This window comes from Massilia sp. TSP1-1-2 (assembly GCF_049896185.1).
Classification (GTDB): Bacteria; Pseudomonadota; Gammaproteobacteria; order Burkholderiales; family Burkholderiaceae_D; genus Telluria_A.
This window is the reverse complement of sequence record NZ_JAFCTU010000002.1, coordinates 56,639-112,312: the sequence shown is the minus strand read 5'-3', so window position 1 is coordinate 112,312 and position 55,674 is coordinate 56,639. Positions and strand designations below refer to the sequence as shown.

The following is a 55,674-nucleotide window of genomic DNA, read 5'->3' as shown; positions in this document are numbered from 1 at the left end:
GCACGCTGTTGTTCTTGAGCGTGAGGTGGATCGGCTGGTCTTCAGCGTGGTTGGTATTCGAGATGAATACCGACGATAAACGGTCGAAGGTCAGCTTGCCGTCCGGCTTGGGATAGGCGATCGGCGCGTAGTTGGCGGCCGGCTTCAGGCATTCATGGTCGCCGTAATTGCGGTGCAGCGTCCACGGCGCCTTGCCGCGCCAAATCAATTGGTCAACGGCCGTCATGATCGAACCGAGCACCAAGCCTTTGGACAGCCACGGCTTGACATTGCGCGCCACGTGCAGCTCTTCATGCAACCAGGATGCTTCAAACGCGGCCGGGAAGGCCGACAGTTCGTCGTGCTGGCGCTGTTCTTTCAGCGCGCCAAAGGCTGCTTGCGCGGCCAGCATGCCGGTCTTGATGGCCGCGTGGCTACCCTTGATGCGGCTCATGTTTAAAAAGCCCGCGTCGCAACCGATCAACGCGCCGCCGGGGAAGACCAGCTTGGGCAAGGCTTGCAGGCCGCCGGCCGTAATGGCGCGCGCGCCGTACGAAATGCGCTTGGCGCCTTCGAAGAAGGGGCGAATGGCCGGATGCGTCTTGTAACGCTGGAATTCTTCGTACGGAGACAGGTAAGGGTTTTCATACGAGAGTCCGATCACGTAGCCAACCACGACCTGGTTGTTTTCCAGGTGGTACAGGAACGAGCCGCCGTAGGTGTCGTGCTTGAGCGGCCAGCCGGTGGTGTGAATGACCAGGCCAGGCTTGTGCTTGGACGGGTCGATTTCCCACAGTTCCTTGATGCCGATGCTGTACGACTGCGGATCCTTGCCTTGGTTCAGGTCGTACTTGGCGATCAGTTGCTTGCCCAGGTGGCCGCGCGAGCCTTCTGCAAACAGCGTGTACTTGCCGTGCAATTCCATGCCGAGCTGGAAGGCGGCCGTCGGCACGCCGTGGCGGTCCACACCCATATTGCCGGTCGCTACACCCTTGACCGAGCCATTGTCGTTGTACAAAATTTCCGCGGCCGGAAAGCCCGGAAAGATTTCGACGCCCAACGCTTCGGCCTGCTGACCCAGCCAGCGCGTGACGTTGCCCAGCGAGACCACGTAGTTGCCGTGATTTTCAAAACACTTTGGCACGGCAAAACCCGGCGTCTGGTAAGCCTTGGTTTCGGTCAGGAACAAGATCCGGTCTTCCGTCACCGCAGTGTTCAAAGGCGCACCGAGCTCCTTCCAGTTGGGAATGAGTTCATTGAGCGCAATCGGGTCCATTACCGCGCCCGAAAGGATGTGGGCGCCGATTTCGCCGCCTTTTTCCAGCACGACGACCGATACTTCCTGGCCTTTTTCGGCAGCGAGCTGCTTTAAACGGATTGCTGCGGACAAGCCCGCCGGGCCCCCGCCGACGATGACGACGTCGTATTCCATCGCTTCGCGCGGGCCGTATTGTTCGAACATTGTTGTGGGCTCTGTCATGGTCTCATCATGGGAAGGAAAATTTAAGCACGAGTGTGCGGGAAATTAATGCAGATTGCAACTTTGGCGCCATTTTACGGCGATTATTAGACTGCGCCGTCTAATCGCGACAAAATGTGTAATGATTATGCCTTCGCCAGCACACCGTACAGGAGCCTAACGTGGGCATAGAAGTCAATTTCGAAGGAAAAATCGCGCTCATCACCGGCGCATCGAGTGGCCTGGGCGCCCGTTTCGCCAAGGCGCTTGCCGGCGCCGGCGCGCAAGTGGTGCTGGCCTCGCGCCGCGTCAACCACCTCAAGGAACTGCGCGCCGAGATCGAAGCCGAAGGCGGCGCCGCCCACGTGGTCTCGTTGGACGTCACCGACATGGCCAGCATTAAGTCGGCCATCGCGCATGCGGAAACCGAAGCTGGGCCGATCGACATCCTGGTCAATAATTCGGGCGTGTCGATGACGCAGCGGCTGGTTGACGTGTCCGAAGAAGACTACGCCTACGTGATGGACACCAACCTGCGCGGCGCCTTTTTTGTGGCCCAGCAAACGGCCAAGCGCATGATCGCGCGCGCCAAGGGCGACCCTAAAAAGCAGCATCGCATCATCAATATCGCGTCGGTGGCGGGATTGCGCGTGCTGCCGCAGATCGGCGTCTATTGCATGAGCAAGGCAGGCGTTGTGCACATGACCAAGGCGATGGCGGTGGAGTGGGGCAAGTACAACATCAACGTTAATGCCATTTGCCCGGGCTACATCTCGACGGAAATTAATGAAGATTATTTTGCCAGCGAGCAGGGCCAGAAACTGATCAACATGCTGCCGCGCAAGCGTCCAGGCAAACCGGAAGACCTCGACGGCTTGCTGCTGTTGCTGGCGGCCGAAGAAAGCCATTTCATCAACGGCGCCATCATCACCGCCGATGACGGGATGATGGCACAGTAATCGCGAGCATCGCTCCGTAATGCGGGTGCGCAGCGGCTAGCGGCTCACGCCCACCAGCTTGTGCACCAGCTCGGACGACGTCGCCGCGGAAAACTTGCGCATCAGTTTGGCACGGTGCATTTCCACCGTGCGCGGGCTGAGCGAAGTTTCACGCGCGATGATCTTGCTGGTTTTTCCCTCTACCAACAAGGCGGCGATTTCGCGCTCGCGCGGCGTCAGTTCAGCCGTCACCGGACGCTTTTCGCTGACATCTTCGAACGTCCACACCCCCGCGCCCAAGGGCTCGCTGGCGTTGATCGCGCGTCCGCTGACATGGCACCAGAACAGCTCGCCATTGGCGCGGCGCATGATGCGCTCGTCCGAATACACGCCCTTGGCGTTCATGACGGGAATGATGCGGTCGCCCGTGCGCTGGAATTCGTCGGCGGTGGGATACAGTACCTGGAACGACTTGCCGTCCAGTTCGCCATGGGCGTAGCCAAACATGGAACTGACGGCATTATTGCAATGGCGAATGACCCGGTTGATTGAAATGCACATGCCGACCGGTGCGTGCTGGAAAATCATTTCGAAGTCGATGGCGTGCTGTTCGTTCATGTGATCCAAGGTTGCGAGTATTTCTACGGTATTGTGCTTTTGGCCCGCGTATTTTATGCTGAGAATCTACTCAGAAGTACAGAACGAGCACCATGCTCATCAATAAAAGGGACGGGTATGAATAAAGTTTATCCAGACGCGGCATCGGCGCTGGCCGGCATCGTGAGCGATGGCCAGACCATCGCAGTGGGCGGTTTTGGCCTGTGCGGCATCCCGGAGGCATTGATTCTTGCCTTGCGCGATTCCGGCGTCAAGAACCTGACGGCAATCTCCAACAATGCCGGTGTGGACGACTTTGGCCTGGGCCAGTTGCTGACCACGCGCCAGATCAAGAAAATGATATCGTCGTATGTGGGCGAGAACAAGGAATTTGCCCGCCAGTATCTGGCAGGCGAACTGGAACTCGAATTCACGCCGCAAGGCACGCTGGCTGAAAAGCTGCGCGCGGGCGGCGCCGGCATTCCAGCCTTTTTCACCAAGACTGGCGTGGGCACCATCGTTGCCGACGGCAAGGAAGTGCGCGAGTTCGATGGCGAACAGTATGTGATGGAACGCAGCCTGGTGGCCGACGTGTCGCTCGTCAAGGCCTACATGGCCGACCGCGCGGGCAACCTGGTGTACCGTAAAACGGCGCGCAATTTCAATCCGAACGTCGCCATGGCCGGCAAGATTACCATCGTCGAAGTGGAAAAACTGGTCGAAGTGGGCGAGATCGATCCCGACCAGGTGCATACGCCAAGTATTTTCGTGCACCGTATCGTCGTCAATCCAACGCCGGAAAAGCGCATCGAACAGCGCACCGTGCGGCCCACTTAAGACTATTCGGAGAAGAACATGGCATGGACTCGTGATGAAATGGCCGCGCGCGCGGCAAAAGAGCTGCAGGATGGCTTTTATGTGAATCTGGGCATTGGTTTGCCGACGCTGGTGGCGAACTATGTGCCGCAAGATATGGAAGTATTCCTCCAATCGGAAAACGGCTTGCTGGGCATCGGCCCGTTTCCCACCGACGCAGAAGTCGATGCTGACCTGATCAACGCCGGCAAGCAGACCGTGACGGCGCTGCCGGGTGCGGCTTACTTCAGCTCGGCTGACTCGTTCGGCATGATCCGCGGCGGCAAGATCAACCTGGCCATTTTGGGCGCCATGCAAGTGTCGCAACAGGGCGACCTGGCGAACTGGATGATTCCGGGCAAAATGGTCAAGGGCATGGGCGGCGCGATGGACCTGGTGGCAGGCGTCAAGCGGGTGGTGGTGGTGATGGAACACGTGGCCACCGCCAAGGATGGCTCAACATCCTACAAGATCTTGCAAAAATGCGACTTGCCGCTGACCGGCGTGGGCGTGGTCGACCTGATCATCACCGACCTGGGCGTGATTGAAGTCACGCCCAACGGACTCAAGCTGGTGGAACTGGCGCCCGGTGTCGACAAGGCGCAGGTGGTTGAAGCAACCGGCGCTGAGCTGGATGTTTCGGCCGTCTAAGCGCGGCCCGGCGTAAAAAAAGGCATCCATGAGATGCCATTTTTTTGCGCTTACTTCAAGGTCCAGACATACTGGATTCTGACCCAGTCTTGCACGGCCTTGCCATTTTTCATTGCAGGGTGGAACTTGCACAGCTTGAGCGTGTCCACCGCAGCCGTGTCAAGCGCGCTGTAGCCACTCGACTTGTTCACTTTTGCGTCGAGCACCGCACCATCTTCGGCAATCAGGTAAGCTAAGTTCACTGTTCCTTCTTGCTTGGCCGCTATCGATTCTTTTGGATACTGCGGCTTTTCACAACTGCTAAAGATTGCCTGCCCAGGCTGGTTGCCGTCGCTTGTATTGTCGCCGGCCTGGACCGGGCTGGCAAAGGCCAGCGCCGCGACGGCGGCAACAGCCATGGATGATGTAATGATAGACATACGATTCGCCTCACTGGGTTATAGTTGTTTATGTTCGAGCAAGTAGAATATTCTGTCTAGATTGACTTGTCTACTTAATTATTCCAGCGTCCACACGTATTGCATCCGCATCGGCGCGGCGACCGCCGAGCCGTTTTGCCGGGCCGGCTGGAAGGTGCACAGTTTAATGGCGTTCAGCGCGGCTGCATCCATGCTTGCATAACCGCTGGAACGCACAACGGCCGAGTGCAGCACGCGCCCGCGCGGGTCGATCTCAAAGCCGAGCGTGCTTGTTCCCTCATGCGAGGCATCGATGTCGTGTTGAGGGTAGGACGGCTTGGTGCAGCTCTTGAAATCGACCACGGGTGCATGGCTGGTCAATGCGGCGCTCGCGATGCCGGTGCGCACTGCGGCGTGCACATACAGGCTGAAACAGGCGGCGGCCAGCCCCAGGACGGGAATGGCCGCTTTCCAGTTCAGCGCTTGCGCTTCGGGCCGCACCAGGGGCCGCACCAGGCGCCGCACACGGGCGAGCAGGTCGCCGCCATTGGCCGCGACGGCCAGGTGGTGCCGGGAAAACTGCATTTTTTCCAGTTCCGACAAGGCGCGCGCCAGTGTGCGAGGTTCGCCCGTGTAACACGCCGCAATATCGTCGGCGATCTGTTCGCGCTCGTCGCGCACGCGCCCTGAAATCCACCACACGGCAGGGTGATAAAAGAGCAGGATTTCCACCACGTTCTGGCCCAGGTTGACCAGGTAATCGAAACGTTTAACGTGCGCCATTTCATGGGCAAGCAGCGCTTCGAGCAATTCGTGCGGCATGCCCAGCACTAGCGACGCCGGCACCAGCACCAGCGGACGCAGCCAGCCGACGGTCAACGGGCTGGCCAGGTTGGCGACGACGCGCAGCCGTACCGCGCGCGTCACGCCGAACTGCAGCGCCAGGCGCGACACACTTGCCTGCAAGCGCGCATCGCTGACCTTCACGCGCGCCGAGCGGCCGATCCAGATAAGGCCAAGCGCCATGCGCAGCGCCAGCAGCACGGCGCAGGCCGCCCAGAAACCAACGATCCACAGCAAGTGTTGCTGCAGGAATGCAAGCAGGCCACCGGTGGCGCCCGCGCGCCCGATCAGGAAGGCGTCGGCCAGGCGCAATGGGGCGCCGGCCGCGCCGCCGTCATGCAGCCGCAGGGAAAGTTCAGCGGCAGGCCACAGCAAACAGGCCAGCATGCCAACCCAGGCAATGTTGTAGCGATACACGGGATCGGCCTTGCGCAGTACGCGCAGCGCCAGTGCGGTGGCTGCGGCGATCACGCAGCCTTGCCAGAGAAAGTGCAGCAGCGTCCAGCCAACGCTGTCGATCAGGGTGGCAACATTCATGCGCGGTCATCCTCCTTGAGCAAGCTTTCAATTTCTTCACGGTCTTTTTTGGAAATGCCGCTCTTGAGCGCGGCCATCACCAAGGCCTTGGCCGAACCGGAAAACGCTTTCTGGATCAAGTCTTTGAGCAAGTTGGTCTGCAGGCTGTCCTGCGCCTGCGCGGGCGCGTAGATGTGCGACCGTTCGCTTTCGTCGCGGATCAGCAAACCCTTGGTATGCATGATCTGCATCAGGCGCAGTACGGTGGCGTAAGTGACGTCCGGGCGCTGCATGAGGAGCGCCTGGTGCACTTGCTTGGCGGTCGCCGCGCCGAGCGGCCACAGCGTTTGCAGCAAATCGAGCTCGGCGGCGGTGGGCTTGGGTGGCGCGGGGGACTTGGGCATGGCGGCGGCGGGACGGAGTAACTGGTCGACTGAGGGTAGCGCAACTAGACCGTTTTGTCTATCGCCAAATTAACCGAAAAACAACAATAAAACTTGTCGGGTTTTACGATTGGCCCTAGCATAGACAATCTTGTCTACTAAAGGGTGCGCAAAGTGAATGTTCGTGATTTTCGGGTCGGGTGGCGCTTGCTGCTCCAGGAGCCGGCGTATTCGGGCGCGGCGATTGCCGGGCTGGCGGTCGGGTTTGCCGTCTGCATTTTGCTGTTGGGATTTGTACGGTATTGCTTCACCTATAACGCGCACCTGCAAGACAGCGAGCACATCTTCGTGGTCAAGGAACGGCGCAACATGCTGCCACGGCCTGAATGGCGCGTGCGCGGTCCGGCGGCGTTGCACGGCGTGGCGATGGCGAGCGGCCCCGGCGTGACGGCTACCGGCGCGCAGACGGTCGATGTGGGCGCGCGCTACGGCGCTGCGCTGAGCGCACTGGAGTTGCGCGTGGTGGACGCCAATTACCTGGCATTTTTTGGCAAGCAAGCCATTGCAGGGGACGCCGCAGCGGCGCTGGCGCGTCCCGACGCGTTGGTGCTCACCCGCAGCAAAGCGCAGCAACTGTTTGGCCGCGCCGACGCGCTCGGCATGGTATTGCATCTGAACGGCGCGCCGTTCGCCGTCAAGGCAATCCTGGAAGACGAGCCCGGCAACAGCACGGTCGGTTTTGACGCCCTGGTCGGGGTCGGCAAGCATGGCTGGGATGTGCCGCCCGGGCAGGGCGCGGTCGATCCGGCGTGGAGCGCGCTGCGGCAACTGTATATCAAGCTGCCTGCCGCGGCCGATCCGGCCGCGCTGCAGAACGTGTTGCAAGAGGCCGTTGCCAGGGAAGTGGACGCGCGCATGCCCGCAACGTGGCGCGAGCGCGCCGGTGGCGCCCGCTTGACGGACATTGCCGTCGCGCCTCTGAACGCATTGTATTTCGACGAAAGCTTGCTGCGCAGCCGCGCCGGCGCCCGGTTCGGCAATCGGCCGCTGGTGATCGCGCTGGGTGCCCTGGCCTTGCTGATCCTGCTGCTGGCGAGCACCAATTATGTGAACCTGGCCGCCGTGCGCACGGCGGCGCGCCAGCGTGAAATAGGCGTGCGCAAGGTGCTTGGCGCCGGGCCTGCGCGCCTGGCAAGCCAGTTCATTGCCGAGTCGCTACTGGTGTGCATGCTGGCCACGCTGGCAGGTCTGGTAGTGGCGTGGCTGGCCGCACCCCTGTTTGGCGAACTGGTCAACCGGCAAGTGGCGGGCATGCTCGATCTGCCCTTGTGCGCCGCCGCCCTGGCGCTGGGCGGGTTGACCGGGGTGCTGTCGGCGCTGTATCCGGCATGGATCGCGCTGCGCTTGCCCGTGGTGCTCATCTTGAATGAACGCAGCGGCGCCGAGTCGCCCGGGGCGTTGCGCCTGCGCCGCATCGTTACCGTGTTCCAGTGCGGCACGGCGATTTGCCTGATCGGCGTGACGCTGGCGGTGCAATGGCAAGCCGATTACGCCAGTCTGGCCGATCCGGGCTTTGACACGGCGCCCTTGGTGGTGCTGACCTTGCCGGGTGAACCGGATTCCACCGCCGCGCGCGCTTTCCAGACCGAACTTGTGCGCCTGCCGCAGGTCAGCGGCGTGGCGGCGATCTCGGAGGCGGTCGGACGCGACGGCAACAAGCTGATGCGCACGCTCACCCAGAACGGGGCCGCATTGACTATCGAAACCAAGCCGGTCAGTGCGAATTTTTTCCAGCTGCTCGGCGTGCACGCGGAAACGGGACGCCTCTTCGATGCCGCGCGGGACCTGCCGGGAAGCACCAATGTCATCTTGAACGCAGTGGGTGCGCGCTCGCTTGGTTTTGCCCAGCCGCAAGACGCCGTGGGGCGCCTCGTCAACAACACCAGCCTGGTGGTCGGCATTGCGCCCGACCTGCGCTACCGGACGCTGCGCGAAAAGCCGCAGCCGATGATGTATGTGATGGATGCGGTGCAGCCAGTCTTGCTGGTCAAGGCGACCGGCGACAGGGCGGCGGCGATGACGGCGCTGGCGCTGTTGTGGCAGCGGCACTTTCCTGATGCGCTATTCGAGGCGGTTGCGGCAAGCAGCGTATTTGCGGGCAATTACAGCGACGACCGCCGGCTGGGCAAGATATTGACGGCGGCCAGCGCGGTGGCCACCGTACTGGCCGGGTTCGGCATTTACGTGCTCTCCGCGTACAGCGTCAAGCGCCGCGCGCGCGAAATTGTACTGCGCAAGATTCATGGCGCCAAGCGCAGCGACATCGGCCGCCTGGTGGTGCGCGAATTCATTGGCCTGCTCGCCGTGGGCGCGCTGATCGGCATTCCGCTGGCCTTGCTTGCTATCGAACGCTACCTGTCCGCCTTTGTAGAACGCGCGCCGATGGGCGCATGGCCCGCATTTGTTGCGCTCGCCTGCGTGGCAATCGTTGCCGCCGCTGCCATCGCGCGCCACACGGTACGGGCCATGCGCATGTTGCCGGCCACGGCCTTGCGCACTTAAAAAAACTATTTACCTGACGGAGTCTCCATGAAGAAAATCTTGCTTGCCACCCTGTTTGCCTTGTTGCCCTTGACCAGCGGAGCGGTGGACCTGCCCGCGTATCCCTTCATCCATGTCAACGGCTATGGCGCAGCCGTCGTCATCCCCGATATTGGCACCGTCGAATTCGAGATTGCGGCGCAAGATGGCGATCCGGCCGTGGCCCTGGCAACGGTGCAGGCGCGCATCGATGACATCCGCGCAGTGATGCAGCAGCTTGGCGTGGCCGAGGCTGACCTGGAAATGCGTGATATTCGACGTGACATTCGGCGCGACATCCAAAAGACGGACCAGCCTGGTGCGCCCCTGTACGAGTTGCGCTGCAGCGTCAAGCTGACCGTACGCAATTTGTCGAACTGGAAAATGCTGGTGCAGCCCTTGCTGGACAAGCCCAATCTCGACGGCTTTATGACCGGATTTGACAGCTCGGAGCGCGAAAAGATCGAAATTGGCCTGATGGGCGACGCGATCAGGATGGCGCGCCGCAAGGCCGAGGGCGTGGCCGCCGGACTGGGCCGCAAACTCGGTGCCGTGAGCGCCGTGAGCACGGGCGAATTGAAGAACCTGACGCGGGCGATGAATTTGTCGCCCAGCGAATTTAACAATTACCGGGGCAATCAGGAACGGCGGGCGCCGGCCGACCGCGCCGAGCTGGTCACGGTGACGTCGCTCAAGCTGCAGCAGCCGGTCGACGTGATTTTCCGCATTCAATAATCCTTGCTGTCGACCTTCTCTAAAAAAACGGGCTGCACTTGTATGCAGCCCGCCTTGACGTGTCGATTGCAATGTTGCTTATGTTGCTTATGCTGCTTTGCGCTCAGGGAACAGTTCGCGGTCATCCTCGAGGTGGGTAGGATGCTTGAGCTGCTGTTGCAAGCGCTCGTGATCGAGCTCGTTTTCCCAATGCGACACCACGACGGTGGCCACGCCGTTGCCGATAAAGTTGGTCAGCGCCCGGCACTCGCTCATGAAGCGGTCGATGCCGAGAATGAGCGCCATGCCCGCCACCGGGACGGTTGGCACCACGGCCAGCGTGGCGGCCAGCGTGATGAAGCCGGCGCCGGTGATGCCCGAGGCGCCTTTTGACGTCAGCATGGCCACGCCCAGAATGGTCAGTTGCTGGCCCAGCGTGAGGTCCACATTGGTAGCCTGCGCCACGAACAATGCTGCCATCGTCATGTAGATATTGGTGCCGTCCAGGTTGAAGGAGTAGCCGGTAGGCACAACCAGGCCGACGACGGACTTCGAGCAGCCCAGCTTTTCAAGCTTGCGCATCAGCGCGGGCAGGGCGCTTTCCGACGAGCTGGTGCCCAGGACGATCAGCAATTCTTCCTTGATGTACGAAATGAACCGGAAGATGGAAAAACCCGTGAAGCGGGCGATCAAGCCGAGCACGATGAAGATGAACAGGGCGCACGTCAGGTAGAACGAACCCATCAAGCGTGCCAGCGGCACCAGCGAAGCGAGGCCGAATTTACCGATCGTAAAAGCCATGGCCCCAAACGCACCGACGGGCGCCGCTTTCATGATGATGCCGACCACGCCGAAAATGGCGTGCGAGACGTCGTCGATCAGCTTGGTAATTGGTTTGCCGCGCTCGCCGAGCATGGACAGCGCAAAGCCGAACAGGATCGCCACCAGCAGCACTTGCAAGATCTCGCCCTTGGCGAAGGCGTCGACGAAGGTGTTGGGAATGATGTTCATGACGAAGTCCGTCGTGGACTGTCCCTTGGCCTTGGCGGTGAACTCGGCGATCGACTTGGTGTCGAGCGTGGCGGGGTTGGCGTTAAAACCGTCACCCGGGCGGATGATATTGGCCACCATCAGGCCGATGGCCAGCGCGACCGTGGAGACAACCTCGAAATACAGCAAGGCCTTGCCGCCCACCCGGCCGATTTTTTTCATGTCCTGCATGCCGGCAATGCCGGCCACGACGGTACAGAAAATCACCGGCGCGATGATCATCTTGATCAGCTTGATGAAACCGTCGCCGAGCGGCTTCATGTCGACGCCCAGCTTGGGGTTGAGCACCCCGAGCAGGACGCCGCAAACAATGGCAAACAGCACCTGCACGTACAGGATTTTGTAAAAAGGTTTTTTCATGGCGGTGTCTCCGACCGGTTTGGGATGGCTGCATCATCAACCGGTTGGACACCTGAAGCTATTGTGGATATCCGCAGTTTTAAGCGGAACTTTCGATTTTATTATCGCACTGTTGTGCTGTCCTTGCGATAAATCAAGCCGCCCTTCATGACCATCCTGACATCGCGTAGCATCTTGATATCGCTACTGGGGTCGCCGCCAACGGCCACCATGTCGGCCAGCATGCCCGGCTTGAGCTGGCCCAGGTCGGCGCTCTTGCCGAGAATGGCTGCACTGACGACGGTGGCCGCGCGCAAGGCTTCGGCCGGCGGCATGCCAAGCCGCACCATGGCTTCGAGTTCCCGGTAGTTGGTGCCATGCGCGAACACGCCCACATCGCTGCCGTTGCCGATCACCACGCCAAGCCGGCGCGCCAGGCGAAAGGCGCGCTCGGCCTGCTGCATGGCGGGCGTCGGCGGGCCGCCGCGCACGTGCTTCTGGAAATACTCGCCGATCGCCTCGGGCGCGCTCAGCGTGGGGACGTAAGCCACCTTGCGCTCGACCATCAGCTTGAAGGTCGCTTCCGAGGCGCCATAGCCGTGTTCGATGGTGTCGGCCCCGGCCAGCACCGCCATCCGGATGGCGTCGTCGGTACTGGCGTGCACGGCGACCTTGCGCCCGGTAACGTGCGCCGCCTGCACCATGGCCTTGAGCTCGTCCATCGTAAAGGTGGGGCGGGCGCTGCCATCGACGCCGGTGCGGTAGTCGCCGTAAATCTTGATCCAGTCGGCCCCGCGCGAAGCCTGTTCGCGCACCGCGCGCGTGACTTCATCGACCCCGGTCGCTTCCTGTGCGCCGTGCGGCAAATCCATATCTGGGCGGAAGTTTTTACCGGCCGGACCGTAACTGTAGGACGCCACGATGGCCTTGGTGGCAACGAACAGGCGCGGCCCGGGAATGGCGCCTTCATCAATGGCGCGCTTGACGGCAACGTCGGCGTAGTTGGCGCCTTCGCTGCCCAGGTCGCGCAGCGTGGTAAAGCCCGCCTGCAGCGTCGCGGCCGCGTGCTTGCCCGCCAGCAGCGTGCGGTATTCGACCTGTTCCCGCATGACCTGGTCGTCCCACGACGTTTCGTTGTACGGGTGCAGCAGCAGGTGGGAATGCAGGTCGATCAGCCCGGGCACGAGCGTGGTGCCCGGCAGGGCGATGCGCTCGGTGCCGGCGGGAATAGTCATGCTGCTGGCGGGACCGGTAGCCTCAATCCGGCCTTGTGAGACCAGCACCGACCAGCCGACCCTGGCTTCACCTTCTCCGGTCCACACCCGGTCGGGCGTGAGCAGCAGCGCTTGCGCGTGGGCGCAACCAAACGAGAGGGCAAACAGTGCAATGAACCAGCTTTTCATGCGGACTCCAGCGATGACGGACAGCGGCCATGATAGCGCAATCGTCCGCTGGGTCGATTACCCCCCGTTCACCCCCCCCCCGATCACCCCGCCGCTGGCATTGTCCCGCCCTGCAGGCGGAACACGTTGACAATCGACGCGCGCATGCCGGCCTGGTCCTGCATCGACGCGGCGGCTGCTGCGGCCTGTTCGACCAGCGCCGCATTTTGCTGGGTGATGCCATCGATTGCAGACACCGCCGTATTGACTTGCCCGATACCGATTTCCTGTTCGCTGGACGCGACGCTGATCTCGTCCATGATCGCGGTCACGCGGCCGATACTGGCAACGATATCGTCCATGGTGCTGCCGGCATCGCGCACCAGCTTGCTGTCGCGCTGGACATGGTCGGCCGAGGCGCCAATCAAGTCCTTGATTTCCTTGGCCGCTACATTGGAGCGCTGCGCCAGCGCGCGCACTTCGGCCGCCACGACGGCAAAGCCGCGCCCCTGTTCCCCGGCCCGGGCCGCTTCGACGGCGGCATTGAGCGCCAGGATATTGGTCTGGAACGCGATCGCTTCAAACACGCCGATGATGTCGCCAATCTTGTGCGACGCCTGGTCGATGGCGCCCATCGTGTCGACCACCTGGGCGACCACCGCGCCACCCTTGACGGCCACGTCCGAGGCCGACGTTGCCAGCAGCGCGGCCTGGCGCGCATTGCCGGCATTCTGGCGCACCGTCGAGGTCAATTCTTCCAGCGACGACGCGCTCTCTTGCAGCGCGCCCGCTTGCATTTCGGTGCGCGCCGACAAGTCCATATTGCCTGCGGCAATCTGGCCGGACGCGGTGGACATGGCATCGGTGCCTTCGCGCACCTGGCTGACAATCTGGTGCAGGCTGGCGCGCATGTCGGACAGTGCCTGTTGCAAGCGCCCCGTTTCGGTATCGTTGGCCTCGTCCCCGGCGCCACTGCGCGGCTGCGCTCAAGTCGCCGTCGGCAATGCAGGCGGCCGCTGCGATGGCGGCGTCGAGCGGACGAATGATGGCCCGGCTGTTGAGTAGACCGAGCATCAGCGCCACCACCATCGACAACAGGGAAGCGCCAATGATTTGCGCGCGCGCGCCGGCGGCAACGGTGTCGGACGCTTCGGCCGCCGCGGTGGAATTGCGTTCGATGCGCTCACTCAAGCTGCCCATGCTCATTTCGAGTGTCGAGAAGTGGCGCAGGAAGTCGGGGTAGGCGGCCAGTGCCGCGTCCTTGTCGCTGGCGGCAGTGGCGACCATCCTGGTGGCGCTGGTTAAGTAAACATTGGCGTCGGGCCGCACGAGCGCCATGGCTTGCTTGAGCGCCGGGTCGCTGGTCTTGGCATCCATGCTGGCCAGGCGCGTGCGAAACAGGGAAACATGCTCGGCCACTTCCTTGGCGGCCTCGGCCTGCTGCGACGGGTCGCCGTTCACGGCCCCGAGCAAGGCTTTCAGGACGTCGCCCCTGAGCGCGTCATGGGCCTGGTCGGCTTGCATCTGGTCTTTCATGGCCTCGCTGTTGGCGATGACGGCGCCCATCGCGGTGTCGAGTTTTTGCACGGCGCGCAGGCCGATCAGGCCGGCCACAGCGACAAAGGCGAGCGTGGTGAGGTTGGCAAGCAGCAAGCGTTTGCGGATGGTGATATTCATAGGTCAAGGTCCCGGTTGCAATACTTACAGCTTGAAGGAGAGACCAAGCGTGACGCTCAGGTCAGGCGTGCGCCGGTTGAGGCCGCGCGAGAGTGCGCTGTCAACTTGGCAGTTGTTGGTGACAAGGTAAGCCATGCCGACCGTTGCACTCGCTTCGGTGCCGCCGTCTTTCGGGCGCGCGATGCGGGGCGCGGACGCTTCCACGAAACTGCGAAAACGATCGTTCCAGGCCTTGCCCACGACTACGCCCAGAATGCCGTGGGTGCCGCCGGCATGCCGCTCGTAGACAAAGCCGGGCATTACACCGAGCGACATGCCGGCTCCCAGTTCCCATTCGGCCACGATGCGCGCCGAGGGACGCGTGCCCTGGCCGCGAAACGGCGCCGAACCGGTGTCGAGGTCGGCGTGGAACAGCAGGCCAAGCGAAGGCAGCGCGCCGGCGGCGTCGACAGCATGCCATTTCAGGCCCAGCGAGACGTCGCCATAGCCGCGCTTGCTTTGACGGGGGCTGCTGCCGTCGGTGGTGCGCGAACGCATGGCACCGTCGGTTTCCACGCGCAGTTCGACCGTATCGCTCACGCCAAAGCGCAGCAGGGTTGGGGTGGCGATCGTGTGCTCGCGCACGCCGTCGACCTTGCTGCGGTCGATGCCGATACTGGTTTCAAGTTGCACTCGCCCGGCGCCGACGACATTGCTCTACTCGACGAAATCCGGACGGTCGGTGGTGATGCTGTCGCCATCGGCGGCGAACGCCGTGTGGGGACCGAGGGCGGCCAGGAACAACAGTAGAGGGGGAAGGGCAGGATGATGGGGACGGGCGATAGCAGCGAACAAGGAAACTCCAGGGAAATGGCGACGGCGACATCACTGGCTTGCTTACCGGTTGTCGATTACGTGGCGCCATTCTCACCTTGTTCGTTCCCCTTCATGCCGAAACATGGCGTAGTGACATGGAAGTAATTGCGTGAGTGTCCGTGTGGCAACAACTCGCGCGCTTTGGCATTGCTTGTCTGTTAAGCAGTGTCGGTGACGGGGCGCGTTGCGCCACCGCTGCGGCTTGTCGCGTCGGCGCGCGCGGCGCGGCGGGCCAGCACCCAATGCCAGCCGAACGGCACGCACAGCGCCAGGCCGGTTCCCAGATGCAGCAGCGCGGCGGCGTTGCCCAGCGTATCGTCCCCAAGGTAATACACACCCACCGCCGTCACCGCCAATATGAGCATGGCCGCGCCCAGCACCGAGCCGCTGATGCGCTGGCGCGCGCGCCGCCAATTGCCGCGCATGTGCACGGTCCACAAGGAACCGAGCAGCATCATCACCAGGAAGCCGGCGCCGGCATGGGCGGCGGCGACGAGGACCCGACCGGTGCCCGGCAGGCGCCAGGCGATGTCGGTGTCAAAGCGCATCACCAGGGTGGTGGGCGCGAGCAGGCAGCCGCTGGCAAACACCAGCAGCAGAGCGCCGAGCAAGGCAGTGACGAACCAGCCTGGATAGCCTTTCATGAAGCAAACTCCGGTGAACGATGGATGAGTGCGCCGCCCAGTGCCCGCACCAGTGCTTCGCGGCGCGGCATGGCAAGCGTAGCGGCAACTTTGGTCAGGGCATCGGCGCGCCAGGCGCTGCGCGCGACCACGGTCCATACGCCAGGCGCCGCCTGCAGTCCGGCAGGCGCCACGATGTGCGCCGGGAAACGCGCGTCCGGCGCTCCGGTACGCGAGCTGGCCATGGCCGCGCGGCGCAGGCAGCCAAGTTCGGTCAGGCTGCCGTCCAGTTCGCGCCGCTGCATCGGCAGCGCCAGCTCGCCAAACACGGCCACGTCGCCGCCGGCGTTGACATATCCGGCCGTAGCGCCCGCGCGGCGCATGGCGCGCAAGGCAAGGTCAACCGCAAACCCCTTGGCGATACCGTCGAGCGTGATGCGCACCGGCCGCGCCAAGCGCGCCCAGCCTGGGCCAATGACAATATCGGCGGCGCTGCCGCGCGCCAGGCAAGGCCCGGCGCCGTGGTCGGGCAGGGCGCCGGCCTGCACCAGCATGGCGCCAACCGTGCAGTCAAAGGCGCCGCCGCTGGCCGCCATCATCGCGCGCGCGGCGCGCAGCAGGCGCAGCGTAGTATTGGATAAGGGCACGGCCTTGCCGTGCGCGCCGTTCAGGCGCGACAACTCGCTGTCCGGATCATGGAAACTCCACAAGTGCTGTGCCTGGGCCATGCTGGCAAATGCCGCGTCGAGTGCGGCGGCCGGCCCGCGGGTCCCTGCCTCGACATAGGTACCCAGCAGCACTTGCATCCGCCTGATGTCAGGCATTGCTCAGAAACAGCTTATGCATGACCAGCAAGCGCTTGACGCCGTCCAGCACGTTGCGGCTCGACAGCGTTGCGCCGCTGATATTCGGCACGTCCTCGTCGAGCTTGAAGGGACTGGCCAGCGTCTTGCCAAAGAAATGCTTGCGCCAGGCCATGTCGCGGATCTGGCCGCCGTGCGTTTCGCGGTAGCTCATCACTTCCAGGCCGAGCACGTGGCCGTCGGGCGAAATCGCGGTGGCGTAGGTGATAAATTCATGCTTGCCGACTACCTCGTCGACGATGAACCACCCCTGCAACTGGCCGTCGCGTTCGACGCGCCAGAGTTTTTGCTCGTCGGTTCGCTGGCGCACGCCCGCCATGGCCTTGATCCGGTCGCGCTGTTCGGCGCTGAACTTGAGCGGATGCTCGACGAAGGAGCTGGCTTTGGGAAAGAGCAGCGTTTGCGCCGCCGCCACGGTGAGGTAATCGGTGGCGTAGGCAGGCGCGCTCACTGCCGCCAGCGGCAGCAGCAACATTGTCAGGTCGAGGGGACGGCGCATGGCGCTTCCTTAAAAATTGTAGCCGAGCTTGACGCGAAATTCGTTTTTCGTCTTCTCGATCAAGTGCAGCCTGGTGTCGGCCTGGCCGGCGTATTGTTCGCCGCCGCCGCGCATTTGCCGGAACGCCGTCAGCGTGGCCCACCATTTCTGGCCCGCATAGTGAATGCTGGGGCCGGCAAAAGTCGACCAGCGCTCCAGGCCGACTTCGGTCTCGTACTCGCTCTCGCGCAGCACTTCGGCGCCCGCATACCATCCCGGTGCAAAGCGGTACGAAACGCCGGTGCCTATGCGTGTTTGCAATTCCATTTCAGGCTCGACCGGCCAGTCGAAACCGTCCGGCAAGTTGGCGATGAATTTGCGCTTTTCGCGCGCCGCCCGCCCGCCCAGGTTGCCCACCCAGACCAGTTGGCCTTCCAGGAAGTATTTCTGGACCTGCATCTCAAGTTCGACTTCCACTTCGCTTTTTGCCTGGCCGGAATGGGGGTCGAGGCGACCGAACTCGATGGAGCTGATGGCCGACAGTCCAATGTCGTCCTTGGCCGGGCTGAGAAAATTGTATTTGATGCCAAATTCGATGCTGCGCGCGCGCAAGCCCGTTTTCCTGTCCGCCGGCAAGTAACCATCGATCAGCAAGCCGTGGGTATTAATGGCCAGTCCATTGACTTCGGCCGAGACCTGGAAGCGGTCGGTCACGCCATATTCAATTTCGGTCTTGGTATCGAGCGCGCTGTAGTGGCCGGCGCCCTTGTCGGAGCGCTGCGTGAACCACTGGTAGAATTCGCTCGCTCCCTTGGGCAATGTCTCGGCACCACGCACGTAGCCCAACAGGTTTTCGTCGGCGCTGGCGGGAAGGGTCACGATGAGCGCGATGGCCAGTGCAATGGCTTTGCGAGGGATGAACATGAAGGCGAAACTCCGTAAACAAGAATGATTCGTTATTCTAAACGAGAATCATTATCACTTGCAAGCGGTTTTTGACGTTCGCCACGGATTGCGCACGGGGGCCGGTTGGCGGGCGGCGCTGTCACTGCGCCGCCTACAGCATGCCATCCCTGTACTGCTATTGCGCGGCCCAGCCGCCGTCGACATTCCATGCCACCCCGCGCACTTGATTGCCGGCCGGGCTGCAAAAGAATACCGCAAGCGCGCCGAGCTCTTCTGGCGTGACGAATTCGCCGGAAGGCTGTTTCTCAACCAGCAATGCTTTCTTGGCTTCCTCGTTGCTCACCTTGTCGCGCGCAGCGCGGTCGTCCACCTGCTTTTGCACCAGCGGCGTGAGCACCCAGCCCGGACAAATCGCATTGCAGGTAATGCCCGTATGCGCCGTTTCGAGCGCGGTAACTTTGGTCAGTCCCACCAGGCCGTGCTTGGCCGCCACGTAGGCTGACTTTTGCTCCGAACCGACCAGGCCATGCACCGACGCCAGGTTAATGATGCGGCCCCAGTTCTTTTGCTTCATGCCCGGCAGCGCGAGGCGCGAGGTGTGGAAGGCCGAGCTCAGATTGATGGCGAGGATCGCATCCCATTTTTCTGGCGGGAAGTCTTCGACGTTGGCGACGAACTGAATGCCGGCATTGTTGACCAGGATATCGACGCCGCCGAACTTGTCTTGCGCGAACTGCATCATGGCGGCGATCTCGGCCGGCTTGGACATGTCGGCATTGTGATAGGCAGTCTGCACGTCGAACTCCTGGGCGACGTCGGTATGGAGTTTTTCAATTTGCTGCGCATCGCCAAAGCCGTTGAAGACGATGTTGGCGCCTTGCTCGGCCAGCGCGCGCGCCAGCCCGAGGCCGATGCCGGAGGTGGAACCTGTCACGAGCGCCGTTTTGCCGCTCAACATGCTTGTTTTCATTGTGTCCTCTGGGAGAATGATTGCGTGGTTGATGATGTAGAATTCTAAACGTTAGTCAGCGTTGTGATTCGTAGTAGCAGGAATTGAAACACATATTTGAATATGGCGACGGATAAGCGCCCAACAAGGAGTCGGCATGACCGTAGCAAGAATCACTTCCGTCCAGTGCTGTTCGCCAACAGGTTTGCACCACATGTCGTACAAGGAATGGGGCGACGAGCATAATCCCGAGATCCTTATTTGCGTGCACGGCGTCACCCGCGTGGGCGACGATTTCGACGTGCTCGCGCGCGCCCTGTCAAGCCACTACCGCGTGATCTGCCCCGACGTGGTGGGCCGTGGCCGCTCCGGCCGCCTGCTCGATGCGCGCCTGTACAGCATTCCCCAGTATGTCAGCGACATGGTCACGCTCATCGCGCGCATCACCGCGCACAGCGACGCGGCCCGCATCGACTGGTTCGGCACCTCCATGGGCGGGCTGATCGGCATGGCGCTCGCGTCGCTGCCGGGAAACCCGATCCGCAAGCTGGTGCTCAACGATATCGGGCCCACGCTCGACCCGGCCGCGCTGCGCCGCATTGGCGACTACATCGGGCAGGATCTGCGCTTTCCCGACTTCGAGCGGGCCGCGCGTTTCGTGCGCGAGGTGTCGCTCTCGTTCGGCGAACACACCGAAGCACAATGGACCAAGCTGGCCAGCGACGTGCTGCGCCAGCAGGAAGACGGCGCATGGGTGCGCCATTACGACATGGGCCTGGCCCAGCCGTTTGCCAACGCCACGCCGGACACCGCCATGGCCGACCAGGCCGCGCTGTGGGCCGCGTACGATGCGATCAGGTGTCCGACGCTGCTGGTGCGCGGCGCCAATTCGGACCTGCTCTCGCACGCGACCGCCGTCGAAATGACCGGGCGCGGGCCGCATGCGCAGCTGGTTGAAATTGCCAACGTCGGCCACGCACCCACCTTCATGCATGACGACCAGATCGCCATCGCACGCCAATTTTTGATTGCTTGAGCTTTGAAAGAACGCATCATGGACATTACCCGACTGTACGTAGGAAAACGATTATCCGAAGTGGCCATCCATAACGGCACGGTCTACCTGGCCGGCCAGATCGCCGACGACACGGCGGCCGACATTGCCGGCCAGACGCGCGAAGTACTCGCTCACGTGGACCGCCTGCTGGCCGAAGCGGGCAGCGACAAGAGCTGCATCTTGACGTGCCAGATTTTCATTGCCGACATGGCGCATTTTCCCGGCATGAACGAGGTCTGGGACGACTGGGTGGCCCCAGGCCACACGCCGCCGCGCGCCACCGTTGAAGCGAAGCTGGCCAACCCGGCCTGCCTGGTCGAGATCTGCGTCACCGCGGCGCTGCGTTAAGCCCGTATGGTAGCGATTGCAGCGCCAGGCGGCGCAACAATACAAGTGCTCTCAGGCCTGGGCGCGCACGACAGCGCCCAGGTCGAGGCGGCGCTTGCGTACGCCACCGGCGCTTACCACGGCAAGGTGTGCGCGTCGGGCCAAAATGCGCTTGAATTTGCGCTCGGCGTGGCCAACACGCTGGCTTTTTTGCGCACCGACGCCGAGACCCGCATCGCCGGATTGATGTTCGAACTGACGGTGCTGGACCCGAAAGCGGTGGCCGGCCTGGAAGGGCTGGTCGGCAAGGAGGCAACCGATCTGGTGACGGGCGTGCGCCAACTGATCCGCCTGCGCGACATGACGATTGGCAAAGAGAGCGTCGGGCGCGGCAAGAACGCGGCGCAGCAGGCCGTGGCCCAGGTGGAAACGCTGCGCAAGATGCTGCTGGCGATGGCCAGCGACATGCGCGTGGTGCTGGTGCGCCTGGCCTCGTGCGTGACGACCTTGCGCTACTTCGCCGACATCAAGCTGTTCAATGACATGACGCAGGCGTACGGGCGCGAGGTGCTCGACCTGTATGCGCCGCTGGCCAACCGGCTCGGCATCTGGCAGCTCAAATGGGAGCTCGAAGACTTGTCGTTCCGCTTTATCGAGCCGGAGACCTACAAGCGCATCGCCAAGATGCTCGAAGAAAAACGCATGATGCGCGAAGGCTTCGTGCAGTCGTCGATCCTGCGTTTGCAGGACGAACTGGCGGCGGCCGGCATCAAGGCTGAAGTGTTCGGGCGGCCCAAGCATATCTACAGCATCTGGAGCAAGATGCGCGGCAAGGAGCTTGAGTTCTCGGACTTGTACGACGTGCGCGCCTTTCGCGTGATCGTCGCTGACGACAAGACCTGCTACAGCGTGCTGGGCGTGGTCCACAATATCTGGACCCCGATTCCCAAGGAGTTCGACGATTATATTTCGCGTCCCAAGTCGAATGGCTACCAGTCGCTGCACACGGTGGTCAATGCCGAAGACGGACGACCGCTCGAAGTGCAGATCCGCACCCAGGAGATGCATAACTTTGCCGAATACGGCGTTGCTGCCCACTGGCGCTACAAGGAAGAAGGCGGCTCGAACTTCAAGGGCCAGAAGTACGACGAAAAAATCGCGTGGCTGCGCCAGCTGCTGGCCTGGAAGACCGACGTGGCCGACGTCGTGGTCGGCCAGGAAGACATCCAGCGCGAATGGGTCGAGAAGTTAAAATCCACAACTCTGGACGATCGTATATTTGTTTTGACGCCGCAGGCCCGGGTGCTGGAGCTGCCGGTGGGGGCCACGCCGATCGACTTTGCGTATCACTTGCACAGCGAAGTGGGCCACCGCTGCCGCGGCGCGCGCGTGGACGGCATCATGGTGCCGCTGCATACGGCGCTGAAAAGCGGCCAGACCTGCGAGATCATCACCGCCAAGGGCGCGCCGGGAACGGCCGGGCCGTCGCGCGACTGGCTCAATCCCGAATACACGGTCAGCACGCGGACGCGCTCCAAGGTGCGCGCGTGGTTCCACGCGATCGACCTGGAAGAAACGCTGGCGCACGGCCGCGCGCTGGTGGAAAAATCGCTGCAGCGCGAAGGGAAAACCGCCGTCAACCTGGAGTCGCTGGCGCACAAGCTGGGCTTTGCCAAGGTGGACGATCTGTTCATCTCGGTGGGCAAGGAAGAATTCAGCCTGCGCCATGTGGAGCAGGCCCTGCATGACACGGGCGAAGTCATCGTCCCCGAAGACGCGGTGGTGCTCAACAAAAGCCGCGCCTCGAGCGTGGAAAAAGGCGCCAAGTCGGGCGTGCTGGTGGTGGGGACGGACGGCCTGCTGACGGCGCTGGCCAAGTGCTGCAAACCGGCGCCGCCGGACGGCATTGTCGGCTTCGTCACGCGCGGCAAGGGCGTGTCGATCCACCGCGCCACGTGCAAGAATTTTCACGAGATGCGCACCAAGGCGCCGGAACGGGTGATTCATACCGACTGGGGCAGGGCGGGGCAGGATACCGTGTATCCGGTTGACCTGTTTATTCTGGCGGGCGACCGCCAGGGGCTGCTGCGCGATATTTCAGAGGTGTTCTCGCGCGAGAAGATCAATGTCATCGGGGTCAATACGCAAAGCGCCAAAGGACAGGCGCGCATGACCTTCACGGCCGAAATCGGCTCGACCGGGCAGTTGCAAAAGGCGCTGCTGGCGATTATGGAAGTCAATGGCGTGCAGGAGGCCAGGCGGCAGTAAAAGTTCAGCTGCGTTGTTCACACGTTCAGTGGCGGCAGCATCACGCTATAGCTATGGTTTTTGATAAGACAATGGACCCGATGCGCCCCCACTCCTTCCTTTACGCCAAACCCTCCGAATGGGGCGGCTTCGTGTTTCGCTTCGTGGCCAGCTGGTGGTACATGGTCCACCTGGGCGCCATCGCGCTCGTGATGGCGTTTTCGCCGTCCACCTACAACCGCGAGAACCGCCTCACCACTTCGCGCTACATCTACACCAGCACCTGGGAGGTGCTGCCCTGGTTCACGCTGCTGGCAGCCTTGGTGAGCCTGGTCCTGATCCGCATCGTGGTCGTGACCGCGCTGAGCTACGGCCTGTCGCGCTATGCGCTCGAGATGGTGGTGCGGGTGCTGGTGCTCGAACTCATTCCCCTGACCGCGGCCATGTTCGTGGCCCTGCGTGCGGGCCTGGCGTTCAACGCCGGCGACGCGCGCGCGCTGGCCGTCGCCGCCAATGCGCAGCCCGACAAATCGGCCGCCGCGCAAAACCGTCTGCGCCGCGAACTGGTGCCGCAGGTGATCGCCAATGCCTTTGCCGTCTTGAGCCTGGCCATGGTCAGCAGCGTGATCGTGCTGGTGCTGGCCTACATCAGCGTGTACGGCGCTTCGCCCTGGGGCGTGCTCGACTACACGCGCACCGTCGGGCGCGTGTTTAACCCGGCGGTGACGGTCGGCTTTGTCGCCAAGACGATTTTTTTCGGGCTGGCGGTGGCCGTGATCCCGACCGCCGCCATCCTGGAGTTGCACCGCTTCGGCCGCCGGTCTTCGTCGACCGTGCAGCCGGGCGCGATACGGCTGCTGTTCGTATTGCTGGTCATCGAGGCCGGTTCGCTGGCCGTCAAATACATTTAAGAGAGCGAGCATGACTGAAAACGAAGCCGACGCCCCCGCCGAACCCATCGCCCATGTCGAAATCAAGGCAGTAATCCTGCTGGTGCTGATGGCCGCGCTGGTGGCGACCTTTTTGCTGTACGTGATGTACGCGCGCGGCGTGTTCGAGAGCACCCAGCGCCTGGTGCTGGTGTCGGAAGACTCCGAAGGCGTCATCCCCGGCATGGACGTGACGTTCTCCGGCTTTCCCATCGGGCGCGTGCAGCGCGTCGAACTGGCGCCGGACGGCAAGGCGCGCATCCTGGTCGACATCAATCGCAAGGACGCCAAGTGGCTGCGCGTCTCGAGCGTGTTCACGATGGAAAAGAGCATGGTTGGCGAGACGCGCATCCGCGCCTATTCGGGCATTTTGTCCGACCCGCCGATCGAAGAAGACGCGATGCGCACCGTGCTGCGCGGCGACACCGCCGCTGAAATTCCCAAGCTCGTCGCCAGCGCGCGCACGCTGCTCGAAAACCTCGAGAGCATGACCAGCAGCGGCTCGGCGATCAACAATAGCCTGGCCAATATCGAGACGCTGACCGGGCGCTTTGGCGGCAAGTACGGCGTGTTGGGTGGCGCCCTTGGCGGCGAGGCCGAGGCGCGCAAGGTGATGCAGACGCTGCACCGGGTCGACTCGTTGCTGATCAAGGCCGACCAGCGCGTATTTGGCAAGCAGGGTGTGATGGACGACGCGCAAACCGCCGTGCGCCAGCTGAACGTGGTGTTGAAAGACGCCAGTGCGAGCTTGAAAAAAGTCGATGCAGTGCTGGCCGAAGCGCAGAAAGTGGCGGGCAACGCCAACGAAGCGACCAAGGACATCGGCGCGCTGCGCAGCGAGGTCGACGCCAGCCTGCGCAAGGTGACGCGCCTGATCGACGAAATCAACCGCAAGTGGCCCTTTACACGCGAGACGGAGTTGAAGCTTCCATGAACAAGATTTTCTTAGTCATTCCACTATCCCTTGGCCTTTGCCTGGGACTGGCGGCCTGCGGTAGCAAACCGGTGCAGCCGGACTGGAAGTCGAATGCCAGCGGCTCGCTCAAGAGCTTCAGCCAGGCTTACCTGAAAGGCGACAGCGGCGCGGCAGAATCGGAATTTACGCGCGCCCGCGTCGAGATGGCCAGCACCGGCCGGCCCGACCTGGTGGCGCACGCCGAACTTTATCGCTGCGCCACGCGCGTGGCCAGCCTGGAATACGATGACTGCCCGGGTTTTCTGGCGCTGGCGCAGGATGCCACCGTCAACGAGCGCGCCTATGCCAACTACCTGGCGGGCCACTGGCAGGGGCTCGACGCCGCCTTGCTGCCCGAGCAGCACCGCGCCATCGTGCAGGGCAAGGGCGGCATCGGCGCCATTGCCGACCCGCTCTCGCAACTGGTGGCGGCGGGCGTGCTGATGAAGGCAGGGCGCATGTCCCCCGCCGATATCCACGTCGCGACCGAGACAGCCTCATTGCAAGGCTGGCGCCGGCCGCTGCTCATGTGGCTTGGCGTGGCGCTAAAGCGCGCCAGCGAGGCGGGCGACAGCGCGCAAGCGGCGCGTCTACAGCGCCGCATCGACCTGGCGCTGCTGACCAAATGAGGCGCGCAAGATGAGGCGCGCACTTCGCCTTGCACTGGCAATTGCAGTCGTGGCGCCATTGCCGCCGGCCGCTGCCAGTCAATGCTACGGCAGGCCAGGCAAGGGGCGCCTGGAGGGCGGCGTCCAGCTGCCCCTTGAAGGCGACAATTTTTCCGCCTACAGCACGGTGGCGGCAGGCGCCGGACGCACCTATCTGCACGCCACCAGCGCCGCCATCGTGGTTGACGCGTATGCGCGCCTGAACGCCGGTTCGCCGGCCAATCGCTATGTGTACGGCGAGACGGGGCTGGCCTCGGGCGGGCTGTTCAAGCCGCACAGGACGCATCAGAACGGTTTGTCGATCGATTTTTTCGTGCCGGTGCGCGATGCGCGGGACGTGTCTGTGGCGTTGCCCACCCAGGGAAAAGCGCGTTTCGGCTATGACATCGAATTCGATCGCAATGCCAGATACCAGCAGTTGCGCATCGATTTCCCGGCGCTGGCAGAACACCTGTACCAGCTAGACGCCGCTGCCCGCGCCCATGGCGCGCGGATCGCCAACGTTATTCTCGCGCGGGAGTTTTTGGCCATGCTGTGGGCAAGCCCGCGCGGTCCCTGGGTCAAGAAAAATATTCCGTTCATGGTCGCCAAGCCGTGGGTGCGCCATGACGAGCATTATCACGTTGATTTTTCTCTTCCTTGCCAACCAGGCGTGCCGAAGGGCGCGGCAATGGATCATTGGCCTGCCAAACGCGACTTGCAAGCACTTGCAAACCAAGGCCTCCACGTCCCCGCGCAGCACCTCATTTTTCGCCGGAGAGCAAGCGGCGTTATAAACGTCGCCGGCCCTTCACCAGAAACTAAGCTCTGAGCGCGACGACCTCCAAATATTCCGCCTCCACCCGCGTCGTACCATCGGTCGCCTGATTGTTGCGCGTCCAAAGTTCGACCAAATCCTTGCGCAAGCCTGCCTTGCTGACATCGTCGAGCGCGGCCAGGGCGCGCACCGTGGGGCCGTAATATTCAAAGAAAAATTGTGCCACTTCCGCAGGCGGAAATGGATAGCGCATGGGATACATGCGCTTTTCCGCCGCAACGCTGGTGCATCCCGGTCCCAGCCGGTCACGCACGGTGGCAGTGTCGCCCCAGTTCAGTGGCGACACCATCAGCGGTGGCGGCGGCACATGACTGCCAACAACCTTGAACATTTGGCCAACGTGGCCTTCCGGCGTCCAGTTGGCCATGGCAATGCGCCCGCCCGGGCGGCATACCCGCAACAGTTCGGCGGCCACCAGGTCGGGGCGCGGCGCGAACATGGCGCCGATCAGGCTGACCACGATGTCAAATGAAGCGTCGCCGTAGGGCAGCATCTCGGCGTCGCCTTCATCAAAGGTAACATTGACGCCGGACGCGGCTGCACGCGCGCGTGCCTTGGCGACCAGGTTGGAGGCGATGTCCACGCCGATCACGCGCACCCCCGCACGGGCCGCAGGAATGGCGATCTGGCCGGCGCCGCAAGCGACGTCGAGCATGTGCGCGCCCGGCGGAATGTGCAAGCGAGAGAGAAATTCAAGCGCGCCCGGTTCCATGTATTGTGCGAAATGCGCATAGTCGCCGGACATCCAGGTTGTCTTGAGGCGCGCCTTGAGCGCCTCCATTTCAGGGCTGATCGGATTCATGCCGCATCTCCTTGCACGCGCTATTGCGTACTCGTTTGGACCAGCGTCCTGTGATTTTGTTCAGCGAAAGCGGCGCGGCAGCGTGTTGTGAATATGCGTGGCGGCAATGGCCGCGTGTCCCGCGGCCACGCTGATCTGATTCAAGCCCTTGACCACGTCGCCGATGGCGTACAAGCCTGCAACCGTGGTGCACTGGTATTCATCCACCTCCAGCGCCAGGCAGTCGGCGGTCGCCGCGCCAAGCCCCGCCGCCAGGTCGGAGCGGGCGCTCTCGCCGAGCATCGGGTACACCACGTCGGCATGATGGTCTTCGCCATCTTCCGTGTGGATCACTGGCTTCATGGCGTGCGACATGGTCACGCCCAGCACCGGCGAGGCGATGTAGCGCACGCCAGCGTCGCGCAACTGCTGCTGGTGTTCTGCGGGCATGGCGGACTCCCGGTCGCGCTCGAACAGCGTGACGCTGGCGCTGAAGGTGCGCATGAACAGCGCGTGGCTGACCGGGTTTTCGGGTGACGAGACGATCGCAATGCGCTTGTCGAGCACGTCGAATCCGTCGCACACGGGGCACAGGCGCACCGCGCCCGCAGCGACTGCCTCGCGCCAGTTTTCCACCGGCAAGCCGGCGTCGGCGATGCCGGTGGCAATGAGTACGGTACGCGAGCGCACTTCGCCCCCTTCGAATGCGGCCACGAAGCAGTCGCCCTCGCGCCGCAGCCCGCTGACCTCGCCCGGCGTGACCGCGCCGCCATATCTGCCGAGCTGGCAGCGCAAGTTGTCCAGCAGTTGCAGTCCCCGTATGCCGTCTGGAAAACCAGGGAAATTATGGGTCACAGGAATTAAGTCCAGGCGGCTGTTGCCTTTGTCGACGAGCATCACTTCGCGCCTAAAACGGCGCAAGTAGACCGCCGCTGTCAGTCCGCCCGGGCCGCCGCCGATAATCAGGGTGTCATATACATTGTCCATGCTGCATTCTGGATGCGGCGTAACAGGGCGTGCATCGGTGCGCGCGCCGCCGTCAGGTAAGACGGGGACGACAAGGTTTAATCGTGGGCCTCTGGCTGCAGGGTTACATGATCGATGCCGTGTTTGGCAAGCAGCATCTGGTGGACCAAGGCCAGCACTTGCGGCCATTCGCGCATGCTGCGGATGTGCAGGTGCCCGATCAGCGCCGGCTGTCCGGGCGACATGTCCCATACATGCAAGTCATGCACCGACAGCACGCCGGGCACTTGCGCCAGGTCGGCGCCCACCTGCAGGTAGTCGATCGCGTGCGGCACGCCCTCCATCAGCGAATGATAGGACTCGCGCAAGATGGCGGCGGTAGACTTGAGGATCAGCAGCGACACCACGATCGACAGCAGCGGGTCGATCTGCATCCATCCCGAGAGCCAGATGACGGCGCCGGCCACGATGGCGGCAATCGAGCCGAGCACGTCGCCCATCACGTGCACCAGCGCCGCGCGCGTGTTGATGCTGGCCTGGTCACGCGCGAGCAGCCAAGCCACGCCCAGATTGACCGCCAGGCCGATGCTGGCGACGATCAGGACGGTAAGGCCCGCAACCGGGCGCGGCGCGGAAAAGCGCTGCACAGCCTCGAACACGATCCAGCCGACCACAAGCAGCATCGCCAGGCCATTGACGAATGCGACCAGCGCTTCGGCCCGGCCATAGCCAAAGGAATTGCGCGCCGAAGGAGGGCGCTTGGCAATCATCTGGGCCAGCAGCGCCAGGCCGAGCGAGGCGGCGTCGGTCACCATGTGGCCGGCGTCCGACACGAGCGCCAGCGAATTGGAAATCAATCCGAACACGACTTCCACGACGGCGAACAGCAGCGTGAGCATGAGCGCTACGGCCAGTGCGCTATTGCTGCGCTCTTCAGTCACGTGCACGTGCTTGGCGTCACCCTGGTGGTGGGCGTGCAGGTGCGCGGACGGTGAAGGGGGTGTGTTGGATGGCATGCTTAAAGTGTAATATAAAATTCCCGGCCCGGCGCAGGCCCGTCCCTAGCCCGTGTTTCGCGGCGCCGGACAGGGTTTTTATGTGTGATATATTTAGTTCTTAAAAAGCCCTTGTGCTTCTCGAAATGCCTCTCTATAATATTGGTCTTCGGGCGGTTAGTTCAGCTGGTTAGAATACTTGGTCGACATCCAAGGGGTCGGGGATTCGAATTCCTCACCGCCCACCAGATTAAGAGTTTTAAAAACGGTAGTAGTCAGTAAAAGTGAGAAAGGCATCATGGTTATGACACCGCGAACTACGACGGAGTTGTTCCAGCGACACTAGTCGAGGTGATTCCTTTTGCTCTACGAAAAGTAAACGCGGCTAGCCCGCGTTTTTTTTCGTCCGCGTTTTTGATCGACACACCATTTCGTTTCATGTTCAGGAGAACAGCATGCTTTCAGTCCGACTTCCCGATGGTTCCGAGCGCCAGTTCGACGGCCCAGTCACCGTAGCCCAGGTCGCCGCCAGCATCGGCACCGGACTTGCCAAGGCGGCGCTGGCCGGCAAGGTCGACGGCAAGGTCGTCGATACGTCCTTCCTGATCGAGCAGAACGCCGAGCTGGCGATCATTACCGACAAGGACCCCGAAGGCCTGGACGTGATTCGCCACTCGACGGCGCATTTGCTGGCCTACGCGGTCAAGGAGCTGTTTCCGGAAGCGCAGGTCACCATTGGCCCGGTCATCGAGAACGGCTTTTACTATGACTTCGCCTACAAGCGTCCGTTCACGCCGGAAGACCTGGCTGCCATCGAAAAAAAGATGGGCGAGCTGGTCAAGAAGGATGAAAAAGTCACCCGCACCGTCTTGCCGCGCGACGAAGCGGTTGCCTACTTCAAGTCCATCGGCGAAGATTACAAGGCCGAAATCATCGGCTCGATTCCTGCCGGGGAAGACGTGTCGCTGTATGCCGAGGGCGGCTTCACCGACCTGTGCCGCGGCCCGCACGTACCGTCGATCGGCAAGCTCAAGGTATTCAAGCTGATGAAGGTGGCCGGCGCCTATTGGCGCGGCGACTCGAAAAATGAAATGCTCACCCGCATCTACGGCACGGCCTGGGCCAAGAAGGAAGATCAGGAACTGTACCTGCACAATCTTGAAGAAGCGGAAAAGCGCGACCACCGCAAGCTGGGCAAGCAGCTCGACTTTTTCCACTTCCAGGAAGAGGCGCCGGGCCTGGTGTTCTGGCATCCAAAGGGCTGGATCATTTGGCAGCAGGTGGAGCAATACATGCGCCACAAGTACCAGGTCAACGGCTACGACGAAGTCAAGGCGCCGCAGATTCTCGACAGCAGCCTGTGGGGCAAAACTGGCCACTGGGATAACTATCGCGAAAACATGTTCGTGACGGAATCGGAAAACCGCTCCTACGCGCTTAAGCCGATGAATTGTCCCGGTCACGTGCAAATTTTCAACAGCAACATGCGCAGTTATCGCGACTTGCCGCTGCGCTACGGCGAATTCGGCCAGTGCCACCGCAACGAGCCGTCCGGCGCGCTGCACGGCATCATGCGCGTGCGGGGTTTTACGCAGGATGATGGCCACATTTTTTGCACCGACGAGCAGATCCAGCCTGAAGTTGTTGCGTTTCACACACAGGCGATGGAAGTGTATGCCGACTTCCATTTTGAAAATATTGACGTCAAACTGGCGCTGCGTCCGGATAACCGCATCGGTACGGACGAAGTGTGGGATAAAGCGGAAGAAGCGCTGCGTTCGGGTTTGCGCGCCTGCGGCGTCACCTGGACCGAGTTGCCGGGCGAGGGCGCTTTTTACGGGCCGAAGATCGAATACCACCTGAAAGATAGTCTCGGCCGTCCTTGGCAGGTGGGCACCATGCAAGTGGACTTCTTCATGCCGGAGCGACTCGGCGCCGAGTACGTGGCGATGGATAACTCGCGCCAGGTGCCGGTCATGCTGCACCGCGCGATCGTCGGTTCGCTCGAACGTTTTATCGGTATCCTGATCGAAAACCATGCCGGCGCGATGCCATTGTGGCTGGCGCCGGTGCAGATCGCTGTCCTGAACATTTCGGATGCGCAGGCCGATTATACGAAGGAAATTGCTTCGCAACTGCGCAAAGCCGGGTACCGCGTTCACGCTGATTTGCGAAACGAGAAGATAACCTATAAAATACGCGAACATTCCGTCCAAAAACTGCCATATATCCTTGTGATCGGCGACAAAGAGCGGGATGCCAACACTGTGGCCGTGCGAGCACGGGGCAATGTCGATTTGGGCGTCATGTCCATCGAAGCCCTCGTGGAGCGACTCAAAACCGAGATCGATTCCAAAGCTTGACGCGCGGCTAATTCATCAGACATTAAAAGGAAACAACATAGCTACTGACAAGTCACATCGCATCAATGGCGAAATCACCGCCCCTGAAATGCGTTTATCGGGGGTGGAAAACGAGCCGCTTGGCATTGTGAGCCTGGCCGAAGCTTTTCGTCTGGCCGAAGAGGCTAACGTCGACCTGGTCGAAATCGCTCCGACGGCGCAGCCGCCGGTATGCCGCCTCATGGACTACGGCAAGTTCAAGTATTCGGAGCAGAAAAAGGCCCACGAAGCGAAATTGAAGCAAAAGATCATCCTCGTGAAGGAAGTCAAATTCCGTCCGGGTACCGATGATGGTGACTACAATATCAAGCTGCGTAACCTGATCAAGTTCCTGGACGAAGGCGACAAAACCAAGATCACACTGCGTTTCCGCGGCCGTGAGATGGCGCACCAGGACATTGGCTTTCGCATGCTGGAACGTCTGAAGGCTGATCTGGAGCCGTACGGCCAGGTCGAGCAATTCCCGAAGATGGAAGGCCGCCAGATGATCATGATCCTGTCGCCAAAAAAGAAGAAGTAAGCCGTCGAGTCGTGTTGGCGCGGGGTCGGACCCCGGTTCGACGCCGGCGCAAAAAGTTGGCACAGGTTACACCCGTAGGGCGGAAAAGCGTAGCGCATTCCGCCATGAGTCCCCGGCGGCTTATGGCGGAATGCGCTTCGCTTTTCCGCCCTACATTTCGTTGAAAATGTATTTTTTTCGACACATCTGTGTTATGATCTCGGGCTTCGTTCTGCAAAGAATGAGGAATCATGTGAAAGCAGGCATCTAAGCGCAGCGCGTTGTTGCCACCTGCAATCCTGCTACTGGAGCTGTCCGGAAGGACAGAACTACTATGCCTAAAATGAAGACCAAAAGCTCCGCGAAGAAACGTTTTCGCGTGCGTCCAGGTGGAACCGTCAAAGCGGGTCACGCTTTCAAGCGCCACATCCTGACCAAGAAAACCACCAAGAGCAAGCGTCAATTGCGCGGAATCACGAACGTCGACGCTGCGGATGTACGTTCCGTCATGCGTATGATGCCGTCTGCTTAATCTCACACTCAATTTAAGGAGATACTATGCCTAGAGTAAAACGTGGGGTTACCGCTCGTGCCCGTCACAAGAAAATTCTTGTCCAAGCTAAAGGCTACCGTGGTCGCCGCAGCAAGGTATACCGTGTTGCCAAGCAAGCAGTCATGCGCGCCGGCCAATACGCTTACCGCGATCGCCGCAACAAGAAGCGCGTATTCCGCCGCCTGTGGATCGCCCGTATCAACGCCGCTTCCCGTGAGCATGGCGTAACGTACAGCGTATTCATGAACGGCTTGAAGAAAGCATCTATCGAACTGGACCGTAAAGTCCTGGCCGATATGGCTGTGATGGACAAGCCGGCGTTCGCCGCGATTGTCGCCGCAGTAAAGACAAAAATCGCAGCGTAAGCTTGTGATCATGTCAGGCGCCGCCCCCGGGTGGCGCCACGAAGCGGGGCAGAGGTTCAAACCTGTGCCCCGTTTTTGATTGTGGCGCGCGCGCGACGCGTCTTGGCTCAATCTTCAACCAAAAAAAGACATCGCATGAATTCCCTCGAAGACCTCGTCGTCTCGGCCCAGGCTGACTTTAGCGCCGCCCCAGACGCTGCCGCACTCGAAAACGCCAAAGCCAAGTACCTTGGCAAGACCGGCCAGATCACCGAACAGATGAAGGGACTCGGTAAACTCGATCCCGACCAGAAAAAAACCCAGGGCGCGCTGATCAACGCCGCCAAAGTGCAGATCGAGACCGCCCTGACCGAGCGCCGCGATGCGCTGGCCAACGCCATTCTCGACGCGCGCCTGAACGCGGAAGCCATTGACGTCACGCTGCCCGGGCGCGGGCGCTCGATGGGTGGCATTCACCCCGTGATGCGCAGCTGGGAGCGGGTCGAGGAGATCTTCCGCTCGATCGGCTTCGATGTGGCCGACGGCCCCGAAATCGAAACCGACTGGACCAACTTCACGGCCCTCAACAGCCCGGAAAACCATCCGGCCCGGTCGATGCAGGACACCTTTTACGTGGAAGGCAACGACAGCACCGGTAAGCCTTTGCTGCTGCGCACCCACACCAGCCCGATGCAGGTGCGCTATGCGCGCACCCATACGCCGCCGATCAAGGTCATCGCGCCCGGCCGCACTTACCGCGTCGACAGCGATGCAACGCACTCGCCGATGTTCCACCAGGTTGAAGGCCTGTGGATCGCCGAAGACATCTCGTTCGCCGACCTGAAGGGCGTCTACCTCGCCTTCGTCAAGGCGTTCTTCGAGACCGACGATCTGCAGGTGCGCTTTCGCCCCTCGTATTTTCCGTTCACCGAACCGTCGGCGGAAATCGACATTGCGTTTGGCAGCGGCCCGCTCAAAGGACGCTGGCTGGAAGTGTCGGGCGCCGGCCAGGTGCATCCGACGGTGGTCAGGAACTTTGGCCTGGATCCTGAAAAGTTTATCGGCTTCGCGTTCGGCTCCGGCCTTGAGCGCTTGACGATGCTGCGCTACGGGATCAACGACCTGCGCCTGTTCTACGAAGGCGATCTGCGCTTCCTGAAGCAATTTAATTAATCAAGATAACTCATCAAGACAACAAGATCTTTGCTTTAAAGGCGAATAGATATGCAATTTTCTGAAACTTGGCTGCGTACGATGGTCGATCCGGCCCTGACGTCGGATGAACTGGCCCATTTGCTGACCATGTCCGGCCTCGAGGTCGAAGAAGTCGAAGCCGTCGCGCCGCCGTTCTCGAACGTCGTCGTCGCTGAAGTACTGGAAGTGACGCGCCACCCCAACGCGGACCGGCTGAACGTTTGCAAGGTCAACGTGGGCACCGGCACGCTGCTCAACATCGTCTGCGGCGCGCCCAACGTGCGCACCGGGATGAAGGCCATTTGCGCCATGGCCGGCGCCGTGCTGCCGCCGGGCGCGGACGGCAAGCCGTTCCTCATCAAGGTGGGCGAACTGCGCGGCGTCGAGTCGCAAGGCATGATGTGCTCTGCCAAGGAACTGAAGATCTCGGAAGAGAGCAGCGGCCTGATGGAACTTGATCCGAGCGCACAGGTCGGCCAGAACATCCGCGACTACCTGGCCCTGAACGACCTCAAATTTACCATCAAGCTCACGCCAAACAAGGCGGACTGCCTGTCGGTGCTGGGCGTGGCGCGCGAAGTGTCGGCGCTGACCGGCACGCCGCTGGTGATGCCGTTAATGCGCACCGTACCGGTGAACGGCAGCGAGATACTGCCCGTCAAAATCAGCGCGCCGGATTTGTGCGGGCGCTTTTCGGGCCGCGTGATCCGCGGCCTGAACGCCAAGGCGGTCACGCCGCAGTGGATGTGCCAGCGCCTTGAGCGCAGCGGCCAGCGCCCGGTGTCGGCCCTGGTCGACATCTCCAACTACGTGATGCTCGAACTGGGCCGGCCGTCGCACGTGTTCGACCTCGATAAAATCCATGGTGGCCTGGATGTGCGCTGGGGTAAGCCGGGCGAAACGCTCAAGCTCTTGAACGGCACCACCATCGCGATCGACGCATTTTTTGGTGTGATTGCCGACGACAAGGAACTTGAATCGCTGGCCGGCATCATGGGTGGCGACGCCACGGCCGTCTCGCTCGACACCGAGAACATCTACCTTGAAGCGGCCTTCTGGTGGCCGAACGCGATCCAGGGCCGCGCGCGGCGCCTGAATTTTTCGACCGATGCGGCGCACCGCTTCGAGCGCGGCGTTGATTTTGCGACGACGGTGGAACACATCGAGCGCATCACCGCGCTGATCGTGGAAATTTGCGGCACCACCCAGACCGTGGTTGGCCCGGTGGATGACATTGTCGCCAACCTGCCGCAGCGCGCTCCGGTCCTGCTGCGCACCGCGCGCGCGCAAAAAGTCATCGGCGTGCCCGTCACCGACGCCATGGTGGCCGACATTTTCACCCGCCTTGGCCTGCCGTTCACGCAGCAGCCTGGCTTGTTTTCGGTGACCTCGCCGTCCTACCGTTTCGACATCGAGATCGAGGAAGACCTGATCGAAGAAGTCGCGCGCGTGTACGGCTTCGAGAACATTCCTGCGCTGCCGCCAGTGGCTGCCAGCCAGATCATCCTGGCGCCCGAGAACACGCGCTCGCTGTTCGCCGTGCGCCACCAGATGGCCGACCTTGGATACCAGGAAGTGGTCAACATGAGCTTTGTCGAGTCGCAGTGGGAAGCCGATTTTTCGGCCAATACCGACCAGATCAAGCTGCAAAATCCGATCGCCAGCCAGATGGGCGTGATGCGCTCGTCGCTGATCGGCAGCCTGGTGGCCAACGTGCGTTACAACCTGAACCGCAAGGCGGGCAGGGTGCGCGCGTTCGAAGTGGGCGCCGTCTTCAAGCGCAATGCGCAGGCCGTGGATGGCCCGCTGTCCGTGGCCGGTTTTGACCAGCCCAAGCGCGTCGCCGCTATTGCCTACGGCCCTGCGCTGGACGAACAGTGGGCCGCCAAGCCGAATCGGGTGGTGGACTATTTCGACGTCAAGGCCGACGTTGAGGCGATGTTCGCACCGCGCGTGCTACGGTTTGTAAAAACCGCGCACCCGGCGCTGCATCCGGGCCGCTCGGCAGCCATTGAACTGGACGGCCAGGAAATTGGCTTCATCGGCGAACTGCATCCGCGCTGGCTGCAAAAGTACGACTTGCCGCTCGCGCCGGTGCTGTTCGAGGTGGATGCTATTGCCTTGCAACAACGTGTTGTGCCGGAATATAATGAGATTTCGAAGTTTCCAGGCGCCACGCGCGACCTGTCGCTGGTCGTCAAGCAAACCGTCGCGATGCAAGATTTGATCGATACTTTTTCAGCGGAACTGGCGGCCAATCCCGCTGGAAAGATTGTGCAAGCCATTGTTTTGTTTGATGAATATCGCGGCGAACGGGTCGAATCGGACGAAAAAAGCCTTGCTTTCCGCTTTAGCTTGCAAGATACTCAAAACACCTTGCAGGACGAGTTGGTCGACGGTGTGATGACGGCCATGAGCGACGCTGCGAAGAAAAAACATGACGCGAAGCTGCGTTCATAATCGAAGAGCACAGAAATTTAAGGCGGGGCTGGAAAATTAATAACAACGACGTGGATTCGGCCGTACTCCAATCGGCACTGGCTGCCGACCTGCATCGCGCGATGCTTGACGCCAAGGTGCGCCAGGAGGCCGAGAAAGATTTACCGACCTTGACCAAGGCCGAGCTTGCTGAACTGTTGTTCGAGCAGGTCGGTCTGAACAAGCGTGAAGCGAAAGACATGGTCGAGACGTTTTTTGACGAAATCCGCAATGCGCTCGAGCGTGGCGAAGCGGTCAAGCTCTCCGGCTTTGGCAACTTCCAGCTGCGCGACAAGCCGCAACGGCCGGGGCGCAATCCCAAGACCGGGGAAGAAATCCCGATCACTGCCCGCCGCGTCGTCACGTTCCACGCGAGCCAGAAGCTCAAGGGGATGGTTGAAGAAACCAGCCCCCTGTCCCGTGCCGCTTAACCGGCGATAGAAGCAATTTATGAATGATCGTCCGAGCAAGACTGATCTGATTGTGCTGCCGGCCATTCCAGCCAAGCGCTACTTCACCATTGGTGAAGTCAGTGAGTTGTGCGGCGTCAAACCGCACGTCCTTCGCTACTGGGAGCAGGAATTTACCCAGCTAAAGCCAGTCAAACGACGTGGGAATCGCCGTTATTATCAGCACCACGAGGTGTTATTGATACGCCGTATTCGCGAATTGTTGTACGAACAGGGCTTTACGATCAGCGGTGCGCGCAACAAGCTCGACGGCCGTGGTGGCGAAGTACCGGTTGATGACGCGCCTGACAACGGCGCCATGGAGGTTGTGACGGCGCGGCTCGACAACGCCTTCCTGCGCGCCGAACTGACGGCCATACTCGCGCTGCTCACGCCGGGCGTGTGAACCGTAGGGGCTTGTCTCCTATATAATGACCACTCCACCCTTGTGCACCTCCTTGCCGTGTTGCGCGTTGTTCGGATTCTCCCGTGTTTGTACAAAACAATCACGGTGCTAGAATACCAATGGATGCGCAGTACCGGGCTAAGGTAGGCCGGGCTCTTTCCTATATCAGGGAAAATTTAAGGGAAGACAATGATACGCGTTGCCATTTGTGACGATCACCAGATAGTACGAGCAGGATTCAAACAGATTTTTTCGTCTTCCAGCGACTTTGACGTCGTCGCCGAAGGCGCAACCGGGCGCGAAGCGCTCGACATTGCACGGCGCGAAATTTGCGACGTGCTGTTGCTCGACATTGCCATGCCCGACCAGAGCGGCATTGATATCCTGCGCACCATTCGCCAGGGGCAGCCCAATTTGCCTGTGCTCATTTTGTCGGGCTATCCGGCGCAGCAGTACGCGCTCAACCTGTTCAAGATGGGCGCCAACGGTTATCTGAACAAGGAGTGCGAGGCGGACGAACTCAAAACGGCCGTGCGCACGGTGTTTCAGGGCCGGCGCTACGTCAGTTCCACGGTGGGCGAGCTGCTCGCGCAAAGTTTTGACCGCGATCCGAGCACGGCTTTGCACACGGAATTGTCAGACCGCGAGTTCCAGGTATTTTTGCGCCTTGCCAAGGGTGCAACCGTGTCCGATATCGGCGTTGCACTCTCGCTCAGCATCAAGACCGTGTCCACCTACCGCACGCGCATCATGGAAAAAATGGGGCTGCAGTCGAACAGCGACCTGACGTATTACGCCATGAAAAACAACCTGCTCGATTAACCATTCGAGCACGAAAGTAGGGCGGAAAAGCGCGAGCGCATTGCGCCATGCGTGCGGCAACGTGGCGCATCCATGGTGGAATGCGCTCGCGCTTTTCCACCCTACCAGACGCCGATTATGCTGACCTGCGCAACCTGCGCCCAGGTCAGCTGGTATTTCCTCATCCCACCCTGTACGCGTTCTTGTCATTGCGACCACCTGCCAAATATGCTCGGCAGCGTTTCGCTTGAGCAGGGCTATAATTGCCTCCACGACTAGGTTGCAAAGGACGCCGGATGTATTTCACCACTGACCCACCGGTCAAAGCAGGTTTACCCTGGTATCAAACCGTCGTCGCCCTGATCTGCATGCTGATCCTGGTCGCAAACGGCGTCAGTCTGTTTCATAACCTTTCCTCCCTCAAGGGGGCCAATTCGGTCCAGAGCCAAACGGCCAAGGTGGCCGACCAGGTCCAGTATCTGAACGTGCTGGTGATGGATGCCGAGAGCAGCCTGCGCGGCTACTTCCTGTCCGGTTCCGAGGTCTACCTGGGCCCGCTGCGCACCGCCAGCGGGGAGATCGACGCCCAGTTTGCCGAACTGAATGTGCTGCTGGCCGACAGCCCGTCGCAGCGCAAGAACCTGGCCCAGTTGCGTGCGCTCGTCACGCGCAAGCTCGAAACCATGTACCAGGCGCTCGAGGTCTATCGCAAGGGCGGGCTGAACGATATCGTGGCCATCGCCGGCACCCATGACGACAAGACGCTGCAAGACGAGATCCGGCTGCAGGTCGTCATCATGGTGCAGGAACAGAACGAGTTGCTGGCCGCGCGCCGCGGCGCTTTCTACAATGAATATCAGTACGCGGTGATCGCCGGGATCGGCATCAATGCGGTGGCAATCCTGGTCCTGGCGCTGTTCTATCGCCTGATCCGGCGCGCCTTTCACGCCCGCCTGGCCAGCGCGTGCGCATTGCAAAACGCAAACGACAACCTGGAGTCGACGGTGGCGCTGCGCACCGAGCAACTGTCGGTGCTGTCGCGCCACCTCATCAGCGTGAGCGAAAAGGAAAAAGCCCGGCTGGCGCGCGAGCTGCACGACGAAATGGGCGCGAATCTGACGGCGATCAACATTGATATCAATGCCGTGGCCGACCGCCTCCGCACCACCGCCCCCGCACTGGCCGGCATGCTCGACCGTGCACGGGGCACCTTGCTCGATACCGTGGAATTGAAGCGGCGCATCGTCGAAGATCTGCGCCCCAGCATGCTCGACAACCTGGGCCTGTCAATGGCGCTGCAAAGCTATTGCGGCGACTTTGGCCGCGTCACCGGGCTCGACTGCGAAGCGCTGGTCGTAGGCGATATCGATTGCGCCGGCGCGATGCAGTCGATCGCCGTATTTCGGATCGTCCAAGAGTCACTCAACAACGTCGCCAAGTACGCCCAGGCCAGCCAGGTCACCGTGCACATCGCGCGCGAAGGCGACATGCTGGCACTGGAAATCATGGACAACGGGGTTGGCATCGATGCGCAAGAACTGGCCAAGCCCAAGTCGCACGGCTTACTGGGCATGCGCGAGCGTGCCTTTCTGTTGGGCGGCAGCTTGAGCATCGCACGCGGCATGCAGGGCCGCGGCACGTGCGTCAAGGCCAGCATACCGCTGGGCGAGCCGGCCGATAACGAAAAAAAAGGACAGCGTGAAAAGCTGTCCCCGTTACCGTTTAGCGCGCCACATCCATCAGCAGCCGGTCATATTCCGTCTTTGCCACTTTGTAGCATTCACCCGCATACGCCTCCAGACCTTGACGGTCAAGTACGGTAATGTTGCCGCGGCGGTATTGAATCAAGCCGTCGTCCTGCAGCTTGCCGGCCGCCGCCGTGATGCTTTCGCGGCGCACGCCCAGCATGATCGAAATGAGCTCCTGCGTAACCTTCAGTTCGTTGGAGGCGGAGCGGTCGAGCCGGTCCAGCAGCCAGCGGCACAGCTTTTGCTCGATTGAGCTGTGGCGACCGCCCACGGCGTTTTGCGCCATCTGCGCGAACAGGGCATTGGTGTAGCGCATCAGCAACTGGGGCAGCGCGCCGCCCTGGTTGAACGCGTCGCGCAGGTATTGGGTCTTGAGGCGGTAGCCATAACCCGCGCTCTGGACCACGGCGCTGCACATGGCGCGCTCGCCCATGAACAGCGACATGCCGACCACGCCTTCATGGCCGACGACAGCGATTTCGGTGGTGGCGCCGTCTTCCATGACGTACAGCAGCGAGACGATCGCGGTGGTGGGGAAATACACATTTTGAAGCTTGCTGCCGTATTCAAACAATTCTTTGCCAAAAGGGAGAGCCACCAGTTCCAGGTGCTCGAAGAGCGACTCCAGATCATGGCGGGGCAGGGCGGCCAGCAATTCGTTCTGCTGGGTGCCGCTGTAGCTGACAACGGGCCGGGACACAACTTTCAACTCCTGCGAACCGACAGGAATCTGGTTTACGGTCTGCGCCTTTTGCGCGGTACCACCAAGTTGAGTGTTGTTCATTTGTTTTCCTCACTATCTATGCATCACACCATGGACGCTCTGCGGACAACCCGGCAGAAACGCGATGTGTGAACATTAAAGCTATTGTGTGTTGGCGAACATAAGATTAGCAGTCGCCCCTATGTAGGCTGTATGCATAATATTATGTAGTCCTGGTCCTACTGGGAGAAAAGCCTGAAAACGGTCCGTATTTCCGCTATGTTTTCAGGAAAATATGATCAGAGGGGTTGAAGTGCACCCATGCGACCCGACGTGGCGACCGCATTTTGCCCGGCGGCTTGGGCGAGCCTGCTTAAATGTCGCATAATGTGCGTTCCTGCAACTACCGAATCGCACCCATGCACGTCCTACTGGTGGAAGATGACGCTGTCCTTGCCGACGGGCTCACCCGCATATTGCAAAGCCATGGCATGGTCATTGACGTGGTGGGCAATGGCAGCGCGGCCGACGTGCTGCTGCAACGCGCTGAAGTGGCGGTCGTGGTGCTTGACATCGGCCTGCCCGGCATCGACGGCTTCGAGGTCGTGCGCCGCCTGCGCGCGCGCGGGTCCAACGTGCCGGTGCTGCTGCTCACTGCCCGCGACGCCATCGAAGACCGGGTGCGCGGCCTTGAACTGGGCGCCGACGACTACCTGGTCAAACCGTTCGCCACGGCCGAACTGGTGGCGCGCATCAAGGCGCTGGCGCGGCGCAATGCGCCCAAGCCGGCCGTGCTGACGCTGGGACGCCTGACGCTCGACACGTTTACCCGGCGCGCCCTGGTCGACGGACGCACGGTCGAACTGTCGGTGCGCGAATGGGCGGTGCTTGAATACCTGCTCCAGCAAAGCGGGCGCGTGGTGTCCAAGCAGCAGATCATCGACGCCATCCTGCCGTGGGGCGACGACCTGACCACCAACGCCGTCGAAGTGTACATTTCGCGCGTGCGCCTGAAAATCGCCGACGCGGGCGTGTCGATCCGCACCATCCGCGGTTTTGGCTACATGCTCGAACATAGCGCGTGAACAGCATCCGGCTGCGCCTTCTGAAACGCCTGATCGGACCGATCCTGCTGGTCAATCTGGCCGGCGCCGGCCTGACCTACATGCTGGCGTGGATGCCGGCCCAGATCGCGTTCGACCAGGGGTTGCAAGACGCCGCCGGTGCCTTGTCGCTGCGCCTGCGCGCCGGCGCCGGCGGTGCGACGATTGACTTGCCGGCCGAAGCCGAGCAAGTCCTGCGCGCCAACGACGTCGATGCCTTTTACTTTTCGGTCAGGTCAAGCGCCGGGCGCCTGCTGGCCGGCGACGCCGGCTTCCCGCGTGCGCGCGCCGGCGAAAGCGGCGCCTATGACGCCAGCATCAACAACGAGCCGGTGCGGGTGGCGTTTCGCAGCGCGCGCGCCGGCGGCGAGGCGATCCAGATCGGCGTGGCCAAAACCATGCGCAAGCGTTTGCAGATCCGTTCGGCGGTGGTGCGCGCGCTGGTCCTGCTCGAAACCGTGATCACGCTGGCCCTGGTCTGGCTGACCTGGTTTTCGGTCTCCAGCGGCCTGCTGCCGCTGGCGCGCATGCGGGCCAACCTGAACCGGCGCGAGGCGGGCGACCTGGCGCCGATCGACGGCGGCGACGTCCCGTACGAACTGGCGCCGGTGGTGGGCGCCTTTAACGAATTGCTCGACAAAGTGCAGGCAGGCGCCAGCGCCCAGCACGATTTTCTGGCCGATGTGGCGCACCAGCTGCGTACGCCCCTGGCCGGCTTCAAGCTGCAGCTCGAGCACCTGGCGGCGCGCCACGCGAGCGACCCGGACACGGTCCATTCGGTGCAGCTGATGCTGGTCTCGAACGAACGCATGATCCGCCAGTCGAACCAGCTGCTGGCACTGGCGCGCGCCGAACCGAGCCGCTTTGAAAGAACGCGGCTAGAGACGATCGATTTGGCGCGCCTGGTGGAACAGGTGGTGCAGTATTTTGTCGACGAAGCGGGCAAGAAGCAGATCGACATCGGCTTCGACTTGCTGCCCACGCCAGTGGCGGGCGACAGCTTTTTGCTGCGCGACCTGATCGACAACCTGGTCGACAATGCGGTGCGCTACACGCCGCCGCGCGGCACGGTGACGGTGCGCTGCTATCTTGACGACGGCCACGGCGTGCTCGAGATCGAGGACTCGGGCCCCGGCATCGCGCCGCAGCAGCGCAGCATGGTGTTCGAACGCTTCGTGCGGCTCGACGACAAGAGCGCCGGCAGCGGCCTGGGCCTGGCCATCGTGCGCGACATTGCGCTGGCCCACGGCGCCACCGTTGCCATCGGCGGCGGCGAGGGCAATGCTGGCATGCTGCTGTCGGTGCGTTTTCCGCGCAACTGAACCCCGGCGCACCCCCGGTCGTCCCGCTTGCCCGCCAATCAGTTCACACGGACAGGGCAAGAATCGGTAAAATCGAGGGTTTTGTACAAAAGGCCAAGCTATGGCTGAGAAAATGGCCAACGATATCGAACCAATAATGACCGACGCCGACAGCGGTGCGGCAAGCAGCCGCCAGACGGCCCCGGCCCTGATCGCGCGCGAAGTCGCGCGCCGGCGCACCTTCGGCATCATTTCCCACCCGGACGCCGGCAAGACCACGCTGACCGAAAAGCTGCTGTTGTTTTCGGGCGCGATCCAGATGGCCGGCACGGTCAAGGCGCGTAAAAGCGGGCGCCACGCCACGTCCGACTGGATGGAGATCGAAAAGCAGCGCGGCATTTCGGTGGCCTCGTCGGTGATGCAGTTCGAGCATCGCGAGCACGTCATCAACCTGCTCGACACCCCCGGTCACCAGGATTTTTCGGAAGACACCTATCGGGTGCTGACGGCGGTCGACTCGGCCCTGATGGTGATCGATGCGGCCAAGGGTGTCGAAGCGCAGACCATCAAGCTGCTGGCCGTTTGCCGCATGCGCAATACGCCGATCGTCACCTTCATGAACAAGATGGACCGCGAATGCCGCGATCCGCTCGAACTGCTCGACGAACTGGAATCGGTGCTCAAGATTCAATGCGCGCCGGTGACCTGGCCGATCGGCATGGGCAAGAATTTTCGCGGCGTGTACCACCTGCTGCGCGACGAGATCATGTTGTTCAAGGCCGGCGAAGAAAAAGCGGACGGCGCCTTCGAAGTCGTCAAGGGCATCGACAATCCGCGCCTGTCCGAGATGTTCCCGCTCGAGATCGAGCAGCTCAAGATGGAAGTGGAGCTGGTGCACGGCGCCTCGCATCCTTTCGACCTGGAGCAGTTTCTGGCGGGCGTGCAGACGCCCGTATTCTTCGGCTCGGCCATCAACAACTTCGGCGTGCGCGAGATCCTGTCGGCGCTGGTCGACTGGGCGCCGGCCCCGCGCGAGCGCGACGCCACGCTGCGCGTGGTGGCGCCGAGTGAGCAGGCGTTCACCGGTTTCGTTTTCAAGATCCAGGCCAACATGGACCCGGCGCACCGCGACCGCATCGCGTTTTTGCGCGTCTGTTCGGGGCGCTTCGAGCGCGGCATGAAGGTCAAGCACCTGCGCCTTGGGCGTGAAATCAAGGTCTCGTCGGTGGTGACGTTCATGGCTTCCTCGCGCGAGCAGGTCGAAGAAGCCTACGCTGGCGACATCATCGGTTTGCCCAATCACGGCAACATGCAGATCGGCGACAGTTTTTCAGAAGGCGAGATGCTGGTATTTACGGGCATCCCGTATTTTGCGCCGGACTTTTTCCGCTCGGTGCGGATTCGCAATCCGCTCAAGATCAAGCAGTTGCACAAGGGTTTGCAGCAGCTCGGTGAAGAGGGCGCGGTGCAGGTGTTCAAGCCGGTGCAGGGCGCCGAATTGGTGCTCGGCGCGGTCGGGGTGCTGCAGTTCGAAGTCGTGGCCAGCCGCTTGCTCAACGAATACGGCGTTGATGCCGTGTTCGAGGGCACCAGCATCAGCAGCGCGCGCTGGGTCAGCGGCGAGGACAAGCGGGTGCTGGCGGACTTCGAAGCGGCGCTGGGGCACAACGTGGCCTATGACGCGGCCGGCAATATGGCTTACCTGGCGACGTCGAACGTCAACCTGCGCCTGACCGAAGAGCGCTGGCCGAAGCTGAAGTTTCACGCCACGCGCGAACACGCCGCCAAGCTGGCCTAACGTAGGGCGGATGAAATCCGCCATGCATGCGCCAACACGGCCCACGCATGGCGGATTGGCATCCGCCCTACAACCACGATTTAGCCTATCGTAGGGCGGATGCAATCCGCCAATGCTTGCGCCAACACGGCCCACGCATGGCTGATTGGCATCCCCCCTACAGCGGCGCGTTGGCCTATCGTAGGGCGGATGAAATCCGCCATGCATGCGCCAACACTGCCCACGCATGGCGGATTGACATCCGCCCTACGTTGCAGCAGTGGTGCGGCCCAGCCGCCAGGCGTCGACCGTACTGGCGATCCAGACCGCAACCATCACCAGCGCGGCAAGGTTCAGCATGCCGGTGTCAATGTGGCTCTGCGCGATCCGCTGCTCAATCAGGATCGGGTCCAGCACCATGCTGCCGTTGGTGATCTCATTGGCGATGGCAAACACCGGCTCCAGCACGGCACTGCTGAAATAAATGGCCGCCAGCAACGCCGGCGCCAAAAATGCCAGCGCGCGCAAGGGACGTTTGAGAAACAGCTGGCCCACGCCCGGGAACACCAGCCCCGAGAGCAGGGCAGCCTTGAGTGAACGGTCCATGCTAATCCTTGTATTTTTAAACTTTGATCCAGCGCAAACCGGAGGACGCTTGACGGCGTAAATTACTTCATGCGCACAGGAAACTTTTTACCGGGTAGGTAATCGGAAACAATCATACCCTGCACCGGCTGGCGCGTACAACGCAACGGGGAGAACGGGATGGACAAGTACTGCATGACGACCGCCTGCGCGTCGCTGGAGCGCTGACATGTTCGCCTCCCTGCTCGCGCGCCTGCGTATCGGGCCCAAGTTGTTGCTTGCTCCTGGGCTGGTCCTGGCGCTGCTGATCGTTTCTTCCAGCGCCGCGTATTGGGCCATGCTGCGCCAGAACCAGTCGCTCGAGACCATCGTCGCAGTGCGCGCGGCGCGCATCAAAGAAGCGAGCGACCTGGTGGCCGAAGCCCAGGGCGCACATGCGCGCAGCTACCAGCTGCTGACCTGGATCAGCGCCAGCGTCTCGGCCGCGCGCATCGACGCGCTCGAAACCGACATCCACCGGCGCCACGCGGCGCTTGCGCAGCGCTTCGCCCGTTTGGCTGCGGCGCGCGCGCCTGGCAGCGCCGAGCGCGACCTGCTCGAACAGGCCGAAGCGGCGCACGCGCGCTACGTGGGCGCGGTGCTGGAAGTGATCGACCTGGCCGGCGGCGACCAGTCCGTGGCCGCCAACGCCATGGTCAAGGCCGAGCAAGCTTTTGAGCGCGAAGCGTGGCGCCTGGCCGCGCTGGCAGGGCACGAGCAGGCGCTGAGCGAAGCGGCCTCGCGCGGCGCGGCATCGGACTTCCAGCTGCTCCGGCTGTTGATGCCGGCGCTGGTGGCGGCCTCGATCTTGCTGTCGCTGCTCACTACCTTTTTGGTGCGCCGCGCGCTGCTGCGCGAAGTGCACGACATCGGGCAGTCCGCGCTCGACCTGGCCAGCGGCAACCTGACGGTGCGCGCGCGTAACTACGGCGGCGACGAAATTTCCGACACCTCGCGCACGCTCGACGCCAGCATCCGCACGCTGAACCACACGCTCAAGGACATCCTCGATTCGGCGCGTTCGATCGACAGCGCCTCGCGCAGCATCGCGATGGGCAACGCGCGCTGGTCGGACCGCGCGGGCGAGGCGGCCAGTTCCTTTGAACAGACCAGCGCCACCATGGAGCAGCTGTCGGCCACGGTGAACCAGAACGCCGGCCATGCGCTGGCTGCCAACCGGCTGGCTGCGAGCGCGTCCGACCTTGCCCAGCGCGGTGGCGACGTGGTGCGGCGCCTGGTGCACACGCTGGGCACGATCAAGGGCAAGTCGCGCCGCGTGGTGGACATCGCCGACCTGATCGACCACCTGGCTGGCCAGACTGCCACGCTGGCCTTGAACGCGGCGCTCGAGGCGGCGCGCGCCGGCGAGCATGGGGTTGCGTTTGCGGCGGTGGCCAGCCAGGTGCGGCTGCTGGCCCAGAGGAGCGCTGCAGCGGCGCGCCAGGTGCGCGAGCTGGTCGAGCAATCGGTGGCGCAGATCGACGGCGGCAGCGCGGCGGCGGCCGAAGCGGGCTACAGCATGGCCGACATCGCCGACTCGGTGCGCCAGGTGGGCGACATGATCAGCCAGATCAGCGAGGCCAGCGCCGAACAGGCCAGCGGCATGTCGGACGTCACCTGCGCGATCGTGCAGATGGATCAAATGACGCAGCAAAATTCGGCGCTGGTGCAGGAGGCGGCGGGCGCGGCGGCCAGCCTGCAGGCGCAGGCGTACAACCTGTCGCAGGCGGTGGCCGGGTTTAAGCTGGACGAGGGGGGCGAGGTGGGCAGGCCCAAGTTGTGGCTGGCGTCCAAGCGTGAGTGAGCGAGCGAGCGAGTGAGTGAGTGAGTGCGTATCTGCGCAATCGGGTGGCCGGCGGCACCTATTTTTTCACCGTCACGCTGCTTGATCGGCGCAGCAGACTGTTGCTCGACCATGTTGCGCTGCTGCGCGAAGCGGTTCGCAAGGAACGCGCGTTACGGCCCTTCCATATAGATGCGTGGGTTGTGCTGCCCGATCACATGCACTGTGTCTGGACGCTGCCGGAGTGCGACAATGATTTCTCGACGCGTTGGAAGAACATCAAGGCGACGTTTTCAAGGGCGCTGCCCAAGACGGAGTATCGTGACGAAGTGCGCAAGAGGACCGGTGCGCGGGGCATCTGGGCGCGGCGATTTTGGGAGCATACGATTCGCAATGATGCCGATTACGCGGCGCACATCGACTATGTGCATTTGAATCCGTACAAGCACGGCTTGGTGGCGCACGTGCGCGACTGGCCATATTCGACGTTTCACCGCTACGTCAAAGCTGGAGTGTACCCCTTGGATTGGATGACGGACGTGTCCGAGATGACATGTGGCGAATAATCAAAAATGGCGGAATGCGCTGCGCTTTTCCGCCCTACAGTCAACACAAACCGTAGGGCGGAAAAGCGCAGCGCATTGCGCCAAGAGTCGCCGGGACGTCTAAACCGTAGGGCGGAAAAGCGCAGCGCATTCCGACAAGAGTCGCCGCGACGCCTAAACCGTAGGGAGGAAAAGCGCAGCGCATTGCGCCAAGAGTCGCCCAAACGCCTAAACCGTAGGGCGGAAAAGCGCAGCGCATTGCGCCAAGCGTCGCCCAAACGCCTGAACCAACCGGTGGAAGAAGACAAAATCCGCCTTCTCCCACCATCCCGCCTAAACCGCCTGACTACTCGTAATCGCTGACCGGCGCACAACCACAAAACAGATTCCGGTCGCCATACACATTATCAGCCCGCCCAACCGGCGGCCAGTACTTCTGCTTGCGCAGCGACGCCACCGGAAACGCCGCCACTTCGCGGCTGTACTTGTGCTCCCACACGTCGGCCGTCACGACTTCGGCCGTATGCGGCGCACCCTTCAACGGATTGTCCATGCGGTCATACTCGCCGCGCTCGACCTTGACGATCTCGGCGTGGATCGCAATCATCGCATCGATAAAACGATCCATCTCCGCTTTCGATTCGCTCTCGGTCGGCTCGATCATCAGCGTGCCCGGCACCGGAAAACTCATCGTCGGCGCGTGGAAACCGAAGTCCATTAGCCGCTTGGCCACATCCTCGTTGCTGATCCCGGTGGCGTCGGTGATCGGACGCAAATCGAGGATGCACTCGTGCGCCACCAGCCCGTCGTGGCCCGTATAGAGCACCGGATAATGCGGCGCCAGGCGGCGCGCGATGTAGTTGGCCGCCAAAATCGCGGTCTCGGTGGCGGCGGTCAAACCTTCGCCGCCCATCATAGCGATGTACATCCACGAAATGGGCAAAATGCTGGCCGAGCCATACGGCGCGGCGCTGACGGCGCCAATGCCCGCTTCGTCGCGCGAATAGCCGGTCGAGCGCTGGTTGGGCAAAAACTTGGCCAGGTGCGCGCCCACGCCGATAGGACCCACGCCAGGCCCGCCGCCGCCGTGCGGAATGCAGAACGTCTTGTGCAGGTTCAGGTGGCTGACGTCGCCCCCGAAGCTGCCCGGCGCCGCCACGCCGACCAGCGCGTTCATGTTGGCGCCGTCAATGTAGACCTGGCCGCCGTGCGAATGGATGATCTCGCACAGTTCGCTGATGCCTTCTTCGAATACGCCATGGGTCGACGGATAGGTAACCATCACGCAGGCCAGGTTGTCGCTGTGCTTTTCAGCCTTGGCCTTCAGGTCGGCCAGGTCGACGTTGCCGTTCTCGTCGCAAGCGGTAACGACCACTTTCATGCCCACCATGTTGGCCGAGGCCGGGTTGGTGCCGTGCGCGGACGATGGAATCAGGCAGATGTTGCGGTGCGCTTCACCGCGCGAGGCGTGGTACGCCTGGATCACTAGCAGGCCGGCGTATTCGCCCTGCGAGCCGGCATTGGGCTGCAGCGAAATGGCGGCGTAGCCGGTCAGCGCGCACAGCATTTCTTCGAGCTGGCCGATCATTTCGCGGTAGCCGACCGTCTGCGCGTCCGGCGCAAACGGGTGGATGTTGGAGAACTCGGGCCAGGTCACCGGGATCATTTCGCTGGTGGCGTTCAGCTTCATGGTGCAAGAACCGAGCGGGATCATGGTGCGGTCCAGCGCCAGATCCTTGTCGGCCAGCGAACGCAGGTAGCGCAGCATCTCGTGCTCGGCATGGTAGCGGTTGAAGGTCGGGTGGGCCAGGTAGGTGCTGGTGCGGCGCAGTTTTTCGGGGAACGCAGTCTGCGCGCTCGCGTCGAGGGCCTCGATGGCGTCGAACTGCGGCGCCGCCGTCGCCTTCGAGACGCCTTGCGAGAACACGGACCACAGCAACGCGATGTCTTCGCGGGTGGTGGTTTCGTCGAGCGAAACGCCGATCAGGCCGTCGCCGGCGCGCCGCAAATTGAGGCCTTTTTCATTGGCCAGCGCATGCAGCTGCTCGGCGCGCTCGGTCTTGATGGTGAGCGTGTCGAAGTACGTTGCGTTGACGATCTCATAGCCAAGCTGGCCCAGTTGCGCGGCCAGGATGTTGGTGAAGCGGTGCACCCGATTGGCGATCTGCGCCAGGCCCCGGGGCCCGTGGTAGACGGCGTACATCGACGCCATCACGGCCAGCAGCACCTGCGCGGTGCAAATGTTGGACGTCGCTTTTTCGCGGCGGATGTGCTGCTCGCGCGTTTGCAGCGCCAGGCGGTAAGCCTGGTTGCCTTGCGCGTCGATGGTCACGCCCACCAGACGGCCCGCCATGCTGCGCTTAAATTCGTCGCGCGTGGCCAGGTAGCCGGCGTGCGGGCCGCCGAAACCGAGCGGCACGCCAAAGCGCTGGCTGTTACCGACCACTACGTCGGCGCCCCATTCGCCGGGCGCTGCCAGCAGCGTCAGTGCCAGCAGGTCGGCCGCGGCAATCACCATGGCGCCGGCGGCATGCAGCTTTTCAACGGCGGCGCGGTAGTCGCGCACGTCGCCGTTCACGCCCGGATACTGCAGCAGCACGCCAAAGCATGGCTCGGCCAGCGACTCGATGTCGGCGGCGGCGATCACGCGCACGTCCACGCCGATCGGGCGCGCCCGCGTCTGGAGTACTTCCAGCGTCTGCGGCAGCACGTCGTCGGCCACGTAGAACACGTTCGAGGCCGATTTGCCCACGCGCTGGATCAGCGTCATGGCTTCGGCGGCGGCGGTGCCTTCGTCGAGCATCGACGAGTTGGCGATGCCCATGCCGGTCAGGTCGGTGATCATCTGCTGGAAGTTCAGGATCGCTTCCAGGCGGCCCTGCGAGATCTCGGGCTGGTAGGGCGTGTAGGCGGTGTACCAGCCCGGGTTCTCGAAGATATTGCGCAGCACGACGCCGGGCGTGTGGGTGTTGTAATAGCCCTGACCGATCATCGACTTCATGACCTTGTTCTGGGAGGCGATTCCTTTCAGCTTGGCCAGCGCCGCCTGTTCCGGCATCGGGTCAAAAAACTGGCCCAGTTCGAGTTTGCTCTTTTTGCGGATATGGGCGGGGACGATGGCGTCGATCAGCGCCGCGCGCGAAGCGTAGCCTAGCGTTTGCAGCATGGCAGCCTGTTCGCTGTCGGAAGGGCCGATGTGGCGCGGGATGAAGGAGTCGCGTGCTTCGAGTTGGGTCAGGCTGGAGCGGGTCATGATGTCGGGAAGGGGCACAAAAAAGGGGGAGGGACGGGAATGTCGCCGCGCCGCCCGTCAGGCGGCGGCGCGGCGCTGCGGCGCGTGTAGCTTACGCTTCGGTGTTCTTGCCGTAGGCTGCGGCGTCGAGCAGGCCGTTGAACGAATTCGGGTCGCTCGGCATCAGCTTGAACAACCAGGCCGAATAGGCGTCGCTGTTGATCGAGTCGGGCGCATCTGCCACGGCGGTATTGACGGCGACAACCTGGCCCGATACGGGCGCGTAGATGTCGCTGGCGGCCTTGACCGATTCGACCACGGCGGCGTCGTCGCCGGCGGTCATCGATTTGCCCACCTTTGGCAGTTCCACGAAAACGATGTCGCCCAGTGCATCCTGCGCATACTCGGTGATGCCGACGGTGAAGGTGCCGTCGGCCTCGGCGCGCACCCATTCGTGGGACTCGGTGTACTTCAGATCTGCAGGAATATTCATAATGGGCTCCGGTAAGTGGTGAATGCGTATTGTATAAGGTCGAACATCGGGTCGAACTGCGGGTGGAACAGCGGGTCAGGCAGCGAGGATTTTACCGTTGCGTACAAAAGGCAGCTTGACGACGGTCGCCAACAGCTTCTTGTCGCGAATTTCCACGTGCACGCTGTCGCCGATGGTCACCTCCAGCGGCAGGCGCGCCAGGGCGATCGCTTCCTGCATGGTCGGGCTGAAGGTGCCGCTCGTGATTTCGCCAACCGCGCCGGTGGCGGTAACCACTTTCTGGTGGGCGCGCAAGATGCCGCCTTTTTCGCGCAGGATCAGGCCCACGAACTGCGCTTTCTGGCCCATCGCCAGCAGGGCCGCCTTGCCGATGAAGTCGCGCTCGGACTTGAGGTCGATCGTCCACGCCAGGCCGGCATCCAGAGGATTGACGCTGTCGTCCATGTCCTGGCCGTACAGGTTCATGCCCGCTTCCAGGCGCAGCGTGTCGCGCGCGCCCAGGCCCGCCGGCTTGACGCCGGCTGCGACCAGGGCATGCCACATGGCGTCGGCCTGGGCGGCGGGAAAGGCGATCTCGAAGCCGTCTTCGCCGGTGTAGCCGGTGCGCGCAACCATCACTTCGCCAAACGCGGTGTCCTTGACGATCACGGCATTGAAGGGTTTGAGCGGTTCGGACGCGGCCTGGGTGGTCGGCAGCACCTGCCACACCTTGGCGCGCGCATTCGGCCCCTGCACGGCGATCAGGGCCATCGGTTCATTGCCGTCGCGGCGCTGGGTGGTTTTCACGCCGCTGCCGGTGGCCGCATTTTGCGCCATGATCCAGGCCACGTCTTTTTCGGCGGTGCCGGCGTTGACGACCAGGCGGAACCAGGTTTCGCTGAAATAGTAGACGATCAGGTCGTCGATGACGAAGCCTTGCTCGTTCAGCATGCACGAATACAGCGCCTTGCCGGCGGCCTGCAGCTTGTCGACATTATTGGCCAGCAGGGCGCGCAGGAAAGGGCGCACGTTGTCGCCTTCGAGGTCGACCACGCACATGTGCGAGACGTCGAACATGCCCACGTCATGGCGCACCGCGTGGTGCTCTTCGATCTGCGAGCCGTAATTGACGGGCATGTCCCAGCCGCCGAAATCGACCATCTTGGCGCCGGATGCGCGGTGTGCGGAATTGAGCGGGGTCGTTTTAAGCGTCATGGAAATCCTCGGAGCAGGTGAATAGGGGGCGCCGAACAGCGCGCAAGAGGACATTAGCCGCTTGCGGGTGCTCGGTTGTTCGCCCCTCTGTCCTTGATACCTGAGAGATAGCGGAACTGCTTCCGCCTGCCCCTTCGGTGGGCCGCCGGCAGTACGCCGCGGCCGCTCTCCAGAGTTTGACCGGCCGCGTTTTGCCCGCTGCCGACCCCTGACCGGTCCTTTTGCCTGAGAGTTTTTGGGTGATGCCCCTTCGGCGGCAGCGCGTGGCTGCCCTCTCCCGATCAGAGTGCAGAGCATATGCCACCGGCCACGGCCTGTCAACCTTGGGCCGGGCGGGGCTGCGCACGAATGGCCTCGCGACGGAGCCTTTCACAGGCGCTATTTGTTAAAATAAACCATCGAGTTTGGGGGTAAAACAATCATGAACGAAGAACAGACCAAACCAGGCGCCGACGCGTATTTCACGCTGTCGGGCGACGTCAACAGCGACATGGTGCACCGCGTGTTCGAGGCGGTATCGTGCATGAGCGAAGCGGGCATCGAGACGGCCCATGTGCTGCTGCAGTCGAACGGTGGGTACGTCAGCGATGGCCTGTGCCTGTATAACTACCTGTCGAACGCGCCGATCAAGTTTGTCATGTATAACGGCGGCGCGGTGGCCTCGATCGCGGTGATTCTGTATTTGGCAGGCAGCCGGCGCTATGCCAGCGAGACGGCGCGCTTCATGGTGCACAAGTCGCACGCGACGGCCTCGCCCGGGGCGCGGCCGGACGCGCTCAATATCATCGTCGAAGGCTTGCGCGCCGACGATGCGCGCACCGAATCGATTCTGCGCAAGCATATCGAGTTCACGCCGGACCAGTGGGGCATACACCAGTATTCGGACTTGCACCTGACCTCGCGCGACGCCAAGACGGCGGGCATGATCGATGACGTGGCCGACTTTGCGCCGCCGCGCGGCACGCAGATTCGCAATATTTAGTCGGTCAGCACTTTCGCGCCGGTCGCAGGCGCGCGACTTGCCAATCGCCTGGCGATCGATCGGTGCGACAGGGGGCGGCAAATGGCGCTCCAGAGGCAAGGCAAGGCTGTATTGCTATGGCCGCGTTGCTATGGCCGCGTTGCTATGGCCGTATTGCCATAGCAAAAGAGCCTGCAACGCCGTCGGCGCAACAGACTCTTTCAATGCTTCCTGTGTGGCAACTGTCTCAGCGCAGCCCGGAAACGCGGCCCGCCCAGCATATCTACAAGTCTGCGGGCTTAGCGCCTGTCAGCGATTTGAACCGCTTTTGCCGCCCGAACCTTGATTGCCCGACTGATTGTTTCCTTGCTTTTCATCATTCTTGTGGCTTTGACGGCCAGCCTCGACATGCTGCTCATGCGTGCCACCCTGGGTTCCCGTGCCCGAACGGGAGCCCGAACGGGAGCCCGAACCCTGGTTGCCCGACTGCTTGCTGTCGCTGGAGTTGTCGCTTTGCTTGCTGTTCTTGTCGCCTTTTTTATTCGCGTTCATGTTCATTCCTTTAAAGAGTTTGAAAATGCCGTGCTCGCCATAACACAGATGATGAGTGTTTCAACTGCGTTCTCAAATGTGTTTCCGGTGGCACAATGATGCGAGTTGCATCCTTTGCTCGGTATCAGAAGATCGCTCGAACCAGTGTAGGAGATATTCCTACGAAATTGAAATTAATGATGTCTTTCTAAAACTCTTCCCAGTCCATGGCGCGCCGGCCAAAGGCGCCGCGGCTTCGTTTGGCCGCAGGCACGCTCGCCAGCGACACAATGACCCGCGCCGGCGCGTGGCGCAAGCGCATGTCGAGCGCTTGGGCTGGCTTGGCCAGCGGACCGGAATTGCTCGACACCAGGCGCAGCCCCGGCGCGGCGGCCCCGTGTTCCGGCCCGAGTACAAAAGCGGCGGTGGCGCGCGACAGGCCGGCGGCCTGGTCGCGGATGGCAGCGCTCGCCGCTGCGGCCTGTGCGGCCAGGGCGCCGCCGCGCCGCGCCGCCTTGTCCAGTGCCGCGAGCGACTGGCGGGCTTGCTCCGTTCCCGCCGCCTGGGCCGCGCCGGCGCAGGCCAGGTCGGCGCTGATGGCGCTCGCGCGAGCGGCCTGGTCGATGGCTTGATCAAGCGCGCCGCCGGCCTTGGTGGCCAATGCCGTGCCCGCAGCAGCAGCCGTCAGCGCGTCGTCGACCAGCAGCCTGGCGTCCTTGGCCGCTGCAGCGCAGCGCTGGGCCAGGGTGCGCACTTCGGCGGCGACGACCGCGAAACTGCGCCCGTGTTCACCGGCGCGCGCCGCTTCAACGCCCGCATTTAGGGCCAGCATAGTGGTCTGTAAGGCGATGGCATCGATCACGCCGGCCAGGTCGGCAACGCGGACTGACGCGGCGCTCATCGAGGCCAAGGTGGCGGCCACGCCAGCGACCGCCGCGCCGCCCTCGGCCGCCATGTCAGCGGCCAAACGCGCTGCGGCGCTGCCAAGCTGGGCCTGGCCGGCGTACTGCGTGGCGCCGTCGGCCAGTTGCGCCATCGATGCGCCGGCCTGGGCCAGCGCGCACGCTTGCTCCCGGGCATGGGCTGCGAGCGCCTTGCCGTCTGCCGCAACGGCGCCGGCGCTGCCGCTGATGCTTTCCGTGCCGGCGCGCACCCTGAGCACCATGCCGGCCAGACTGTCATTCATTGCTTGCAGCGTGCTGAGCAGTTCGCCCGATTCTGCTGCGCCGATCTTGCCGCTCAGGTCACCCGTGGACACGCGCCGGGCCATTGCGGTTGCCGCCTGCACGGGGTGGGCCAGCTCGGCGCGCAGCCACAGCACCAGCATTGCCGCCGCGCCCAGCGTGACCGCGATTGCCACCCAGGCCAGCAGGCGCGCGCCTTCGTAGCCGGCGTGGGCCTGGAGCACGGCGCCCGCTTTCTGGCCCGATCCCGGCGCCAGACTCGTCGCCAGGCCCGTCAAAAGGCTCATCTGTTCGAGCTGGTTCAGCATCCAGAGCGACAGGCCCATGCTCAAGCACAGCAGCAGTGCGAAGCTGGCATACAGTTTATGGTGTGGATCGAGCCGGCGGAGGAGTGACATGGTGACGTCCTTTGCGAGGGGAGTGCTGCGGCGGTGTGTTTCCTTATCTTAGGGAAACGAGCAAGGCCACCTTTGCGTCAGATCAAAAGTCCCAGTGGCAACAAAAACAACAGAAGCGAGCTCTTCTTTGCCCAGAATAGGTATTTACGAAAAAAAGCCGGATAAAAAGCGCGTTACTTTCATTTTGGGTATTG

Annotated in this window: 52 protein-coding genes, 1 tRNA gene, 2 pseudogenes and 2 riboswitches (1 of these 57 running past the window's edge); of the genes and pseudogenes, 30 read left to right on the top strand and 25 right to left on the bottom strand. The window is 62.3% G+C overall.

Going from position 1 to position 55,674, the window contains the following annotated elements:
* Positions 1-1,411 carry the 5' portion of an electron transfer flavoprotein-ubiquinone oxidoreductase gene (locus ACP7BV_RS02495; RefSeq protein ID WP_426101398.1) on the bottom strand. Its footprint begins 218 nt before the window's first position, so only the first 1,411 of its 1,629 coding nucleotides appear in the window; its start codon is at positions 1,409-1,411; the stop codon falls past the left edge of the window.
* Positions 1,412-1,620: 209 nt separating this feature from the next.
* Here ACP7BV_RS02495 and ACP7BV_RS02490 point away from each other — a divergent pair, with 209 nt between their 5' ends.
* A complete protein-coding gene (locus ACP7BV_RS02490; protein WP_426101168.1) occupies positions 1,621-2,397 on the top strand; it encodes an SDR family oxidoreductase in 777 nt (258 codons plus the stop codon).
* A gap of 36 nt (positions 2,398-2,433) precedes the next feature.
* Here the strand turns inward: ACP7BV_RS02490 and ACP7BV_RS02485 are convergent, their stop codons facing one another.
* Positions 2,434-2,994 (bottom strand): LuxR C-terminal-related transcriptional regulator, encoded by a 561-nt coding sequence (locus ACP7BV_RS02485; protein ID WP_426101166.1) that lies wholly within the window; start codon positions 2,992-2,994, stop codon positions 2,434-2,436.
* Between the two features lie 117 nt (positions 2,995-3,111).
* On the opposite strand from ACP7BV_RS02485, the gene ACP7BV_RS02480 reads away from it, so the two are divergent.
* Complete coding sequence (locus ACP7BV_RS02480; protein ID WP_426101164.1) at positions 3,112-3,810, top strand: CoA transferase subunit A; 699 nt, start codon at positions 3,112-3,114, stop codon at positions 3,808-3,810.
* An 18-nt stretch (positions 3,811-3,828) separates the two neighbouring features.
* A complete protein-coding gene (locus ACP7BV_RS02475; RefSeq protein ID WP_426101162.1) occupies positions 3,829-4,479 on the top strand; it encodes a 3-oxoacid CoA-transferase subunit B in 651 nt (216 codons plus the stop codon).
* A 50-nt stretch (positions 4,480-4,529) separates the two neighbouring features.
* Here ACP7BV_RS02475 and ACP7BV_RS02470 read toward each other — a convergent pair whose 3' ends face one another.
* The 3 genes from ACP7BV_RS02470 to ACP7BV_RS02460 form a co-directional block, all read right to left on the bottom strand.
* A complete protein-coding gene (locus ACP7BV_RS02470) occupies positions 4,530-4,898 on the bottom strand; it encodes an energy transducer TonB (RefSeq protein ID WP_426101160.1) in 369 nt (122 codons plus the stop codon).
* Positions 4,899-4,976: 78 nt separating this feature from the next.
* Positions 4,977-6,257: a M56 family metallopeptidase gene (locus ACP7BV_RS02465; protein ID WP_426101158.1), complete on the bottom strand. Its 1,281-nt coding sequence runs from the start codon at positions 6,255-6,257 to the stop codon at positions 4,977-4,979.
* Entirely contained in the window at positions 6,254-6,640 is a 387-nt protein-coding gene (locus ACP7BV_RS02460; RefSeq protein ID WP_426101156.1) for a BlaI/MecI/CopY family transcriptional regulator, read from the bottom strand. Before ACP7BV_RS02460 ends, ACP7BV_RS02465 begins: the two co-directional genes overlap by 4 nt.
* A gap of 153 nt (positions 6,641-6,793) precedes the next feature.
* On the opposite strand from ACP7BV_RS02460, the gene ACP7BV_RS02455 reads away from it, so the two are divergent.
* Together ACP7BV_RS02455 and ACP7BV_RS02450 are read left to right on the top strand one after the other, a co-directional pair.
* A complete protein-coding gene (locus tag ACP7BV_RS02455) occupies positions 6,794-9,181 on the top strand; it encodes an FtsX-like permease family protein (protein WP_426101154.1) in 2,388 nt (795 codons plus the stop codon).
* Positions 9,182-9,208: 27 nt separating this feature from the next.
* Positions 9,209-9,934 (top strand): SIMPL domain-containing protein, encoded by a 726-nt coding sequence (locus ACP7BV_RS02450; protein WP_426101152.1) that lies wholly within the window; start codon positions 9,209-9,211, stop codon positions 9,932-9,934.
* A gap of 87 nt (positions 9,935-10,021) precedes the next feature.
* Here ACP7BV_RS02450 and ACP7BV_RS02445 read toward each other — a convergent pair whose 3' ends face one another.
* The 3 genes from ACP7BV_RS02445 to ACP7BV_RS02435 form a co-directional block, all read right to left on the bottom strand.
* Positions 10,022-11,323, bottom strand: coding sequence for a dicarboxylate/amino acid:cation symporter (locus ACP7BV_RS02445; RefSeq protein ID WP_426101150.1), 1,302 nt, complete (start codon positions 11,321-11,323; stop codon positions 10,022-10,024).
* Positions 11,324-11,424: 101 nt separating this feature from the next.
* The gene (locus ACP7BV_RS02440) at positions 11,425-12,705 is read right to left on the bottom strand and encodes an amidohydrolase family protein (RefSeq protein ID WP_426101148.1); all 1,281 of its coding nucleotides are present in this window, start codon (positions 12,703-12,705) and stop codon (positions 11,425-11,427) included.
* 83 nt (positions 12,706-12,788) lie between these two features.
* Positions 12,789-13,616 carry a methyl-accepting chemotaxis protein gene (locus ACP7BV_RS02435; RefSeq protein WP_426101146.1) on the bottom strand — a complete coding sequence of 276 codons (828 nt, stop codon included), beginning with the start codon at positions 13,614-13,616 and terminating at the stop codon, positions 12,789-12,791.
* Positions 13,617-13,741: 125 nt separating this feature from the next.
* Between ACP7BV_RS02435 and ACP7BV_RS02430 the strand changes: the two genes are divergently transcribed.
* Complete coding sequence (locus ACP7BV_RS02430; RefSeq protein ID WP_426101418.1) at positions 13,742-13,927, top strand: hypothetical protein; 186 nt, start codon at positions 13,742-13,744, stop codon at positions 13,925-13,927.
* Here the strand turns inward: ACP7BV_RS02430 and ACP7BV_RS02425 are convergent.
* The 7 genes and pseudogenes from ACP7BV_RS02425 to ACP7BV_RS02395 form a co-directional block, all read right to left on the bottom strand.
* Positions 13,885-14,361, bottom strand: a pseudogene (locus ACP7BV_RS02425) (MCP four helix bundle domain-containing protein); the annotation flags it as partial. The gene ACP7BV_RS02430 and the pseudogene ACP7BV_RS02425 overlap by 43 nt on opposite strands.
* A gap of 24 nt (positions 14,362-14,385) precedes the next feature.
* Positions 14,386-15,039 (bottom strand): annotated as a pseudogene (locus tag ACP7BV_RS02420) (transporter); the annotation flags it as partial.
* Positions 15,040-15,374: 335 nt separating this feature from the next.
* Positions 15,375-15,860, bottom strand: coding sequence for a hypothetical protein (locus ACP7BV_RS02415; RefSeq protein ID WP_426101144.1), 486 nt, complete (start codon positions 15,858-15,860; stop codon positions 15,375-15,377).
* On the bottom strand, positions 15,857-16,663 hold the full coding sequence (locus ACP7BV_RS02410; protein ID WP_426101142.1) for an FAD:protein FMN transferase: 807 nt from the start codon (positions 16,661-16,663) through the stop codon (positions 15,857-15,859). Before ACP7BV_RS02410 ends, ACP7BV_RS02415 begins: the two co-directional genes overlap by 4 nt.
* Positions 16,656-17,201, bottom strand: a complete 546-nt coding sequence (locus ACP7BV_RS02405) for an FMN-binding protein (RefSeq protein WP_426101140.1) — start codon at positions 17,199-17,201, stop codon at positions 16,656-16,658. Before ACP7BV_RS02405 ends, ACP7BV_RS02410 begins: the two co-directional genes overlap by 8 nt.
* 9 nt (positions 17,202-17,210) lie before the next feature.
* On the bottom strand, positions 17,211-18,104 hold the full coding sequence (locus tag ACP7BV_RS02400; RefSeq protein ID WP_426101138.1) for a DUF6662 family protein: 894 nt from the start codon (positions 18,102-18,104) through the stop codon (positions 17,211-17,213).
* A gap of 157 nt (positions 18,105-18,261) precedes the next feature.
* A complete protein-coding gene (locus tag ACP7BV_RS02395; RefSeq protein ID WP_426101136.1) occupies positions 18,262-19,056 on the bottom strand; it encodes a 3-hydroxybutyrate dehydrogenase in 795 nt (264 codons plus the stop codon).
* Positions 19,057-19,192: 136 nt separating this feature from the next.
* Here ACP7BV_RS02395 and ACP7BV_RS02390 point away from each other — a divergent pair, with 136 nt between their 5' ends.
* The 7 genes from ACP7BV_RS02390 to ACP7BV_RS02360 all read left to right on the top strand — a co-directional run bounded on the left by ACP7BV_RS02390 (position 19,193) and on the right by ACP7BV_RS02360 (position 26,029).
* Positions 19,193-20,071, top strand: coding sequence for an alpha/beta fold hydrolase (locus ACP7BV_RS02390; protein ID WP_426101134.1), 879 nt, complete (start codon positions 19,193-19,195; stop codon positions 20,069-20,071).
* Between the two features lie 18 nt (positions 20,072-20,089).
* Positions 20,090-20,440, top strand: a complete 351-nt coding sequence (locus ACP7BV_RS02385; RefSeq protein ID WP_426101132.1) for a RidA family protein — start codon at positions 20,090-20,092, stop codon at positions 20,438-20,440.
* A 6-nt stretch (positions 20,441-20,446) separates the two neighbouring features.
* Complete coding sequence (locus tag ACP7BV_RS02380) at positions 20,447-22,687, top strand: RelA/SpoT family protein (protein WP_426101130.1); 2,241 nt, start codon at positions 20,447-20,449, stop codon at positions 22,685-22,687.
* 80 nt (positions 22,688-22,767) lie between these two features.
* Entirely contained in the window at positions 22,768-23,577 is an 810-nt protein-coding gene (locus ACP7BV_RS02375; RefSeq protein WP_426101396.1) for an MlaE family ABC transporter permease, read from the top strand.
* Between the two features lie 10 nt (positions 23,578-23,587).
* On the top strand, positions 23,588-24,529 hold the full coding sequence (locus ACP7BV_RS02370) for an MlaD family protein (protein ID WP_426101128.1): 942 nt from the start codon (positions 23,588-23,590) through the stop codon (positions 24,527-24,529).
* The gene (locus tag ACP7BV_RS02365; protein ID WP_426101126.1) at positions 24,526-25,179 is read left to right on the top strand and encodes a hypothetical protein; all 654 of its coding nucleotides are present in this window, start codon (positions 24,526-24,528) and stop codon (positions 25,177-25,179) included. Before ACP7BV_RS02370 ends, ACP7BV_RS02365 begins: the two co-directional genes overlap by 4 nt.
* A gap of 10 nt (positions 25,180-25,189) precedes the next feature.
* Positions 25,190-26,029: a penicillin-insensitive murein endopeptidase gene (locus ACP7BV_RS02360; RefSeq protein ID WP_426101124.1), complete on the top strand. Its 840-nt coding sequence runs from the start codon at positions 25,190-25,192 to the stop codon at positions 26,027-26,029.
* On the opposite strand, the gene ACP7BV_RS02355 is transcribed toward ACP7BV_RS02360, so the two are convergent.
* From ACP7BV_RS02355 to ACP7BV_RS02345, 3 genes are all read right to left on the bottom strand, one after another.
* Positions 26,019-26,837: a class I SAM-dependent methyltransferase gene (locus ACP7BV_RS02355; protein WP_426101122.1), complete on the bottom strand. Its 819-nt coding sequence runs from the start codon at positions 26,835-26,837 to the stop codon at positions 26,019-26,021. The genes ACP7BV_RS02360 and ACP7BV_RS02355 overlap by 11 nt on opposite strands.
* Before the next feature lie 60 nt (positions 26,838-26,897).
* Entirely contained in the window at positions 26,898-27,803 is a 906-nt protein-coding gene (locus ACP7BV_RS02350; RefSeq protein ID WP_426101120.1) for an NAD(P)/FAD-dependent oxidoreductase, read from the bottom strand.
* Between the two features lie 77 nt (positions 27,804-27,880).
* Positions 27,881-28,798, bottom strand: coding sequence for a cation diffusion facilitator family transporter (locus ACP7BV_RS02345; RefSeq protein ID WP_426101118.1), 918 nt, complete (start codon positions 28,796-28,798; stop codon positions 27,881-27,883).
* 150 nt (positions 28,799-28,948) lie between these two features.
* Here ACP7BV_RS02345 and ACP7BV_RS02340 point away from each other — a divergent pair.
* From ACP7BV_RS02340 to ACP7BV_RS02290, 11 genes are all read left to right on the top strand, one after another.
* Positions 28,949-29,025, top strand: a tRNA-Val gene (locus ACP7BV_RS02340).
* Positions 29,026-29,232: 207 nt separating this feature from the next.
* Complete coding sequence (gene thrS, locus ACP7BV_RS02335; RefSeq protein ID WP_426101116.1) at positions 29,233-31,140, top strand: threonine--tRNA ligase; 1,908 nt, start codon at positions 29,233-29,235, stop codon at positions 31,138-31,140.
* A 10-nt stretch (positions 31,141-31,150) separates the two neighbouring features.
* Positions 31,151-31,699 carry a translation initiation factor IF-3 gene (gene infC, locus ACP7BV_RS02330; RefSeq protein WP_426101394.1) on the top strand — a complete coding sequence of 183 codons (549 nt, stop codon included), beginning with the start codon at positions 31,151-31,153 and terminating at the stop codon, positions 31,697-31,699.
* 313 nt (positions 31,700-32,012) lie between these two features.
* Positions 32,013-32,210, top strand: coding sequence for a 50S ribosomal protein L35 (rpmI, locus tag ACP7BV_RS02325; protein ID WP_426101114.1), 198 nt, complete (start codon positions 32,013-32,015; stop codon positions 32,208-32,210).
* A 26-nt stretch (positions 32,211-32,236) separates the two neighbouring features.
* Complete coding sequence (gene rplT, locus ACP7BV_RS02320; RefSeq protein WP_426101112.1) at positions 32,237-32,596, top strand: 50S ribosomal protein L20; 360 nt, start codon at positions 32,237-32,239, stop codon at positions 32,594-32,596.
* Positions 32,597-32,731: 135 nt separating this feature from the next.
* Complete coding sequence (gene pheS, locus ACP7BV_RS02315; RefSeq protein WP_426101110.1) at positions 32,732-33,748, top strand: phenylalanine--tRNA ligase subunit alpha; 1,017 nt, start codon at positions 32,732-32,734, stop codon at positions 33,746-33,748.
* A 51-nt stretch (positions 33,749-33,799) separates the two neighbouring features.
* Positions 33,800-36,229 carry a phenylalanine--tRNA ligase subunit beta gene (pheT, locus tag ACP7BV_RS02310; RefSeq protein WP_426101108.1) on the top strand — a complete coding sequence of 810 codons (2,430 nt, stop codon included), beginning with the start codon at positions 33,800-33,802 and terminating at the stop codon, positions 36,227-36,229.
* 101 nt (positions 36,230-36,330) lie between these two features.
* Entirely contained in the window at positions 36,331-36,678 is a 348-nt protein-coding gene (locus ACP7BV_RS02305) for an integration host factor subunit alpha (protein ID WP_426101392.1), read from the top strand.
* Between the two features lie 19 nt (positions 36,679-36,697).
* Positions 36,698-37,102, top strand: a complete 405-nt coding sequence (locus ACP7BV_RS02300) for a MerR family transcriptional regulator (RefSeq protein ID WP_426101106.1) — start codon at positions 36,698-36,700, stop codon at positions 37,100-37,102.
* A 189-nt stretch (positions 37,103-37,291) separates the two neighbouring features.
* On the top strand, positions 37,292-37,924 hold the full coding sequence (locus ACP7BV_RS02295) for a response regulator (RefSeq protein WP_426101104.1): 633 nt from the start codon (positions 37,292-37,294) through the stop codon (positions 37,922-37,924).
* 275 nt (positions 37,925-38,199) lie between these two features.
* The gene (locus tag ACP7BV_RS02290; RefSeq protein ID WP_426101102.1) at positions 38,200-39,726 is read left to right on the top strand and encodes a CHASE3 domain-containing protein; all 1,527 of its coding nucleotides are present in this window, start codon (positions 38,200-38,202) and stop codon (positions 39,724-39,726) included.
* On the opposite strand, the gene ACP7BV_RS02285 is transcribed toward ACP7BV_RS02290, so the two are convergent.
* A complete protein-coding gene (locus tag ACP7BV_RS02285; protein ID WP_426101100.1) occupies positions 39,626-40,435 on the bottom strand; it encodes a Crp/Fnr family transcriptional regulator in 810 nt (269 codons plus the stop codon). The two genes, ACP7BV_RS02290 and ACP7BV_RS02285, sit on opposite strands and share 101 nt — an antisense overlap.
* 338 nt (positions 40,436-40,773) lie before the next feature.
* On the opposite strand from ACP7BV_RS02285, the gene ACP7BV_RS02280 reads away from it, so the two are divergent.
* The 3 genes from ACP7BV_RS02280 (at position 40,774) to ACP7BV_RS02270 (ending at position 44,556) form a co-directional block, all read left to right on the top strand.
* Entirely contained in the window at positions 40,774-41,439 is a 666-nt protein-coding gene (locus ACP7BV_RS02280) for a response regulator transcription factor (RefSeq protein WP_426101098.1), read from the top strand.
* The gene (locus tag ACP7BV_RS02275) at positions 41,436-42,779 is read left to right on the top strand and encodes a sensor histidine kinase (RefSeq protein WP_426101096.1); all 1,344 of its coding nucleotides are present in this window, start codon (positions 41,436-41,438) and stop codon (positions 42,777-42,779) included. Before ACP7BV_RS02280 ends, ACP7BV_RS02275 begins: the two co-directional genes overlap by 4 nt.
* A 112-nt stretch (positions 42,780-42,891) precedes the next feature.
* On the top strand, positions 42,892-44,556 hold the full coding sequence (locus tag ACP7BV_RS02270) for a peptide chain release factor 3 (RefSeq protein ID WP_426101390.1): 1,665 nt from the start codon (positions 42,892-42,894) through the stop codon (positions 44,554-44,556).
* 246 nt (positions 44,557-44,802) lie between these two features.
* On the opposite strand, the gene ACP7BV_RS02265 is transcribed toward ACP7BV_RS02270, so the two are convergent.
* Positions 44,803-45,141, bottom strand: coding sequence for a hypothetical protein (locus tag ACP7BV_RS02265; protein ID WP_426101094.1), 339 nt, complete (start codon positions 45,139-45,141; stop codon positions 44,803-44,805).
* Between the two features lie 208 nt (positions 45,142-45,349).
* Between ACP7BV_RS02265 and ACP7BV_RS02260 the strand changes: the two genes are divergently transcribed.
* Positions 45,350-46,963, top strand: coding sequence for a methyl-accepting chemotaxis protein (locus tag ACP7BV_RS02260; RefSeq protein ID WP_426101092.1), 1,614 nt, complete (start codon positions 45,350-45,352; stop codon positions 46,961-46,963).
* Positions 46,964-46,983: 20 nt separating this feature from the next.
* On the top strand, positions 46,984-47,508 hold the full coding sequence (locus ACP7BV_RS02255; protein WP_426101090.1) for an REP-associated tyrosine transposase: 525 nt from the start codon (positions 46,984-46,986) through the stop codon (positions 47,506-47,508).
* Between the two features lie 325 nt (positions 47,509-47,833).
* On the opposite strand, the gene gcvP is transcribed toward ACP7BV_RS02255, so the two are convergent.
* The 3 genes from gcvP to gcvT form a co-directional block, all read right to left on the bottom strand.
* Positions 47,834-50,740: an aminomethyl-transferring glycine dehydrogenase gene (gene gcvP / locus ACP7BV_RS02250; protein ID WP_426101088.1), complete on the bottom strand. Its 2,907-nt coding sequence runs from the start codon at positions 50,738-50,740 to the stop codon at positions 47,834-47,836.
* A gap of 91 nt (positions 50,741-50,831) precedes the next feature.
* Positions 50,832-51,212 (bottom strand): glycine cleavage system protein GcvH, encoded by a 381-nt coding sequence (gene gcvH / locus ACP7BV_RS02245; RefSeq protein ID WP_426101086.1) that lies wholly within the window; start codon positions 51,210-51,212, stop codon positions 50,832-50,834.
* Between the two features lie 75 nt (positions 51,213-51,287).
* A complete protein-coding gene (gene gcvT / locus ACP7BV_RS02240; protein ID WP_426101084.1) occupies positions 51,288-52,406 on the bottom strand; it encodes a glycine cleavage system aminomethyltransferase GcvT in 1,119 nt (372 codons plus the stop codon).
* Positions 52,407-52,483: 77 nt separating this feature from the next.
* A riboswitch (glycine riboswitch) is annotated at positions 52,484-52,589 on the bottom strand.
* Positions 52,590-52,609: 20 nt separating this feature from the next.
* Positions 52,610-52,696, bottom strand: a riboswitch (glycine riboswitch).
* A gap of 131 nt (positions 52,697-52,827) precedes the next feature.
* On the opposite strand from gcvT, the gene ACP7BV_RS02235 reads away from it, so the two are divergent.
* Positions 52,828-53,388 (top strand): ATP-dependent Clp protease proteolytic subunit, encoded by a 561-nt coding sequence (locus tag ACP7BV_RS02235; RefSeq protein ID WP_426101082.1) that lies wholly within the window; start codon positions 52,828-52,830, stop codon positions 53,386-53,388.
* Positions 53,389-53,676: 288 nt separating this feature from the next.
* Here the strand turns inward: ACP7BV_RS02235 and ACP7BV_RS02230 are convergent, their stop codons facing one another.
* Positions 53,677-53,919: a hypothetical protein gene (locus ACP7BV_RS02230; protein ID WP_426101080.1), complete on the bottom strand. Its 243-nt coding sequence runs from the start codon at positions 53,917-53,919 to the stop codon at positions 53,677-53,679.
* 187 nt (positions 53,920-54,106) lie between these two features.
* A complete protein-coding gene (locus ACP7BV_RS02225) occupies positions 54,107-55,480 on the bottom strand; it encodes a methyl-accepting chemotaxis protein (protein WP_426101078.1) in 1,374 nt (457 codons plus the stop codon).
* Between the last annotated feature and the right edge of the window lie 194 nt (positions 55,481-55,674).

What these genes read in the sequence shown, in the direction of transcription:
- ACP7BV_RS02485 (WP_426101166.1), bottom strand. Translation starts at nt 2,994, where the DNA reads ATGAACGAACAGCACGCCATCGACTTCGAAATGATTTTCCAGCACGCA.
- ACP7BV_RS02480 (WP_426101164.1), top strand. Translation starts at nt 3,112, where the DNA reads ATGAATAAAGTTTATCCAGACGCGGCATCGGCGCTGGCCGGCATCGTG.
- ACP7BV_RS02475 (WP_426101162.1), top strand. Translation starts at nt 3,829, where the DNA reads ATGGCATGGACTCGTGATGAAATGGCCGCGCGCGCGGCAAAAGAGCTG.
- ACP7BV_RS02470 (WP_426101160.1), bottom strand. Translation starts at nt 4,898, where the DNA reads ATGTCTATCATTACATCATCCATGGCTGTTGCCGCCGTCGCGGCGCTG.
- ACP7BV_RS02465 (WP_426101158.1), bottom strand. Translation starts at nt 6,257, where the DNA reads ATGAATGTTGCCACCCTGATCGACAGCGTTGGCTGGACGCTGCTGCAC.
- ACP7BV_RS02460 (WP_426101156.1), bottom strand. Translation starts at nt 6,640, where the DNA reads ATGCCCAAGTCCCCCGCGCCACCCAAGCCCACCGCCGCCGAGCTCGAT.
- ACP7BV_RS02450 (WP_426101152.1), top strand. Translation starts at nt 9,209, where the DNA reads ATGAAGAAAATCTTGCTTGCCACCCTGTTTGCCTTGTTGCCCTTGACC.
- ACP7BV_RS02445 (WP_426101150.1), bottom strand. Translation starts at nt 11,323, where the DNA reads ATGAAAAAACCTTTTTACAAAATCCTGTACGTGCAGGTGCTGTTTGCC.
- ACP7BV_RS02440 (WP_426101148.1), bottom strand. Translation starts at nt 12,705, where the DNA reads ATGAAAAGCTGGTTCATTGCACTGTTTGCCCTCTCGTTTGGTTGCGCC.
- ACP7BV_RS02415 (WP_426101144.1), bottom strand. Translation starts at nt 15,860, where the DNA reads ATGAAAGGCTATCCAGGCTGGTTCGTCACTGCCTTGCTCGGCGCTCTG.
- ACP7BV_RS02410 (WP_426101142.1), bottom strand. Translation starts at nt 16,663, where the DNA reads ATGCCTGACATCAGGCGGATGCAAGTGCTGCTGGGTACCTATGTCGAG.
- ACP7BV_RS02405 (WP_426101140.1), bottom strand. Translation starts at nt 17,201, where the DNA reads ATGCGCCGTCCCCTCGACCTGACAATGTTGCTGCTGCCGCTGGCGGCA.
- ACP7BV_RS02400 (WP_426101138.1), bottom strand. Translation starts at nt 18,104, where the DNA reads ATGTTCATCCCTCGCAAAGCCATTGCACTGGCCATCGCGCTCATCGTG.
- ACP7BV_RS02395 (WP_426101136.1), bottom strand. Translation starts at nt 19,056, where the DNA reads ATGAAAACAAGCATGTTGAGCGGCAAAACGGCGCTCGTGACAGGTTCC.
- ACP7BV_RS02390 (WP_426101134.1), top strand. Translation starts at nt 19,193, where the DNA reads ATGACCGTAGCAAGAATCACTTCCGTCCAGTGCTGTTCGCCAACAGGT.
- ACP7BV_RS02385 (WP_426101132.1), top strand. Translation starts at nt 20,090, where the DNA reads ATGGACATTACCCGACTGTACGTAGGAAAACGATTATCCGAAGTGGCC.
- ACP7BV_RS02380 (WP_426101130.1), top strand. Translation starts at nt 20,447, where the DNA reads ATGGTAGCGATTGCAGCGCCAGGCGGCGCAACAATACAAGTGCTCTCA.
- ACP7BV_RS02375 (WP_426101396.1), top strand. Translation starts at nt 22,768, where the DNA reads ATGCGCCCCCACTCCTTCCTTTACGCCAAACCCTCCGAATGGGGCGGC.
- ACP7BV_RS02370 (WP_426101128.1), top strand. Translation starts at nt 23,588, where the DNA reads ATGACTGAAAACGAAGCCGACGCCCCCGCCGAACCCATCGCCCATGTC.
- ACP7BV_RS02365 (WP_426101126.1), top strand. Translation starts at nt 24,526, where the DNA reads ATGAACAAGATTTTCTTAGTCATTCCACTATCCCTTGGCCTTTGCCTG.
- ACP7BV_RS02360 (WP_426101124.1), top strand. Translation starts at nt 25,190, where the DNA reads ATGAGGCGCGCACTTCGCCTTGCACTGGCAATTGCAGTCGTGGCGCCA.
- ACP7BV_RS02355 (WP_426101122.1), bottom strand. Translation starts at nt 26,837, where the DNA reads ATGAATCCGATCAGCCCTGAAATGGAGGCGCTCAAGGCGCGCCTCAAG.
- ACP7BV_RS02350 (WP_426101120.1), bottom strand. Translation starts at nt 27,803, where the DNA reads ATGGACAATGTATATGACACCCTGATTATCGGCGGCGGCCCGGGCGGA.
- ACP7BV_RS02345 (WP_426101118.1), bottom strand. Translation starts at nt 28,798, where the DNA reads ATGCCATCCAACACACCCCCTTCACCGTCCGCGCACCTGCACGCCCAC.
- thrS (WP_426101116.1), top strand. Translation starts at nt 29,233, where the DNA reads ATGCTTTCAGTCCGACTTCCCGATGGTTCCGAGCGCCAGTTCGACGGC.
- rpmI (WP_426101114.1), top strand. Translation starts at nt 32,013, where the DNA reads ATGCCTAAAATGAAGACCAAAAGCTCCGCGAAGAAACGTTTTCGCGTG.
- rplT (WP_426101112.1), top strand. Translation starts at nt 32,237, where the DNA reads ATGCCTAGAGTAAAACGTGGGGTTACCGCTCGTGCCCGTCACAAGAAA.
- pheS (WP_426101110.1), top strand. Translation starts at nt 32,732, where the DNA reads ATGAATTCCCTCGAAGACCTCGTCGTCTCGGCCCAGGCTGACTTTAGC.
- pheT (WP_426101108.1), top strand. Translation starts at nt 33,800, where the DNA reads ATGCAATTTTCTGAAACTTGGCTGCGTACGATGGTCGATCCGGCCCTG.
- ACP7BV_RS02305 (WP_426101392.1), top strand. Translation starts at nt 36,331, where the DNA reads ATGCTTGACGCCAAGGTGCGCCAGGAGGCCGAGAAAGATTTACCGACC.
- ACP7BV_RS02300 (WP_426101106.1), top strand. Translation starts at nt 36,698, where the DNA reads ATGAATGATCGTCCGAGCAAGACTGATCTGATTGTGCTGCCGGCCATT.
- ACP7BV_RS02295 (WP_426101104.1), top strand. Translation starts at nt 37,292, where the DNA reads ATGATACGCGTTGCCATTTGTGACGATCACCAGATAGTACGAGCAGGA.
- ACP7BV_RS02290 (WP_426101102.1), top strand. Translation starts at nt 38,200, where the DNA reads ATGTATTTCACCACTGACCCACCGGTCAAAGCAGGTTTACCCTGGTAT.
- ACP7BV_RS02285 (WP_426101100.1), bottom strand. Translation starts at nt 40,435, where the DNA reads ATGAACAACACTCAACTTGGTGGTACCGCGCAAAAGGCGCAGACCGTA.
- ACP7BV_RS02280 (WP_426101098.1), top strand. Translation starts at nt 40,774, where the DNA reads ATGCACGTCCTACTGGTGGAAGATGACGCTGTCCTTGCCGACGGGCTC.
- ACP7BV_RS02270 (WP_426101390.1), top strand. Translation starts at nt 42,892, where the DNA reads ATGGCCAACGATATCGAACCAATAATGACCGACGCCGACAGCGGTGCG.
- ACP7BV_RS02265 (WP_426101094.1), bottom strand. Translation starts at nt 45,141, where the DNA reads ATGGACCGTTCACTCAAGGCTGCCCTGCTCTCGGGGCTGGTGTTCCCG.
- ACP7BV_RS02260 (WP_426101092.1), top strand. Translation starts at nt 45,350, where the DNA reads ATGTTCGCCTCCCTGCTCGCGCGCCTGCGTATCGGGCCCAAGTTGTTG.
- gcvP (WP_426101088.1), bottom strand. Translation starts at nt 50,740, where the DNA reads ATGACCCGCTCCAGCCTGACCCAACTCGAAGCACGCGACTCCTTCATC.
- gcvH (WP_426101086.1), bottom strand. Translation starts at nt 51,212, where the DNA reads ATGAATATTCCTGCAGATCTGAAGTACACCGAGTCCCACGAATGGGTG.
- gcvT (WP_426101084.1), bottom strand. Translation starts at nt 52,406, where the DNA reads ATGACGCTTAAAACGACCCCGCTCAATTCCGCACACCGCGCATCCGGC.
- ACP7BV_RS02235 (WP_426101082.1), top strand. Translation starts at nt 52,828, where the DNA reads ATGAACGAAGAACAGACCAAACCAGGCGCCGACGCGTATTTCACGCTG.
- ACP7BV_RS02230 (WP_426101080.1), bottom strand. Translation starts at nt 53,919, where the DNA reads ATGAACGCGAATAAAAAAGGCGACAAGAACAGCAAGCAAAGCGACAAC.
- ACP7BV_RS02225 (WP_426101078.1), bottom strand. Translation starts at nt 55,480, where the DNA reads ATGTCACTCCTCCGCCGGCTCGATCCACACCATAAACTGTATGCCAGC.